Origin of the sequence: Methanolobus profundi (assembly GCF_900114835.1) — an archaeon.
Taxonomy (GTDB): domain Archaea; phylum Halobacteriota; class Methanosarcinia; order Methanosarcinales; family Methanosarcinaceae; genus Methanolobus; species Methanolobus profundi.
Genome location: NZ_FOUJ01000006.1, coordinates 145,064 through 201,755 on the forward strand (window position 1 = coordinate 145,064; position 56,692 = coordinate 201,755).

The 56,692-nt window shown below is 43.9% G+C and carries 57 protein-coding genes and 1 tRNA gene; 24 read left to right on the forward strand and 34 right to left on the reverse strand.

The genetic code is table 11. From position 1 onward, the window contains the following. A partial coding sequence (locus tag BM008_RS14960) for a cohesin domain-containing protein (protein WP_177188070.1) occupies positions 1-998 on the reverse strand: 998 nt, incomplete at its 3' end. Between the two features lie 370 nt (positions 999-1,368). Between BM008_RS14960 and BM008_RS12915 the strand changes: the two genes are divergently transcribed. Beyond that, on the forward strand, positions 1,369-3,123 hold the full coding sequence (locus BM008_RS12915; protein ID WP_091937670.1) for a chloride channel protein: 1,755 nt from the start codon (positions 1,369-1,371) through the stop codon (positions 3,121-3,123). 26 nt (positions 3,124-3,149) lie between these two features. Here the strand turns inward: BM008_RS12915 and BM008_RS12920 are convergent, their stop codons facing one another. The 3 genes from BM008_RS12920 to cgi121 form a co-directional block, all read right to left on the reverse strand. Beyond that, positions 3,150-4,433 (reverse strand): tRNA (N(6)-L-threonylcarbamoyladenosine(37)-C(2))-methylthiotransferase, encoded by a 1,284-nt coding sequence (locus BM008_RS12920; RefSeq protein ID WP_091937671.1) that lies wholly within the window; start codon positions 4,431-4,433, stop codon positions 3,150-3,152. Positions 4,434-4,447: 14 nt separating this feature from the next. Further along, positions 4,448-5,539 (reverse strand): class II fructose-bisphosphatase, encoded by a 1,092-nt coding sequence (gene glpX / locus BM008_RS12925; RefSeq protein WP_091937800.1) that lies wholly within the window; start codon positions 5,537-5,539, stop codon positions 4,448-4,450. Positions 5,540-5,640: 101 nt separating this feature from the next. After that, entirely contained in the window at positions 5,641-6,150 is a 510-nt protein-coding gene (gene cgi121, locus BM008_RS12930; protein ID WP_091937675.1) for a KEOPS complex subunit Cgi121, read from the reverse strand. Positions 6,151-6,287: 137 nt separating this feature from the next. Here cgi121 and BM008_RS14965 point away from each other — a divergent pair, with 137 nt between their 5' ends. The 3 genes from BM008_RS14965 (at position 6,288) to BM008_RS12940 (ending at position 11,435) form a co-directional block, all read left to right on the forward strand. Next, positions 6,288-6,443 carry a hypothetical protein gene (locus BM008_RS14965; protein ID WP_177188071.1) on the forward strand — a complete coding sequence of 52 codons (156 nt, stop codon included), beginning with the start codon at positions 6,288-6,290 and terminating at the stop codon, positions 6,441-6,443. 282 nt (positions 6,444-6,725) lie between these two features. Beyond that, complete coding sequence (gene leuS / locus BM008_RS12935) at positions 6,726-9,614, forward strand: leucine--tRNA ligase (protein ID WP_091937677.1); 2,889 nt, start codon at positions 6,726-6,728, stop codon at positions 9,612-9,614. Between the two features lie 270 nt (positions 9,615-9,884). After that, positions 9,885-11,435, forward strand: coding sequence for an ATP-binding protein (locus BM008_RS12940; RefSeq protein ID WP_281246283.1), 1,551 nt, complete (start codon positions 9,885-9,887; stop codon positions 11,433-11,435). Between the two features lie 15 nt (positions 11,436-11,450). On the opposite strand, the gene BM008_RS12945 is transcribed toward BM008_RS12940, so the two are convergent. From BM008_RS12945 to BM008_RS12955, 3 genes are read right to left on the reverse strand one after another with little or no spacing between them, the layout of a single operon-like run. Next, entirely contained in the window at positions 11,451-12,242 is a 792-nt protein-coding gene (locus tag BM008_RS12945) for a nitrilase-related carbon-nitrogen hydrolase (RefSeq protein WP_091937802.1), read from the reverse strand. A gap of 30 nt (positions 12,243-12,272) precedes the next feature. Then, positions 12,273-12,665 carry an SAM-dependent methyltransferase gene (locus BM008_RS12950; protein ID WP_091937681.1) on the reverse strand — a complete coding sequence of 131 codons (393 nt, stop codon included), beginning with the start codon at positions 12,663-12,665 and terminating at the stop codon, positions 12,273-12,275. Positions 12,666-12,695: 30 nt separating this feature from the next. After that, a complete protein-coding gene (locus tag BM008_RS12955; RefSeq protein ID WP_091937683.1) occupies positions 12,696-13,307 on the reverse strand; it encodes a hypothetical protein in 612 nt (203 codons plus the stop codon). 631 nt (positions 13,308-13,938) lie between these two features. Here BM008_RS12955 and BM008_RS12960 point away from each other — a divergent pair. Genes BM008_RS12960 through BM008_RS12970 form a run of 3 tightly spaced genes read left to right on the forward strand, consistent with a single transcriptional unit; the run spans position 13,939 to position 15,808 of the window. Continuing rightward, positions 13,939-14,454: an ArsR family transcriptional regulator gene (locus BM008_RS12960; RefSeq protein WP_091937685.1), complete on the forward strand. Its 516-nt coding sequence runs from the start codon at positions 13,939-13,941 to the stop codon at positions 14,452-14,454. Beyond that, on the forward strand, positions 14,451-15,239 hold the full coding sequence (locus tag BM008_RS12965; RefSeq protein WP_091937687.1) for a DUF7839 domain-containing protein: 789 nt from the start codon (positions 14,451-14,453) through the stop codon (positions 15,237-15,239). The genes BM008_RS12960 and BM008_RS12965 overlap by 4 nt, the downstream gene beginning before the upstream one ends. 26 nt (positions 15,240-15,265) lie before the next feature. Beyond that, positions 15,266-15,808 carry a YfcE family phosphodiesterase gene (locus BM008_RS12970; protein WP_091937689.1) on the forward strand — a complete coding sequence of 181 codons (543 nt, stop codon included), beginning with the start codon at positions 15,266-15,268 and terminating at the stop codon, positions 15,806-15,808. On the opposite strand, the gene BM008_RS12975 is transcribed toward BM008_RS12970, so the two are convergent. The 5 genes from BM008_RS12975 to BM008_RS12995 all read right to left on the reverse strand — a co-directional run bounded on the left by BM008_RS12975 (position 15,805) and on the right by BM008_RS12995 (position 21,900). Then, positions 15,805-16,038, reverse strand: a complete 234-nt coding sequence (locus BM008_RS12975) for a hypothetical protein (RefSeq protein ID WP_091937691.1) — start codon at positions 16,036-16,038, stop codon at positions 15,805-15,807. The two genes, BM008_RS12970 and BM008_RS12975, sit on opposite strands and share 4 nt — an antisense overlap. 106 nt (positions 16,039-16,144) lie before the next feature. Next, positions 16,145-16,711: an RPA family protein gene (locus tag BM008_RS12980; RefSeq protein WP_091937693.1), complete on the reverse strand. Its 567-nt coding sequence runs from the start codon at positions 16,709-16,711 to the stop codon at positions 16,145-16,147. After that, positions 16,712-17,644 (reverse strand): replication factor A, encoded by a 933-nt coding sequence (locus BM008_RS12985; protein ID WP_091937696.1) that lies wholly within the window; start codon positions 17,642-17,644, stop codon positions 16,712-16,714. It abuts the gene before it with no gap. A 139-nt stretch (positions 17,645-17,783) separates the two neighbouring features. After that, complete coding sequence (locus tag BM008_RS12990) at positions 17,784-20,018, reverse strand: amino acid permease (RefSeq protein WP_091937698.1); 2,235 nt, start codon at positions 20,016-20,018, stop codon at positions 17,784-17,786. Between the two features lie 43 nt (positions 20,019-20,061). Further along, entirely contained in the window at positions 20,062-21,900 is a 1,839-nt protein-coding gene (locus tag BM008_RS12995; protein WP_091937699.1) for a cation:proton antiporter domain-containing protein, read from the reverse strand. A gap of 270 nt (positions 21,901-22,170) precedes the next feature. Here BM008_RS12995 and BM008_RS13000 point away from each other — a divergent pair, with 270 nt between their 5' ends. After that, complete coding sequence (locus tag BM008_RS13000) at positions 22,171-23,094, forward strand: beta/alpha barrel domain-containing protein (protein WP_091937701.1); 924 nt, start codon at positions 22,171-22,173, stop codon at positions 23,092-23,094. Between the two features lie 201 nt (positions 23,095-23,295). Beyond that, positions 23,296-24,276, forward strand: coding sequence for a sensor histidine kinase (locus BM008_RS13005; RefSeq protein ID WP_091937702.1), 981 nt, complete (start codon positions 23,296-23,298; stop codon positions 24,274-24,276). Positions 24,277-24,312: 36 nt separating this feature from the next. Here BM008_RS13005 and BM008_RS13010 read toward each other — a convergent pair whose 3' ends face one another. The 3 genes from BM008_RS13010 to BM008_RS13020 all read right to left on the reverse strand — a co-directional run bounded on the left by BM008_RS13010 (position 24,313) and on the right by BM008_RS13020 (position 27,200). After that, entirely contained in the window at positions 24,313-24,900 is a 588-nt protein-coding gene (locus BM008_RS13010) for a hypothetical protein (RefSeq protein WP_091937704.1), read from the reverse strand. A gap of 117 nt (positions 24,901-25,017) precedes the next feature. After that, on the reverse strand, positions 25,018-25,899 hold the full coding sequence (locus BM008_RS13015; protein WP_091937706.1) for an RPA family protein: 882 nt from the start codon (positions 25,897-25,899) through the stop codon (positions 25,018-25,020). Next, positions 25,896-27,200, reverse strand: coding sequence for a Single-stranded DNA binding protein (locus tag BM008_RS13020; RefSeq protein ID WP_091937708.1), 1,305 nt, complete (start codon positions 27,198-27,200; stop codon positions 25,896-25,898). The genes BM008_RS13015 and BM008_RS13020 overlap by 4 nt, the downstream gene beginning before the upstream one ends. A 202-nt stretch (positions 27,201-27,402) precedes the next feature. Between BM008_RS13020 and BM008_RS13025 the strand changes: the two genes are divergently transcribed. Then, positions 27,403-27,843, forward strand: a complete 441-nt coding sequence (locus tag BM008_RS13025; protein WP_091937710.1) for a flavodoxin domain-containing protein — start codon at positions 27,403-27,405, stop codon at positions 27,841-27,843. 148 nt (positions 27,844-27,991) lie between these two features. Then, positions 27,992-28,204: a histone family protein gene (locus tag BM008_RS13030; protein WP_091937712.1), complete on the forward strand. Its 213-nt coding sequence runs from the start codon at positions 27,992-27,994 to the stop codon at positions 28,202-28,204. Positions 28,205-28,245: 41 nt separating this feature from the next. Here BM008_RS13030 and BM008_RS13035 read toward each other — a convergent pair whose 3' ends face one another. The 11 genes from BM008_RS13035 to BM008_RS13085 form a co-directional block, all read right to left on the reverse strand. Next, positions 28,246-28,689 (reverse strand): COG2426 family protein, encoded by a 444-nt coding sequence (locus BM008_RS13035; protein WP_394328927.1) that lies wholly within the window; start codon positions 28,687-28,689, stop codon positions 28,246-28,248. A 56-nt stretch (positions 28,690-28,745) separates the two neighbouring features. After that, positions 28,746-29,708 carry a replication factor C small subunit gene (locus BM008_RS13040; protein ID WP_091937715.1) on the reverse strand — a complete coding sequence of 321 codons (963 nt, stop codon included), beginning with the start codon at positions 29,706-29,708 and terminating at the stop codon, positions 28,746-28,748. A gap of 120 nt (positions 29,709-29,828) precedes the next feature. Continuing rightward, the gene (locus tag BM008_RS13045) at positions 29,829-30,161 is read right to left on the reverse strand and encodes a DUF4870 domain-containing protein (RefSeq protein ID WP_091937717.1); all 333 of its coding nucleotides are present in this window, start codon (positions 30,159-30,161) and stop codon (positions 29,829-29,831) included. A 4-nt stretch (positions 30,162-30,165) separates the two neighbouring features. Continuing rightward, positions 30,166-30,966, reverse strand: a complete 801-nt coding sequence (gene rnfB, locus BM008_RS13050) for an Rnf electron transport complex subunit RnfB (protein WP_091937720.1) — start codon at positions 30,964-30,966, stop codon at positions 30,166-30,168. Further along, positions 30,963-31,550, reverse strand: coding sequence for an Rnf electron transport complex subunit RnfA (gene rnfA / locus BM008_RS13055; RefSeq protein ID WP_091937722.1), 588 nt, complete (start codon positions 31,548-31,550; stop codon positions 30,963-30,965). Before rnfA ends, rnfB begins: the two co-directional genes overlap by 4 nt. 1 nt (position 31,551) lies before the next feature. Further along, entirely contained in the window at positions 31,552-32,166 is a 615-nt protein-coding gene (rnfE, locus tag BM008_RS13060; protein ID WP_091937724.1) for an Rnf electron transport complex subunit RnfE, read from the reverse strand. Positions 32,167-32,170: 4 nt separating this feature from the next. Further along, a complete protein-coding gene (gene rnfG, locus BM008_RS13065; RefSeq protein ID WP_091937726.1) occupies positions 32,171-32,743 on the reverse strand; it encodes an Rnf electron transport complex subunit RnfG in 573 nt (190 codons plus the stop codon). Beyond that, complete coding sequence (rnfD, locus tag BM008_RS13070; protein ID WP_091937727.1) at positions 32,736-33,752, reverse strand: Rnf electron transport complex subunit RnfD; 1,017 nt, start codon at positions 33,750-33,752, stop codon at positions 32,736-32,738. Before rnfD ends, rnfG begins: the two co-directional genes overlap by 8 nt. 2 nt (positions 33,753-33,754) lie before the next feature. Then, positions 33,755-35,104 carry an Rnf electron transport complex subunit RnfC gene (rnfC, locus tag BM008_RS13075; protein ID WP_091937729.1) on the reverse strand — a complete coding sequence of 450 codons (1,350 nt, stop codon included), beginning with the start codon at positions 35,102-35,104 and terminating at the stop codon, positions 33,755-33,757. A 12-nt stretch (positions 35,105-35,116) separates the two neighbouring features. Then, positions 35,117-36,676, reverse strand: a complete 1,560-nt coding sequence (gene mmcA, locus BM008_RS13080) for a methanogenesis multiheme c-type cytochrome (RefSeq protein WP_091937731.1) — start codon at positions 36,674-36,676, stop codon at positions 35,117-35,119. A gap of 11 nt (positions 36,677-36,687) precedes the next feature. Then, a complete protein-coding gene (locus tag BM008_RS13085; RefSeq protein WP_091937733.1) occupies positions 36,688-37,092 on the reverse strand; it encodes a hypothetical protein in 405 nt (134 codons plus the stop codon). 107 nt (positions 37,093-37,199) lie between these two features. On the opposite strand from BM008_RS13085, the gene BM008_RS13090 reads away from it, so the two are divergent. Continuing rightward, on the forward strand, positions 37,200-38,222 hold the full coding sequence (locus tag BM008_RS13090) for an FAD:protein FMN transferase (protein ID WP_091937735.1): 1,023 nt from the start codon (positions 37,200-37,202) through the stop codon (positions 38,220-38,222). A gap of 30 nt (positions 38,223-38,252) precedes the next feature. Here BM008_RS13090 and thpR read toward each other — a convergent pair whose 3' ends face one another. Further along, a complete protein-coding gene (gene thpR, locus BM008_RS13095; protein ID WP_091937804.1) occupies positions 38,253-38,795 on the reverse strand; it encodes an RNA 2',3'-cyclic phosphodiesterase in 543 nt (180 codons plus the stop codon). Between the two features lie 137 nt (positions 38,796-38,932). Here thpR and BM008_RS13100 point away from each other — a divergent pair, with 137 nt between their 5' ends. Next, positions 38,933-39,805, forward strand: coding sequence for a DNA integrity scanning protein DisA nucleotide-binding domain protein (locus BM008_RS13100; protein ID WP_091937737.1), 873 nt, complete (start codon positions 38,933-38,935; stop codon positions 39,803-39,805). 278 nt (positions 39,806-40,083) lie between these two features. Further along, positions 40,084-40,455, forward strand: a complete 372-nt coding sequence (locus BM008_RS15150) for a glutaredoxin family protein (protein ID WP_245748044.1) — start codon at positions 40,084-40,086, stop codon at positions 40,453-40,455. Between the two features lie 78 nt (positions 40,456-40,533). Here the strand turns inward: BM008_RS15150 and BM008_RS13110 are convergent, their stop codons facing one another. The 3 genes from BM008_RS13110 to rqcH all read right to left on the reverse strand — a co-directional run bounded on the left by BM008_RS13110 (position 40,534) and on the right by rqcH (position 44,743). After that, positions 40,534-41,109 (reverse strand): acetate uptake transporter, encoded by a 576-nt coding sequence (locus BM008_RS13110; RefSeq protein WP_091937739.1) that lies wholly within the window; start codon positions 41,107-41,109, stop codon positions 40,534-40,536. A 509-nt stretch (positions 41,110-41,618) separates the two neighbouring features. Beyond that, positions 41,619-42,659, reverse strand: coding sequence for an mRNA surveillance protein pelota (locus tag BM008_RS13115; RefSeq protein WP_091937741.1), 1,041 nt, complete (start codon positions 42,657-42,659; stop codon positions 41,619-41,621). 89 nt (positions 42,660-42,748) lie between these two features. Then, positions 42,749-44,743 (reverse strand): ribosome rescue protein RqcH, encoded by a 1,995-nt coding sequence (gene rqcH, locus BM008_RS13120; protein ID WP_091937743.1) that lies wholly within the window; start codon positions 44,741-44,743, stop codon positions 42,749-42,751. A gap of 96 nt (positions 44,744-44,839) precedes the next feature. Between rqcH and priS the strand changes: the two genes are divergently transcribed. The 10 genes from priS (at position 44,840) to BM008_RS13170 (ending at position 51,615) form a co-directional block, all read left to right on the forward strand. Then, positions 44,840-46,015 (forward strand): DNA primase catalytic subunit PriS, encoded by a 1,176-nt coding sequence (gene priS, locus BM008_RS13125; protein ID WP_091937745.1) that lies wholly within the window; start codon positions 44,840-44,842, stop codon positions 46,013-46,015. Beyond that, entirely contained in the window at positions 46,002-46,688 is a 687-nt protein-coding gene (locus BM008_RS13130) for a hypothetical protein (protein ID WP_091937747.1), read from the forward strand. The genes priS and BM008_RS13130 overlap by 14 nt, the downstream gene beginning before the upstream one ends. A 29-nt stretch (positions 46,689-46,717) precedes the next feature. Continuing rightward, a complete protein-coding gene (locus BM008_RS13135) occupies positions 46,718-46,996 on the forward strand; it encodes a 50S ribosomal protein L44e (RefSeq protein WP_091937749.1) in 279 nt (92 codons plus the stop codon). Between the two features lie 5 nt (positions 46,997-47,001). After that, positions 47,002-47,178: a 30S ribosomal protein S27e gene (locus BM008_RS13140; RefSeq protein WP_091937808.1), complete on the forward strand. Its 177-nt coding sequence runs from the start codon at positions 47,002-47,004 to the stop codon at positions 47,176-47,178. 16 nt (positions 47,179-47,194) lie between these two features. Beyond that, positions 47,195-47,992, forward strand: coding sequence for a translation initiation factor IF-2 subunit alpha (locus tag BM008_RS13145; RefSeq protein WP_091937752.1), 798 nt, complete (start codon positions 47,195-47,197; stop codon positions 47,990-47,992). Between the two features lie 7 nt (positions 47,993-47,999). Further along, positions 48,000-48,173 carry an RNA-protein complex protein Nop10 gene (locus BM008_RS13150; RefSeq protein WP_091937754.1) on the forward strand — a complete coding sequence of 58 codons (174 nt, stop codon included), beginning with the start codon at positions 48,000-48,002 and terminating at the stop codon, positions 48,171-48,173. Next, the gene (locus BM008_RS13155) at positions 48,161-48,937 is read left to right on the forward strand and encodes a proteasome assembly chaperone family protein (RefSeq protein WP_091937756.1); all 777 of its coding nucleotides are present in this window, start codon (positions 48,161-48,163) and stop codon (positions 48,935-48,937) included. The genes BM008_RS13150 and BM008_RS13155 overlap by 13 nt, the downstream gene beginning before the upstream one ends. 6 nt (positions 48,938-48,943) lie before the next feature. Beyond that, a complete protein-coding gene (locus BM008_RS13160; RefSeq protein ID WP_091937757.1) occupies positions 48,944-50,164 on the forward strand; it encodes a TIGR00375 family protein in 1,221 nt (406 codons plus the stop codon). A 49-nt stretch (positions 50,165-50,213) separates the two neighbouring features. Then, a tRNA-Ser gene (locus tag BM008_RS13165) sits at positions 50,214-50,328 on the forward strand. A gap of 78 nt (positions 50,329-50,406) precedes the next feature. Further along, the gene (locus tag BM008_RS13170; RefSeq protein WP_091937759.1) at positions 50,407-51,615 is read left to right on the forward strand and encodes a tyrosine-type recombinase/integrase; all 1,209 of its coding nucleotides are present in this window, start codon (positions 50,407-50,409) and stop codon (positions 51,613-51,615) included. On the opposite strand, the gene BM008_RS13175 is transcribed toward BM008_RS13170, so the two are convergent. From BM008_RS13175 to BM008_RS13190, 4 genes are read right to left on the reverse strand one after another with little or no spacing between them, the layout of a single operon-like run. Further along, entirely contained in the window at positions 51,598-54,339 is a 2,742-nt protein-coding gene (locus BM008_RS13175; RefSeq protein WP_091937761.1) for a hypothetical protein, read from the reverse strand. The two genes, BM008_RS13170 and BM008_RS13175, sit on opposite strands and share 18 nt — an antisense overlap. A gap of 8 nt (positions 54,340-54,347) precedes the next feature. Further along, the gene (locus tag BM008_RS13180) at positions 54,348-55,262 is read right to left on the reverse strand and encodes a hypothetical protein (protein WP_091937763.1); all 915 of its coding nucleotides are present in this window, start codon (positions 55,260-55,262) and stop codon (positions 54,348-54,350) included. A 9-nt stretch (positions 55,263-55,271) separates the two neighbouring features. After that, positions 55,272-56,171 carry a hypothetical protein gene (locus BM008_RS13185; protein WP_091937765.1) on the reverse strand — a complete coding sequence of 300 codons (900 nt, stop codon included), beginning with the start codon at positions 56,169-56,171 and terminating at the stop codon, positions 55,272-55,274. Further along, positions 56,171-56,656, reverse strand: coding sequence for a hypothetical protein (locus BM008_RS13190; protein ID WP_091937767.1), 486 nt, complete (start codon positions 56,654-56,656; stop codon positions 56,171-56,173). Before BM008_RS13190 ends, BM008_RS13185 begins: the two co-directional genes overlap by 1 nt. Between the last annotated feature and the right edge of the window lie 36 nt (positions 56,657-56,692).

The following is a 56,692-nucleotide window of genomic DNA, read 5'->3' on the forward strand; positions in this document are numbered from 1 at the left end:
GTGGAACTGGTAGCATTGTAAGCGTAAACTGTGATATTGGACCAGTCATGGGCATTCATACCAACTGTATCATTGAATTCAAGACCAGTTGTATTGTACCAGCTATTATCATAGCTGACATTGTAACCATCTGTTATGTTACCACTATTACCAGCTTCCCATTCATGAAGGACCCAGAAGTTACCGGTAGTGTTGATGAAGTTTACCGGAGATGCCGGAGTATATGTCACTGAGCTTGCTTCATTTACAGTGATCGTTACAACAGTGTAATCCTGAAGCTCACTGTCAGTGACACTGAAATTGATATAATGAACACCAATATCGGAGGATGTAGGGGTCCAGCTGAAGACATCACCTGCAATATTACCAAAGATGACATCCTTGTCAAAAGTAAGGTCATCATTGTCGATGTCTGTTGCATTGAGTTTGAAGGAGAGAAGTTCAGACTCATTGACATACTGGTCTGCGATAATACCAAATTCAGGTGCTGTATTAACTGTGATACTACCAACAGTTGTGACATCAGGTGATGATGGTACACCATTCTCGATCAGCTCGACGTTCAGAAGACCAAGGTCAGAAGTACCACTGGATAGTGCATTAAAGACCAGATCAAGAACAGGAACAGAACCTGCATCAGTTAGGTTGTCTATCTGCCTGACCTCAATATCAACAGTTCCACTATTATCAATGTAACTTACAACATGACCGGTTGTAGAACTATAATTTTCAAAAATATTTGCCAATTCTATTGTACCAGGGTCATACTCCAGGGTCAGGTTCATTCCAGAAACATTATTACTGTTGTTTATGAGGATCGCGACGTTTGCGACATCTCCTGGGTCCACCCTATCTGAACCAATTGAAACTGCGTCTGCTGATGCTGCACTTGCTATAATTACAGGATTGAATATCGATAGTACTATAGAGATCGATAAAAGTATCCGTATATAGTTCAATAACCCGTTTTGTTCGCTGTTTTTCACTAAGGGATGCATAGCTCTCCACCCTTGACACTACAATGTGCTCTGAGTCCATTATCTTATAGTTGGACACACACAATGCCGAATACTTACTGTATACAGCTACTCCTATTAATTTTGCGGACAAACAGTGCTATCACTGATGCCCCCATATTACTCCACAATTACTCAATATACTGTGATATATTATAAAAGTATTCAATTTTGCATATTTTATAAATTTGCAGATATTAATATATTGAACAAACATATAATAATAGAGGTCACATCCCCACACAATATAAAGACTACCAGCCCAAAATATATAGAACTATAGCATCAGTTCAAAAATTATATCTATCATGTACATGTAAAACCTGCCATCCAGTAACCGAGATGAAACTCCTTGGATAAAAAACAAGCTAACGGAAAGATCAGACAGAACCTGTTGCAATGGTTACAGACCGAGTCACTGATATCTAACTCTCTGGCACTTATAGTAGGTGTACTTACAGGATTTGCCATCGTATTCTACGACAGGTTGCTTGAAGCAAGCGACAAACTGTTCTTTGGAAGCCTTCCTGACTCACCAGGCATCCTGATCATATTCATACCTGCCATTGGCGGACTTATCGTTGGCATAATAGCTCATACAATGATACATACAAGGCGCTATGATATCGAAGAGATAATCGAAGCGACCGCCCTTCGTGGTGGCCGGATGTCACCCCGAAATGCGTTTCTTGAAGTACTGGCATCCATTGTATCCATCGGCTCCGGCGGATCGGTGGGAAAAGAGGCACCTGTTGTCACGGCCGGTTCCGGAATAGGCGCTCTTATCGCCCAGACATTTAAAATAAACGGGAACCGTGTGAAGGTACTCATCGGATGTGGAGCCTCAGGAGGAATTGCAGCCGCATACAATGCACCTCTTGCAGGTGTCGTGTTTGCAGTGGAGGTCATCCTTGGTGAACTAGAGGCCAGTTCCTTCATACCGATCGTCATATCTGCTGTTTTCGCCACAATGGTATCAAGCATAATATTCGGAGTCCATACAATTGAAGTCTCCTCATACCAATTTGTTAATCCCTTTTATGAGTCGTTCCTCTATCTTTTCCTTGGTATTTTTGCAGGAATTACATCAGCATTGCTAATGCGTGCACTTTTTGGAACACATCAGATATTTGAATCCATGACCATCCATCCGGCGGTCAAACCTGCCATTGGTGGTCTCTTTGTCGGACTGATCGGATATTTCTACCCACAGGTATTTGGAGTAGGATACGATGTGATCACCGATGCCCTCAATAACGGACTTGCACTCAAGCTCATGCTGGTACTCGTCGTCCTTAAGATAATCGCTTTCTCATTCACAATGGGCTCCGGTGGGTCAGGCGGATCCATTGTACCATCGCTTTTTGTAGGTGCGATGTTAGGAGGAGCCTATGGTTCAATAGTTCACGGACTATTCCCCGCATTCACAGCAGAATCCGGTGCCTATGCCCTCGTAGGCATGGGTGCAGTCTTCGCAGGAACCAGCAGGGCGCCACTGGCATCCATACTCATCCTTTTCGAACTTACCAGGGACTATAACATGATACTCCCGATAATGCTTGCATGTGTAGTGAGCAACGTGATATCAAGTTCCATAAACAGCGAATCCATATTCACAGAGGGACTGCACCGCAGGGGATTCACTATCAGAAAAGGAAGAGAGGTCGACATAATGGAAGACCTTCTTGTAAGAGATGCCATGAAACATAATGTTCAGACCGTTTCCGAGAACAAGAATGTCGGTGCGCTTGTAGCCCTCATGCAGTCCAGCAGACATGCAGGATTCCCGGTGCTTGATCAGAATGGTAAACTCTGCGGAATAGTGACCCTGAAAGATGTCAGGGATAAGGTCGGACACGATGAACTTGAGAAGACCATTAACGAGATCGCCAGCAAAGATGTAGAGATCGCATTCCCTGATGAAAGTCTTAACACGGTCCTGAAACGTCTTGCTGCAAAAGATATCGGAAGACTTCCCGTGGTCTCTAGAAGTGACAGTTCAAAGCTTTTGGGAATAATAACCCGCAGTGATATCGTTAAGCTATATGACAAGAAGATACTGGACAAGGTACAAAGATTACAAAAAGAACAGACCGATATGATCTGAAAAGAATAGTTGTGATCACACCGTGATCATTCACTATTTACTATCTTTCCAAGGAAATAACCAGGAGTTGCATCATAGATATGCACCCTGCACGTAATGCCAGGTTCAAGATCACATTCAGGGATCACCACAGGCTTATAAGAATCAGTACGTGCCATCATACCCTTCTGTTTTGCAGGTTTGGAGATAAATACATCCACCTCTTTGCCGATCATCCCTTCCCTTGACTCCAACTTGACCGCTTCACATACCGCATGTAGTTCATTGGACCTGTTCACTATTATACGTGAATCGATCTTACGAAGGTCCCATGCCTTTGTGTGAGGTCTTGGAGTGAAACGTGAGATATTCACCTTCTCAGGCTTATATTCATTCACCCATTCAACGGTCTTTCTGACATCTTCATCCGTTTCACCAGGATAGCCGACTATAAGATCAGTAAAAAGTGTCATATCAGGGAATCTTGCCCTGAACCTGTCGACAATTTCGTTGGCCTCGGATATCGAATGATACCTGTTCATATTCTCAAGTACACTGTCAGAAGCAGTTTGTATCGGAAGGTGAAGGAACCTGTATATCTTCTCATCCTCAAAAGCATCGAGAAGATCATCGAGTATCGGTGTCACTGAGAAGGGATTCATCATTCCTACCCGTATCTTGAACTGACCCGGGATCCTGCATACCATCTTCAGCAGTTCGGGAAGAAGAACATCCTTATCGGTCCCGTACTGACCATTGTCCTGTGAAGTGAGCCATATCTCACTGCATCCTTCCTCCACAGCCTTCCTGACATCCTCGACGATCTCATCAGGATCAAAAGAGCGCAGACTTCCACGTGCAACAGTAACGATACAATAGGCACAGGCATAATCACATCCCTGTGACAACTGACAGATATGGATGTTGGAATTATAACGGATCCTTGGGACCATCTGGAATCCTTCCGGCTCCGGCAGGAACACTTTCACACTCCCATCTGCTGATGCAAGTGAATCAAGCATCTGTCCCAATCTGGAGATAGAGTTGACACCAAGGATATGGGCGTTGGGATTCTGATGCATGATATCATCGAGCTGAACCTCGGGCATACACCCTGAGACTATGACCTTGATACCTTTCTCACCAAATTCCCTTATTTTATGAAGGATCTTCTGCTCGGTAGTATACTTCACAGTACAGGTATTGATAACAACTACCTCGGCATCTTTTTCAGGGACGAGCTCATGCCCGCTGTCCCTGACACTTGCCTTCATGATCTCGGCTGATGCCTGACTTGCAGAGCAGCCGTAGGTTGAGATATGTACTTTCATTTGAGACTTCAGAATTATACGAACCTGAGTGGTGTTCTTTCCTTGTCATGGATGTATATAGTATCTGTGAACTTGACGACACCAGAACTTCCCATGGTAAGACTGTTAGCCCTTGCATCACCGTCACCAAAAAGACTTACGCCTTTCAAGAGGAAACCTGTGGTCACACCAGTTGCAGAGAAGATGATATCCTTTCCGGGAGCCAGTCTTTCAGTATCAAGAACATCATTGATGTTGTCTTCTGTGATACCCATCTTTGCAAGTCTTGGCATCTTTTCTTCCTTCTCCTTAGCGATCTCCTCAGGAGTACCGCCATTTGCCACAGTAGGAAGGACAAGTCTTGCAAGGATCTTGCCGCCAAGGATCTTGATAGCTGCTGCAGTAAGCACAGCTTCACCGGAGCCACCCGAACCCAGTACCATGTGTATACCGGAACCACGTATTGCAGTTGCAACTCCAGGCATAAGGTCACCATCACTGATCACATTTACTCTGGCGCCAGTGGATCTTATTTCCTTTATCTTTTTCTCGTGTCTCTTTCTGTCGAGAATGACAACAACAAGCTCATCCACGGTCCTGTTAAGAGCCTTTGCAACTATTTCCAGATTCTTTATCACAGGAGCGTCAAGGTCGATCATCTCATCGGGATGTTCTTTCTCATACTTCACGACCTCAGAGCCCACAACGATCTTATCCATGTATATGTCAGGACCATGGAACAGACCGTCCCTTTCTGCCATAGCCATTACTGAAATAGCACCAGGTGTCCCATCAGCTGCCAGATTGGTACCTTCCAGAGGATCTACTGCAATATCAACTTCGAGGTCACCTTTTCCTGTACCTACTTCCTCACCTATGAAAAGCATTGGAGCTTCATCACGCTCTCCCTCACCGATCTTGATCACGCCTTTCATGTCAAGGTCATTGAGTGTCCTGCGCATGGCTTCAACAGAAACCTGATCAGAATAGTTCTTGTCACCACGGCCCATCTGATATGAAGCGGCAATTGCTGCTGCTTCTGTAACATGTAACAACCTTGGCAGAAGGTTACATTCGATAGGTCCGGCACATTTTATCATATCTTCAGCTGTTTTAGGATGAGGCATAATTATCATTTCCGATATCTGTTATTTGGCTATAAAAGATTTAATGCCACATGTATTAATGGTTTCTATATTAGAGTTACGAGGGACTTTGCCACATAGTCCTATTTCAGGACATCCACAAGAGCCACACGTTCCAGCACAATGGAAGGTATCATATCCTCACCCACTGCCTGTATCTCCTTGTCACTGATCAGGAACTGCTCCAAGATGATATCCCTTTTAGTATCGGAGTAGTCGAGCACAGACGTTTCCGCAATAATATCCTTCAAAGCCATTACAGAATCCTTCACTTCCTTTTCCTCACCCAGCACGACGAACACAATATCCATGTCACCTTCGTGAACACCCATTGAGAATGCCTCTTCTATCTGTTTCTTACCTGCAGCATAACGCATTATCTCAATACCCATGTCCCTTGCCATGTTGGACCCGTTCTCTATTGCACGCAATGCTTTTCGTATAGCAAAGAGGACATGTTCCTCACCGGCTATCCTGTCAGCATCCATTGCCTGTATGGTAGTATTATAGAGAGAGGAGATCGACCGTAGCCTGCTCAAAAGCTCCGGTACGCTCTCAACATAGAGAGAGCCACCTATGATCATGAATTCCATGTAGCAGGATACTGAGATGATCGAGAATAAGTATATCGGTCAGAACTTGCACATAGTTTTGCGCATTTGTGTAACTGGTTAACTATATTAGGCTCTGGTAATAATCTAAAAATGGAGAATGGGGTATAATGAACCAAATGTACGAAACTCGTAAAGGAAAGAACTACAAATGCCACAACTGCGGCTATGTAAGGGAGGTTATGATCCCTTGTAACAGTTGTGGAGATGTAGATGTCTGTTGTCCTTTCTGTGGAGAACAGATGATAAGGATGTGGGAAGCATATAACGAGTAAAAAAGAACAAGATAGATCTCCCTGAGAAACTTGTTCAATAGACATAGTACTTATTTTCCGTGCGTTTTATGTAGGTTGGTACTTATTACCACATAAAACACTGCTGAATGAGCGATCTATGTATCACTTGAAGCATTCATACCAGTGGCCCTGTATATTCTGGTGCCACAGGATACGAGTAGTTCTACTTCAGGATGGATACAGAAACTTAATATCATAAATGGATGAGTTTATATAATGAACTCTTGCGGTTATTTAGGTCCGGTGTGAGAGGTGCTAACAATGGAACAGGATTATGATGCACAGAGAATAGAGAACAAATGGCAAAGCCGTTGGAATGAGAGCAGGATATTCGAGCCTGAGCCTGATGAGAGGGAAAAATATTTCATAACCATCCCTTACCCATACTTGAACGGCAATTTACACGCCGGGCACACCAGAACCTTCACAATAGGAGATGTCATTGCCAGGCACAAGAGAATGCTTGGATACAATGTACTGTACCCAATGGGATTCCACGTAACAGGAACACCCATAGTTGGTCTTGCAGAGCTCATTGAGAACCAGGATCCTCAGACAATGGATGTTTACTCCCGTCTGCACAGGATACCTGACGACATCCTCGTAACACTCACTACTCCTGAAAAGATAGTCGAGTATTTCAGTGTCGAAGCTGAAAAAGCAATGCGCTCTATTGGCTACTCGATCGACTGGAGACGTAAGTTCACAACGACCGATGAGACATATAAGAAGTTCATCGAATGGCAGTTCAATCTGCTCCACGACAAAGGACTTATCGTGAAAGGTGCACACCCTGTCAAATGGTGCCCTAACGACAACAACCCGGTGGAAGATCACGACATCCTCCACGGTGAGGAAGCTACCATCGTCGATTTTACCCTTGTCAAATTCCAGTATGACGGAATGATACTTCCATGTGCTACCCTCAGACCTGAGACCATTTTCGGTGTTACTAATCTCTGGGTGAACCCTGAGATAGAACATGCAAAGATAAAGGTCACTAAAGATGGTCGTGAGGAAATATGGGTGGTAAGTCAGGAAGCATACTATAAACTCACTTTCACCGACAGGACAGTCGAATTCATTGAGAATGTACCTGGAAAAGACCTTGTAGGTCTGAAGGTCAGGAACCCACTTTCCGGCAAAGAGGTAATCACACTCCCTGCATCTTTTGTAAAACCTGGAAACGGCAGTGGTATCGTAATGAGTGTACCCGCACATGCACCTTATGACTACCTGGCACTCAAGGATCTCTACGACAAGGACCTTTCAGAATATGGCATTACAGAAGACCTCAAGGATATCAAACTTATCTCACTTATCAAAGCAAAGGAATTCGGAGAATATCCTGCTGTCGAGGCTGTGGAGCAGTTCGGTGTAAAGGACCAGAACGACCCTAAGGCTGAAGAGGCAACTAAGATCGTATATCGCCGTGAGTTCCATGGTGGTGTCCTCAAAGAGAACACAGGCAAATATGCAGGTGTTGCTGTTTCAAAGATAAAGGACATACTTACCCGTGACCTCCTTGAAGAAGGCATAGGCGAAGTGTTCTATGAGTTCAGTGAACCGGTAGTATGCCGCTGCGGAACAAAGTGCGTTGTGAATATGGTTAAAGGACAGTGGTTCCTTAACTATTCAAACCCTGACTGGAAGGACAAGGTCTACAAATGCATCGAAGGCATGGATATCATTCCTGAGGAGATCAGGGTCGAATTCAACAACAAAGTGGACTGGTTGAAGGATAAGGCATGTGCAAGGAAGAAAGGTCTTGGTACAAAACTGCCTTTCGATACCAACTGGCTTATCGAGTCACTTGGTGATTCCACCATCTACATGTCATATTATATAACTAACAAGTTCTTTGCACAGGGCATCGATGTTGAGCAGCTGAAGCCTTCACTATTCGATTATGTACTCCTTGGAAAAGGCTCCGTCCAGCAGGCAGCTATAGACACCGGCCTTCCGGAAACACTTATTGCGAACATCAAGTCTGATTTCGATTACTGGTACCCTGTTGACCTGAGATCATCAGGAAAGGACCTTGTTCCAAATCACCTGTTGTTCTTCCTGTTCCACCACGTTGCCATATTCGAAGAGGATAAATGGCCACGTGCACTTGCAGTCAATGGATTCGTATCCCTTGAAGGACAGAAGATGAGCAAGTCCAAGGGACCTATACTCACCCTCAGGGAAGCAGTTGACACCTATGGTGCCGATGTCTCACGTATGTATATCCTTTCCAGTGCAGAACAGACACAGGATGCAGACTGGAGGAACATAGGCGTTGAAAGTTCAAGGAAGCAGGTAGAAAGATTCCACAAACTTGCAAAGGAGATCATTGATTCCGGTGCAACATCAGGGATCGAAGGTGAACTTAAACTTATAGACCGCTGGATGCTCAGCAGACTCCAGCAGTGCGTCAGGGAAACTAACAACGACATGACATCCATCAGGACAAGAAGTGCACTTCAGAATGCTTTCTTCCTGCTCTACAACGATGTGAAATGGTACCAGAGAAGAGGTGGAAGCGCACTGCTCTACGATGTACTTGACACATGGGTACGTCTTATGGCACCGTTCACCCCACATATCTGTGAAGAACTATGGTCCGAAATGGGTCATGGTGAAGGAGACTTTGTCTCACAGGCAGCATATCCGATATTCTGTCCCAGATTCATTGACAACGATGCTGAACTGGCAGAGGAACTTATGTGCAGCACACTATCGGATATCGAAGAGATCATCAAGGTCACTAAGATCACTCCGAAGATGGTAGCACTATATACTGCACCGGACTGGAAGATAAAAGCCTTCAAGATGGCACTTGAGATGAAGAACAACGATGAGCTTAACCCTGGGAAGCTTATCAAGACACTTATGGCCGATCCTGAGAACCGTAAATACGGAAAGGAGATACCTAAGTACGTCCAGAAGCTTGTTCCTGACATATCCAGTATGAAGACCGAAAGGTTCGAGATGATGCTAGGTATGACACTTGATGAGATGAACATCCTCAAAGAGAACATCGGTTGTCTGGCAAATGAGATCGGATGTCCGATACAGGTATATAATGCAGATGAACCGGAGTATGACCCTGAGAACAAGTCAAGGTTCGCTGCTCCACTCAGACCTGCCATATATCTTGAATAACTCTATTGGCTGGTATGAAGCCAGCCTTCTTTTTTCATTTTGAATTCATCCCCTGTATGCTCAGGCTATAATTTGTTGCGATAAATATAAATTAGTAGCAAATAAAATAGGTACAGGTCAATACATACCGAATGGAATGGATGAATTACAATTAAAGAGCAGAACAGGACAGAAAGGCGCAACAGAAGCCTCCATATCCTCATATGCATCACGCTGGCCCTTACATTACTGACCACGTGTGCATCCGCAGAGGAAACTGCCCATCAGAAGATAAGGGTTGGGGTCTACCAGAACGACCCACTGATATCTTTTGATGATAACGGAACAGCCGAAGGCCTTTACATTGACATCCTGAAGAATATCGCTTCAAAGGAAGGATTGGAACTTGAATTTGTGCCCGGTACTCTAGACCGGTCACTTGCCAGACTGGATAATGGCAGCATAGACATAGTACCGGCCATACCCTTTACACCTGAGATGAATGAACGCTTCTTACTAACGACAGAAGCAGCATTCACAGACTGGGGTGTTGTCTATACATACAGTGACTCGAACATCAGTTCCATGAATGACCTTGGAGGAAAAAGGATCGCCTACTATGAAGATATCTTTTTCGAGAGCTTCAATGCCAGTCCAGGAAATTCCAATATCAGTTATACTTTCGTGAAGGGAGAGAATTATCAGGCGATCTTCGAGATGATCCAGAACAGAGATGCTGATGCAGGTATCATAGCCCGGTCCTATGGTAACGAACATGAATCACAGTATGATGTTAAGAAAATATCTTTTGTGATATCCCCGACAGACATGGTATTCGCATTGCCCAAAAATGCAGACATGAATATCTCGATACTTATCGACGAGAACATACGCCAGATGGTGATCGAGGACGGGAAGATACATTACATCACACCGGAAACGGAAACAACTGACCTGAACACATGGGAGAGTCCTTCATGGCTCAAATTCTCAGTGAGCATCGGCGGGGGACTGCTGTTACTACTTGTTATACTGAGCCTTATTCTGCGCAATAAGGTCGATGAGAAGACCTATGAGCTCAATTCCAAGAACAGGGAACTTGAGGTCGAAATCAGGGAGAGGAAGATCGCAGAAGAGAAACTAAAGCAATATTCTCTCGAGCTTAAGCATTCGAACGAACTTAAGGACCTGTTCACAGACATACTGCGCCATGACCTCATAAATCCTGCAACTGTCATCAAAGGATATGTTGAATATCTAATGGAAGTTGAGACAGAAACACAGAAGAGAGAAGCTGCCAGTGCAATTGAAAGGAACAACAAGAAGCTTATCTACTTAATAGAGAATGCAGCAAATCTGGCAAAGCTTGAGAATATGGATGAGCTTGATTATGAGTCACTTGACCTGAAAGAGGTAATAGAGGAAGTACTCGATAACCTGAAGCCGAAACTTGATGAAAAAAAGATAACAGTTAGCTTTGATCAGGATGGCGGATACCCTGCAGAGCTTAATGCAACGATAGAAGATGTATTCTCAAATCTAATAGGCAATTCTATAAAGTACAGTCCTTCGGGAACAACTATCGCAATAAAGATAAATGACCATGAAGATGCATGGGAAGTAGCAATAACCGATCAGGGAGAAGGAATACCGGATACTGAGAAACCGTATATCTTTGACAGGTTCAAGAGAGCACATAAAGTGAATGTTAAAGGCTCCGGACTTGGTCTTGCTATCGTAAAACGTATAATCGAACTACATGAAGGAAGCATTGAAGTAGAGGATGGACCTGACGGGAAAGGAACTACTTTCAAAGTAACCCTGAAAAAAGAGAAGATCTAAGAAATAACTGTCCTTTTAATACAGATCCGATCTTCTGTCCTCGAACACTGGGATCATACTCCTTATTTCCATTGTCCTTTCAAGGTCGATATTTTGAACTATCACAGATCCGGAGTCATCTGCTTCTTCTTTGACCTCACCAAGGGCATCAACTATTATAGAACCACCGAAAAATGATTGATCCGGACCTTTTCCTACCCTGTTACATGCAACATGCGGGATCTGGTTCTCGATAGCACGGGCAATTGCAAGAGACTTCCAGATATGACCCCGGGGTGTTGGGAACTCGGCTATTGTAACAAGCAGATCAGAGCCTTCCAGAGCAAGTTTTCTTGCCACTTCAGGAAAACGCAGTTCATAGCATATCTGCATACCAATGGTAAGTTGCCTGTTCTTAAGCCGGATGGGTTCTATCTCATCACCGGATGAAAAATATTGTTTTTCCTTTTTGAACGGGTGGGTCTTTCGATATGTTCCCACTACTTCCCCATCCTCTATACAGACACCGAGATTATAGTAATTGATATCATTTTCAACTACTTGTTTCTCTATTATGGAAAAGATAAGTACACACTCGTGATCTCTTGAGAAAGCACACATCTCCTGTATAGCCTTCCCATTCTCACTCTCTGCGCAGCTTTCAATATGATCATAGCAGAATCCTGTTGAGAACACTTCCGGGAAGACCAGGATATCAGCACCTTCTGATACAGCAGTCTCTGCCATCCTGAAAGCTTGTAATAGGTTTGCTTCCTTATCACAATGAGAAATATCCATCTGGATGCAGGCTACTTTAATGGGATTCATGAAAGAAACAACCATTTTTTCATATATTATCTATTCGAGATATGGTTTTATGTCCAGCACAGGAGTATTGTTGATAGCATCAAGACCCTTCACACGAAGTGTATTGCCCTCGACACCCAGAAGCTCTACAACAGTGACACCAATACCATTTGGCCTGTTTGGACTCCTTGATGCAAACACGCCTACAGTTTCACCATCATAACGGCGTCTCTGTACCATGTCAAAACCTCTGGAAAGACTGAAAAAGAACATGACCTGTAGCCTTTCAAGTTCCCCTATACGATAAAGACCCTCTGCATACTCATCGTTTACAACTATAAGAGACTCAAGATCTTCTTTATCCCTGATAGGACCAGGCTCTGATATTTCATTTTGTATATAGCCTATCGGATGCATCATGATATTCTCATCAAATTCAGGCATAGTATACCTCAGTAAATACAAAATAAAAATTTATCGAAAATCTTCAAGGGATGTGGGTTTTGTTTTCGGGATAAGACCACCCAGGTCAACAGAGCTTCTCAATATCCTGATGAGAATGCAATTGGAATGCTTAATAACAGCAGGATCTGCTTTTTTAATTTCATATGCAGGCTCACCGACAGGAACCTTGATCTTTGTGATACCAGTAGTATATTCCTTGGGATTCTTATCTGTGAGATGAAGTTCACACTCTGGAGATGAAAGATAATCCGTAAGGCTTTTTGCACTCAATCCCATCTTTGTGAACTCTTCCTTGAAGACAGGCCTGTCAAGGGTCCTGGATAACACATAGGCAGCTACAGGGACCATCAGGGAAGGGTCTATGGACCTTATATGATCGGATATCAGGGAATATATGTCCATGCTATCGGTCTGCTCAGTCTCTACAATACTGTACACCTTGGAAGGAGGGATCTCTACCTCATTGAGTTTCCTGAGATCCTTCAGTGCCCGAAGATAACCAGTCATAACAAGTCGATGCTCATCGATACCCTTATCCTTCAGTTCACGTGTGACCCCACTTATCGAGAGCTGTTTTCCCTTGAGTATCTCGTTGATAAGAAGATAGATATTGTCAGACATATTAACTGCATCATAGTTGGTAACAGACCTGATATAGTTAGCGGTACTTTTCAAAGAAGATTATAGAATATAGTATATACAGGTAGATTTAAAAGCAATAATGACGTTATTAGAGTCCCTCATAGGCTGATGGTAACTATATACATTAATGACTTAGCATAATATTGATCAGGCTTATAATAAATATCCCCTGTTATCATGGAAGGGCATCCACTACTGAGAATGTCCATCCGATCATATGTGATACCTTCCAGACCACATACCCTGTAAAAGGATGATCTGAAAGTCATTAATATTACGAACATCATACACTATATGGGCGAAGTTGGAGTTGGCCCCGGCTTTTGTGATAGCTTTCGAAGAATTGGATGTAGATACCTGTATTCACACGGGTATTGCATGAGGATATAAAGAAACAGCTACGCAAGATACCTTCATTCAAATGGAATGATAAAGAGGCCGATATCTATTTCAAAACATTATGAGATCACAACACATTTATTAAGATTAACCTCCATATTATGGGTACTAAAATAGACAACGTGTGGGCAAAACGAGCTCACCTGAACAAGATAAGAAGTTCAACTGTGGCTATTTATACCAGGTCCTTTGACACAGACGAGGTAATTAGATGAGTAAACGAACAAGAATTATAAACGACCCTTCAGAACTCGTACCTCTGCTACAGGTTTTTGGATCCCAGAGACACAAAAAGGTATTTGATTCACTTCTCAACCTATGGATGACAAAGGAAGACCTTGATGATCTTTTAGGTACGGACGTTACTAAAAGTATAAACATACTTAAGAAAAGCGGTTTGATAGAGAGCCAGTGGCACATGCCGGAACCTGGCAAGACCCCTGAGAAGGAATACCGAACATCCTATTCTAAGGTGCAGACTAATTTCCAGTGCTCTTTTGAGGATATGAGTGACATAATAATGCTCACTTTCATGCCTTACGAGGAAGTTAAGGATGCCATAGAAGAACTTGAAAAACTGGTTGAACAGGGTAACGATTCAATGAGCAGTCTTACAAGAGCAATGAACAAGAGCCCTCTTTATATCCGTGCAGTCGCCCGCAGGTCCGAGAAGCTATCGGTCATGGGACAGAGACTCAAGTATCTTCAGGAAGGCGAAACAGAATGATCGAACTCCTTCACAGCAAAAGTGGTATAACTAAATTCCAGATCCTCATCGAAGTAGCTGCACATCAGCCGAATGTGCGTCAGAAAGAGATAGCTGAGAAGATAGGTGTTACACCACAAGCTGTTTCAGAATATATAAAGGAACTTGTTTCTGAAGGCCATATATATTCAGAAGGAAGGGTTCGCTACAGGATCACAAAGCAGGGTGTTGAATGGGTACTTGAGAACGCAGCAGATATGAAGAGATATGCACGCTATGTAATGAGCGATATCATTAGTCATGTCTCCACATGGACTGCGATCGCCAAGGAAGACCTTGATCAGGGCAAAGAGGTCTACCTGAAAATGGACAATGGTCTTTTGTATGTAAGCACAACAGACATTACAAATGCTACAGGAACCACGATATCAAGCGCAAAGGAAGGCGATGATGTTGGTGTTACTGACCTTATGGGCCTTATAGACCTTGAGAACGCAAGCATAACTGTCTGCCGCATACCAAGGGTCGAACGTGGCGGTTCACATAACGTGGATGTCGAACGTTTAAGGTCCCTTGCAAAGTCAAGATCATATATAGCAACAGTTGGTGTCGAATCACTCATATCCCTCAGAAGGATAGGACGTGAACCGGATGTGATGTTCGGCGCAAAGGAATCTGTAATTGAAGCAGCATACCATGGAGTTTCTTCACTGGTGCTTGCCATTGATGAGGAGGTCCCGACCATCCTTAGCAGACTTGAAGCAGAAGACCTTGAATACGAACTTGTTGACCTTAGTATACAATAGAATTAGAAATAACCGAAGATGATGCTATGAAACTCATACTTGTATCTGACACACATTTACAGACCGACACTGTTCCAGCTTTTCTTTCTGATGTCTTTGACAAGTATGATATGATAGTGCATGCAGGAGATTTTGATTCTCTCGCATTCTACAAGGCTCTTGAAGCCACAGGGAAGCTAAAAGCAGTCCACGGAAATTCCGATGAACCTGCAGTCAGGGAACTACTACCTGAGAAACTTGTCTTTGAGGTCGAAGGGATAAAGATAGGAGTGGTCCACGAAGCTTCACTTTCCATTGTTGATAACACAGCAACCAGATACATGGCTCTGGAGATGGGCGTGGATGTCCTTGTATTCGGACACCTCCACAGACCGATCATAGAAAAGAGCGATGTACTTATCATCTGTCCGGGCTCACCTACAAAAGCAAGGATGTCCGATCCCTGTGCAGTCGAACTGGTGATAAAGGACGGTTCTGTAACAACAAATATTATTCCTATAACAGGGCAATCCTGTGGATATATCGATTTTTCACGTAAGCTCAGTGAGAATGAAAATAATACAGACTAATTTAGACCATTGATGGTCTCTGTTTTGAACATCACACCAGTGCCCTTCAAGGTCATCTGGATCTTATCGGAAAAACGAAGGATCTCATCCAGATCGACATTGTTACCCCACGTGAATACGTAGTCATAATTCCCCTGTACGGGTTGAAATCCAAGGGACATCAACCTCCTGCTAACTTCAGAAGGCGTTGTGCCTTCACTGTTGAACCAGAGGACAAGATAAGTTCTCATAACACCCACAATATCTACAAGGCTGGCGTTACATATTCAACTTTTGGTTGACAATACCCCATACACAGAACCAATAAAAAAGAAAGGGCAGAAGCCCTGAATTGCATCAATAGCTTTCCTTTAATGACCTCAATGCCTGAGAGACCATTGAAGAATAATGATGGACATCCGTATTGTAATACTCCTTTGCCTTCTGTGAATTGGCAGAAGTACCATCTATTGAACGGAGCCTGTCAAGAGTACATCGTGCAGTTTCAACAACCCACATATCCCTTGTCTCGCCATCAACCACATAGAGAGATTCCGGACGTACTGAGGTAAGGACATCACCCTCTCCTGTAGTGTAAGTACTTGGTTTACCAACTACAGCAACGAATGCAGGAGTCTCACATTCTGCAAGTACCTGGGCTGCTTCTGGCTGATACTGACCTGCATATATCAGGAAAGAACCCGTGGGATCGGTCACACGACCACGCCAGTACTCTGAATCAGTACCAATATCCTCTTTCTCGATAAGTGTCCCTACAATAAAGACACGGTTTATCTTTGCACCTGTTGGTGTCAGAAGATATTGAGGAGCATACTGATCATCGCCATCCTTGAATGTCAGATTGGATTCTCTGAATTCCTGAGCGAACACCCTTCTTGAAACTTCTCTCGTATATCCGGCCATTCAGATCACCTCTGCTGCAGCTATAAGTTCATCCAGTTCAGCCGGATCATATGTAAAAACAGGACTAATGGATTCAGCTATCAGGTATCGGTCCACCCGAGATCCGCTCAACTTATAGTATTTACCAACAAGCATACTTTTCATCTGCTCAAGGACAACTCCCTGATCAAGAGCATCAGCAGCCATTGCAATAGCACTCTCAAGTGTCATGCCGGTTATGTCTTCCACCTGGTCCTTCTTCAATATAGCATCCTGTACGGATACACCATCATCCATAACAGCCTTGATACGGAGATCATAAACACCATCTACCTTGCCATGCTCCATGCATGCACCCTTTGTCAGTGCCCTGTTACATTCAGGACAGCGCTTTATCAGACCAGAACCGGACTGTATGTCCACCATAGCACCTGTGATATCCACCGTTGCCGTTCCAACCTCTATCTCATCATCAATGGACTCTATCGAGCTGCTCTTGTTGACATTTAGCTGGAACTTGCCATTCCATTCATTGACAACGACATTCTTGAAAAGGTAGCTCATATTCTCTTCCACGATAGGTGCACCTGCACTTTCCCACATTGTGAACTTGATGGTCCCGGTCTCATCACCAATGAGACCTACCTGAGAAATAGACTCATGGGTATTGTCCCATAGTTGTACCACTTTACCCCTTACATTGACCCATCTGCCATCTTCTGTGATATCAGCGATGTTAGCCATTGGAGACTCAGATCTCTCTCCAACATAGAACTCGTTCCTCTTGATATCATGTAATTTTAAAAAGTAGTTGACAACACTTCTTCGTGCTTCTTCTTTAGGTACCTTGAACTTGTGTATCATCTTGTCAAGGCGTTCCTCGATATCCCCTATAGGGATCTCCACTCCAAGTTCGCTGAACCTGGCACTGATCTCCTGTGCTAATTGTTTCATATTTAGATCCTCAAGCCTCTTGTTTGTTTCTCTGGAGAGGCAATTATGCTGTATGTTTCGATCATATATAATTGACTTGTGAGCATGGTGAAAGTAATATATAAAGAAATGTCCAATTATCCATTATATAGACATCGGACTAGTTATTTCTGGAATCAAGAATATAGGACCTTATGGATCTTATTTTCTTCATGGCAAAATACCTGAACCCACCTGAAGAAAGAGGCCTGTGTTTCTTTATTATCATGACCGGACCGTCATGACCTTTGGCCAGGACATATGGTAGATCCCCTATCAGGGAGAAACTGAACCGCTTGCCGGAATCACCTATTACCAACACATCATCCTTTTCAAGAAAATCCATTATCGCAGTCTCAGCAGAGCTATGCTCGATCAGATGAGTTGATATATTAAAGACAGACCTGTCCTCTGCAATTTTCTCAAGTTCATCCTGGATAGACCTGCGTGAAGTGTCATCATTATCAGGACGGATAACCCTTAAAATATGCAATTCTGAACCGGTGCACTTTGCCAGTCTTTTAGCAAGATACAGACCATATTCTGAATTCTCTTTTCCATTGTAGGCTACGACTATACGCCTGATAGTTTCCGGTAGATTACCATTCAATGCAACAAGGTTCTTGCTTGCAGATGATAATACCTGATGTGCAATGTTTCTTATCGATGGATGGAACAGATCGATCTCATGCCAGCCTATAACGATAAAATCAACATCTTCCAGCTCAGCCTGTTCAACTATAGAATTTGTAACATCGTGATCGAAAGCTACAATATACTTTCTATCATGGGCCAGAATTACAGGGAACTCGTCGAACTTCTCCCTTAATGCGCCGTCCACTGCGATCCTGTTCGCATGGAATGCCTCCCTTGCTTCCTCCAGACCTGTCTGCTGTGGGACCTTGATCACATTAAGACCGATGATCTCATCGCCCAGGCAGTCCGCAAGGTACAACAGGTCATCTTCGTGATTTGGATTTGCTATTGGTACCAGTATCCTTATAGCAGAACTGTCCTCCAGCGGAACAGGATAGATGTTGTCTTCAAGAACATCAAAAATATCGTAGCGTGGAAAAGCCTTTCCTTTTCCATAATGCTCATACCAGAGCAAGCCCAGAACAACAACAACAATTGCAAATACCATTGGCATTAATCCCATTGTAGGCAAGAGCAAAAGACTGAAAGTAATACCTATGATCTGAGTATAAGGGTAAAATGGATCCCTGAACTTTGGTTTATATTCTTCAAGAGACCTTTTTCTAAGTATCAGAACTGACAGATTGATCAGTACGAAAATAAATATGTTGAATGTACTGCCAAGCTTTGCTAATTGCTCAACATTGAAAAGCAAAAGCAATATGATCATCACAGCGCCCGTGATCATAATAGCATTATGAGGAGTATCATGCTTTTTATGTATACGGACAAACCAGGATGGTATAAGGTCGTCCCTGCCCATTGCAAAAGGAAATCGGGAAGAAGACATTATTGCAGCATTAGCTGTAGATAATGTTGCCAGCAGACCACCAATGACTATAAGGATCTTACCAATATCTCCTGCCATCATCTCAGAAACATCAACAAGAGGTGTCAAAGTGTTCAATGACTGATCATGCGTCAGGTTCCCGCTAACGACCACCATAACTCCTACATAGATCAGAGTGACAACACCTACGGATGCAATAAGAGCACGAGGCAGATTCTTTGATGGTTCCTTCACTTCTTCAGATATAGCTGCAAGCTGTGTAATTCCCAGATAGGATATGAAGATAAGGCCAGTGGTGGCAAACACAGAACCAGAACCATAAGGCATGAAGGGAGTGAATTTGTCGGTGTCGAACATCATTGTGCCTTTTATGATGAACAATGTGAGGATCAGGAGAAGAAAAATAACAATGATGTTCTGCAATGAACCACTGCTCTTTGCTCCACGATAATTTATAAAAAGAAGGAACAAACCTACTGCACTAGCAGTGATGATAACAGGAATGGGTATCAGAACGAAAAGATAATCTGCCAGGCCTATCAGTGCAAAGGACCCTTTGAAAACAAGTGCCAGCCATGCTCCAAGACCTATAACAGCACCAAATGCTGCACCCATGGCCCTGCTTATGAAATAGTAGCTTCCTCCTGCTTTAGGCATACCCGTGGCCAGTTCGGCCATACTGAGAGCTGTTGCCATGGATATGACACCACCCAGCAAAAAAGAAAGAATAGCGGCTGAGCCTGCTGAAGATATCGCGATACCAGGAAGAATGAAAATACCGGCTCCGATCATTGTGCCGGTCCCTATCGCAAATGTCTGGAAGAAACCCAGACTGCGTCCAAGGCTTTCCTTGGTCCTTATCACACCCATATATTATCCCTCACAGTAATAAAGTTACTATAAGTTCTAATATTTATCTGTAAAGTATGTCCGCAACTTCCTTCGCAGCATCCCCTTCTCCAATGACAGTAACAAGGTCATCGTACTCAAGTACAAGGTTACCATTGGCAATGAAGGATTTATCTCCTCTTCTTATCATGAGCAACAGGCTGTTCTCAGGGAGGTTAAGCTCTTTGATAGCCTTTCCGGCGACCTTGGGATTTGTAACCCTTATCTCAAGGATCTCACCTTCTTCTCCAACCTCACACATAGAGAACATGGAGGGCTTCCCTACCATATTATCAAGTACAAGAGCAGTGGTCATCTGCGGGCTCATAGAACGTATGGACAGATCCCAGAAAGCATGCAGGTTCTCTACATTATTGACCCTTGCAACGATCTGCTCCTCTCTTCGATTGAATTTACTTTTAGCGATCTGGGAGACAAGGAGATTTGTATTATCCTGATCAGTAGTTGCAACTACATACTTGGCTTTCTCAATACCAGCTTCCTTCAGGACATTGATATCCTCTGCATCCCCATGAATAGCGCGTATTCCCTGTTTTAACAGACGCTGGCATTTCTCCTCGGAATTGTCCACAACAACGACATTCTCCCCTCGTTTCTCAAATCTCTCGGCAAGGATCTTTCCGACCTCGCCTCCTCCAATGATAAGGATCTCCATAGGTATAACTCCTAAAAAGTTAGCTACTCTTCTTGCTAAAGTGCCGGTCATTACAACGGTAATGATCACAGTAAGAAATACAAGGCCTACCAGTGTTTGTCCACCAAGGACTCCCATAGAGTCCAGTTTAACAGCAAAATATGTTGCTATCGATGCAGGAACAACACCTCTGGGACCTATAAATGATATGAATATTTTTTCGTTCGTCTTAAGACGTGAATTGATAGTTGAACCAAAGACCGCCATTGGCCTGACAATGAATATTAGCAACAGAACCACTATAATACCCTTGAAACCAAGACTTATGATATCCTGGAAATCCAGCATTGCAGCAAGAAGGATGAATATGATGGACAGCATCATCATTACAAGATCGGACTTGAACTCTTTTAGAGCCTGTTTATGAGGAATATTGGAAGTTCCGGTCACTATTCCAAAGATAGCTGCTGCAAGGATCCCGGATTCATTACCCAACAGTTCAGATATGACATAAGAAGACATAACAAGCGTCAAAGTAAAGAATCTGGCTGTCTGGTCGGTCACCAGGGATCCCCTTGAAAGGAAATTCTTCAATAGATAACCGCTGAGCAGACCAATTATAGTACCTATTACCAGCCTCTGAAGGATAAATGCAACAGCTTCAAATCCATAAAGCTGAGAAACTATCCACTCAAATGTGAACGCTGCAATAATAACACTGGCAGCATCGTTGAAAACACCCTCTATTTCAAGTATCTTACCTACTTTGTGATTCACATGGATATTTCGTACAAGAGGAGTTATTACCGTGGGTCCTGTTGCAGCAACAAGAGCACCGAAAAGTGCTGCAAGTTTTATATTGACATCGTCAAGTAACAAATATGTAATTAAAGTAGCACCCAAAAATGTGATAAGAACACCAATTGTGGTCAACTTTAACGCTGTCTTCTGTATCGGCCTGATGCTTTTAACATCAATATGTAAACCGCCATCAAAGACGATCACAGCAACTGACAGAGAGACAATGGCAGTTAACCCGTCCCCGAAAGTAGCAGGGTCGATGAAATTAAGAAACTCAGGACCTACAAGGATACCTTCTATCAAAAGAAAGATGATGACAGGAACCTTGAAGCGTTTACTTAGCGTCTGGGCCACCATACTCATAAAGAGCACAGAAACTACCATTTCCAGAAAATATATTGAGTCCAAAACCAAGCTCCGTTGTTAAATGATAATAATATAGCTGATATATGCTCTTGTGTGTTATCAATGTGGTATTTACTATAAAATCCTAATGCAGTGAAGAAAATATAACAAAAGGTGACAGCAAGGCAGGGGTCTATGACCATCTTCTTATTGAGATGATACCAGCTTTTTTATATCAGCTCCCTGACGTACACAATAATTAAAATAGAAAAACATGATTATGGGTAGTTAGGAAACAAAACGCTTATAGAACAATATATTAGAGTGATAAAGATGGTCTCAATAAAAGAAGAAGACATTAAAGTCCCATTAGATGTCCCGCAGGAAGCGCGTGAAACATACATAAAGAATTATATGGAGATCACCCAGAACACAGGCAGGTTGATGCTCTTTGCAGGTGACCAGAAGGTAGAACACCTTAATGACGATTTCTTTGGAGAAGGCGTACCTGCTGATGACAATGACCCTGAACACCTTTTTAAGATCGCTGCAAGCTCCAATATAGGTGTATTTGCAACACAACTGGGTCTTATTGCAAGATATGGAATGGACTATCCGGACATACCATACCTTGTCAAGATCAACTCCAAATCACACCTTGTTAAAACAAAGGATGATGACCCTTTCAGCAACCAGTGGTATGATATGCAGCAGGTCGCCCAGTTCCGCGAGAACAGTGGACTCAATATAACTGGCATCGGCTACACCATATATCTTGGTAGCAAATACGAAGCTGAGATGCTCTATCAGGCTGCACAGCTCATCTACGAAGCACACCAGTATGGTATGCTCACCGTGCTCTGGATATACCCAAGAGGAACAGCTGTTGAGAACGAGAAGGACCCACATCTCATTGCAGGTGCTACAGGAGTTGGAGCTTGCCTTAATGCAGACTTTGTGAAGGTCAACTATCCAAAAGCTGAAGGAATACCTGCTGAAGAAGCATTCAAGGAATCTGTACTTGCTGCAGGAAGGACAAAGGTTGTCTGTGCCGGCGGATCAAGCGATGACCCTGAAGCATTCCTCAAGAAGCTCTATGCACAGATACACGTAAGCGGTGCAGAGGGCAATGCAACTGGAAGGAACATCCACCAGAAGCCACTCGACGAGGCTGTCAGGATGTGCAATGCCATTAACGCAATAACTGTTGAAGATGCATCTGTTGAAGATGCTCTGAAGATCTACAACAACGAATGATCATATCGATACATGGCCAGTTCCATGTATCAATAATACTTTTTTTCTTTTAAATGATGAAAGACCTACCTGAAAGGTTGTCACTTACCTTCAAAGTGGAGATCACTTCAAATATAAAATACAATAATATAGATTTTAGGAAATAATTATATATAGATTGTAAGGAATTAGACTTCCTAATCCCAATAAAAAGTGCACCATATGGACCTAAGATCAATAAATTCCAGAAAAGAAGCTCTGCATAGGAGAATAATCCTTGATGCAGTACTGATAATTGCAGGAATGACCTTTGTATTGTTCATACTATTCCTTGTGGGAACTTCAGGAACCCTACACAAAGCCAGGCTCCCGTGCGAAGAATGGATAATCATAGAACTGTTGGTCACCATGGTGCTTCTGGTGATATCATCATGGCTATTCTCATTCCGAAGGTGCACGGATATAAAGAATGCTGTCAAAGAGTTCAATTCTATCGATGCCATCAAGGAAGAGTTCATCTCGAATCTAAGACATGAGCTCAAAACCCCGCTGGTACCTATAAAGGGCTATTCTGAACTTCTGTTCGATGGAACACTTGGTGAAATGAGCCAAAAGCAGAAAGAAGCAGTGAACAAGATAAAGGTCTCTTCTGAAAGGCTCGAAAGACTCATTGACTCACTTATTTTTATCAGTGTCGCAAAATACGGGGATCTGGAATACACATTCACAACCCTGAGACTGGAAGACATTATAACCTCTACAATATCCGAGCTATTGATACCCCTGAAACAAAAAGAACAGAAGCTTGAGACAAATATACAACCCGGACTCCAATTTATAGAAGGGGATAGAAAGTTTCTGAAAGAGGCGGTCAGCCAGATACTTGAAAATGCCATCAAATTCAGCCCAAAAGGAGGAACTATACTATTAACAGTGAACGAAGGGTACAAAAGTCTTCATATAAAGATCATTGATAAAGGAATAGGGATCCCCGAAGAAGAGATAGAGAATATATTCCAGAGATTCTATCAGATCGATGGTTCCAAAACAAGACGATACGGCGGCAACGGGCTGGGGCTTCATATTGCCAGAACGATCACTGAAGCACACAACGGTAGCATCTGGATAGAAAGCGTCCTTGGAGAAGGAACAACAGTGCATATCAGGCTACCAACTCCAAAAGATGGAAAAATAAAAGAATAAGATAAATGGCATCTGCAAAGCAGATACCTTCAAGCTTTACTCACAGGAACACTCAAAATCGAATCCAAGAAGGAATGTACCGGTTCCGTGAACATTTTCAAGTCCCATCTTCTCCTTAAGGTATTCATCACTTGGAGGGGATGGAGAAGCAAGTATCACATTGCAGACCTTGTCAACGCTCTCTACTTCCTCGCATGGTTTAGGAGGGAGCACAACGATCAAAGGATTGTTCTTGACATCCATCTTTTTGAGAACACTGGTATCATATATCACAATATTACCGATCACAAGTTTATCCTTACAGGACTTCACTTCTTCCAGCTTTGCCTCATCATCGACATCCTGACCTACAACACAACCATCGTGCATAAGTATCACATTGGGACCCTCAGGCCAGCAGAAATCCATGGTTGTCGTGAATGCGAAGATAACATTATTGTTCAGGACTGCTTTTACACCTTTGTTGTCACCACGGCCAAGACCCATCAGGGTCATCTCATCAGCCTTTTTCTCAAGTTCCCTGATGATCTCACGGTCCTCTTCGTTGAGAAGGAGTGTATCCCCTACACCCTTCATGCCTATGATACTGTTTTTTACATTTTCTATGATCTCGTCATTTGCCATGAGTATCCCTTCATTAGTAGTATGAATTGGTATGGTTGAATTACTCTTCAGGAGTAATATCCATCCGTATTTAAGCATAGCGGACGTAAAAACATGTTAGCCATCTAAGACACATGGTCAATGGATCACCTTGAAGAAGCCAGCTCGGGGCTCATAGATATCACCTTTTGAAAGCATGGACCTTAATGCTGTTTCTGCAACCTTCTCAGGTATGTTCCTGGAACCTGTGGCCTGTATGTAGTCATAATATTCAAATCCACTACCATCATCAATGGTCTCAATAACTGACATGATAGCAGAATCATTATCCAGTTCTTCTTCCTGATCGCCGGATGACTCCCTTATAGAACAAAGGGCCTTCTTCACATCAGACCTCAAGGAATCATAGTAGCCCTTATCTTTATGATAATAGTCCAGTGAAAGACATATACCCCTTGCAATCGTTTCAGGCACATCGCATGACAGGAACCAGTCCATTGGTTTCCCTTCCTCTTTACCGGAAGAGAAGAAACCTTCGAACAGGTCCAGACGGTCAAGGGTCATTTCTGCAGTATCAACTATCCACCTGTCACGTATTGACTCATCAACATAGCTGATCTCCTCCGGACGGAGTGAAACATAGACTGAACCATCGCCGGGCTCATATGAACGAACCTTTCCAAGGACCATTACATAAGAAGGTACCTTGACACTGGAAAGAAAGATAGATGCATCCGGCTGGTAGCTTCCTGCATAGACAGTAAAAGCACCTGTGGGATCAGATATACGTGCCCTCCATAGCTCTTTTTCGTGTCCTTCCTGATCAGAGAGCCTGTCAACCTCGGTAATAACACCAACAACAAGCACCCTGTTGACCTTCATACCCGTAGGGGTTATGAGAAAATTAGGAGAATATACTTCATGATCACCCGTTGATGATGAATTTGAATAGAGATTAAAACGGGAATCATTGAACTCATTTGCAAACATCCTGTATGCTACTTCCCTTTCCACCATCATTCATCACATCCTTCGCCCATTCTTTCCAGAAGTTCATCGATACGTTCCTGAATATCATCATCCGGCACCCATACAGACCTTGCCACCAGAGAGACACCAAACTCGTTCTTAGAGGAATTACCACGGGCTGCAAGATACCTCCCGGTCAATATCTTTTTCATGTCCTCGAAGACCGCATCTTCTGACATGGATGTGTGAGCCATCTTCTCCACCTCTTCCATGGCCTTTCCGTAGATGGCCTCCGAAAGCTCACGATTGAGCATCAGATGGATTGCACCGGTCCCGTCATCGAGTATCGCCTTTATGCGCATGTCCACAAGGCATTCTACATCTCCGTGAGAACGACACGCAGACTTCTGGGTCACACGGTTACATACAGGACACCTTTCTATCAGACCTGAACCAGACCTGACAGAGATCACATTTCCCTTTACGGTCACATCGAACATGCCATCCTTTTCAAGTATCTGCTCGATCGCTATTGGTGACCCTGACCTGCTCACTGAATCCATAGTGAAAGGCAGCCCATCAGGGTCAACTTCCTTAAAAGTGGTTTTGTCATTGAAATTAATAGATGGCAGACCACGGAAGATCCGTACAGCAGCACCCTCAAAACGGACATAGTCACCAATATCCAGTTTCCCAAGAGGGACCCATGATGTGAATGGGAGCTTGGCAGTCTCATCAGCGACCACACCTTCCACAACGGTGACCTCCTCGCCTTTTAACATGATCTCACGATGATACATCTCAACTATAAGCACCACTGAACTTGCAATGACGTCTGCAGGGACGATCTCACCAAGTTTCTTAAGATTAGAATGTGACAGTTGCTCAATATCAGGAAGGTCACTATCCTGCAGATGGATAAGAGTGGAACGTTTTCCAAAATAAAGTTCCGGGCGATTGTTCCAGAGACGTGTATATGCATTCTTGACCCTGATGACATCACCTGAGCTAAGGGAAAGATCATCCCAACATGTAAAAGAGCAGATACCGGTCTCGTCACCCAGTGTTCCTGAGAAAATCGTCCTTTGTTCACCCTGTATGGACACGGTCTTTTCAACAATATCTATGATACGTCCCGAGATATCGATACCATTCGATCCCACAGACAGGTCCTTTACTTTAACAGTGTTTGAAGATCCTGGAGAATACTTGTTCTTCAGTATCTTTTTCGCTTCATCAAGAGGAACACGATATTTCAGGAGCTTTTTTAGTTCCGTGCTTATTTCTTCCTTGCTGATATCACCAAGCGCCATGGTTAATTCATCAATGTGTGGCGCGATCTTCTCGTCCATATGGAGTCTCCATTATTTGAAGTGATATTATTGTATTTCCTGATATGCAATAAAGATAACCTTGTCAGAATAGTATCCGGTCTTGCTATCCAATACCTGGAAATGTTTATGAACAGGCAGGCCACATATTCTCAAGAGAGTGGTGCTGAAGCTTTTGACCAGCCGAAGGTCCATTAATGAAAATAATATGGGGAACAGAAAAATGCCAAGACTTGCAATAGTATATCTTAGTACACAGGGAAGCACAAAGATGATGGCAGAGGCCATTGCACAGGGAGCACGTGAAAAGCATATAGATGTGGATGTCAACAGTTTCTACGAGTGGGATCCGGCCGATGTAGCTGAGTATGATGCTATCTGTATTGGATCTTCGACATTCTACTACACAATGCTTGAACCAATTTCCAAGTTCCTGGATAAGCTAATAGATATTGGGATCGAAGGAAAGGTCGGTGCATCATTCGGGTCATATGGATGGAGCGGAGAAGCCCCTGTACAGATCGCTGAAAGATTGAGAAAAGCAGGCGTTGATGTGATCGATCCGGTATTAAGGATACAATACATACCCAACGAAAAGGATCTTGCAGAATGCATCCGGCTGGGAAAGGATCTTGGTATCAAGATGAAAAAGAAGCATATATGATATTTATCAGGATATCAAATAAGCTATTTAAGAAAATATAGTTGATCGAATCCTTAAAAGATGTGAAAAAACTATATATACTGTCTTTTGGTAATTGATACGTGTAATTCAACCTTATCAATAATACAAGACATATAAGAGGATATTTATGACAATAATACCATTTGCACCCATAGAGAGAGTAATAAGGAATGCTGGAGCACAGAGAGTAAGTGAATCAGCAGGCATAGCACTTACAGAGATCCTGGAAGAATTTGGACTGGAGATATCCAGAGAAGCCATAAAACTTGCAGAGCATGCAGGAAGAAAGACAGTAAAGGCTGAAGATATCGCTCTTGCAAAAGAGATGCTGGGTAAATAATACCAGCACACATACTTTTTTTTATTTTGATTTTGCTGTTATCAGATAATAGCTAACAGACCCATTCCTGCCAGAGTGACAACGCTGACTATAAGTCCAGCTATAAGGACACCTGAGAATATAGCAGGCAATGAATGCCGGAACTTTATCCCGAATACAAAAGCTGCTGCACATCCTGTCCATGCACCAGTTACAGGTAACGGCACAGCAACGAACAGGGTTAGAGCAAGAGTACCATATTTTTCAAATCTTTCCGAATGGTTACGCTGGGTCCTGCCAAAAAGCCATGAAAAGAACTTCTCAAATATAGCATATCTTCTAAGATATGTCGAGACAGGGTCCAGGAACAGAAGTAATGGGATGACAGGCAACATATTGCCCATTACAGCAAAGATGAACGCGGATACCGGATGCATCCCATATACACCCAAAGCAATGGGAATGGCACCCCTTAGTTCGAATACTGGCAGTGCCCCTATGATCATGGTAGCAAGCCAGTGAGGGAAAGAAGAAAGTAATTCGACTACCTGTGCTTCAAGGCTCAATTGGACTCCTTACCTGACAAGGCAAAGTGTGCCAGAAGACATTCAAGCTGTATCCTTTCATTGGCACCTTCCGTAAGTCTGAAATCGATCTCTCCGATGACGTCGATAAGTTCAACCATTTTCTTTTCAGGAATATCCACATCGGACATCGCCCTGTAGATCTGACCTACAACATCCTCTCCTGAAAGACCCTGCTCCAGCAGAAGAACATCAAGATGTTTCCTTGATGCTATGAAATTACCTGAAAGTGCTGTCTCGATGAGCTCTTTGACCTGCTCGGGACGAGCTGTTGCAGTGATCTTGTATATGGCATCCTTGTGGATGGTATCTGCAATAAGTGCTGCAGCCTGAAGAGCATTTATAGCTTTTCTCATATCACCCTGTGCAACATACTTGATGGCGTCCACACCATCATCTGCAATGTCCAGACCCTCGTTCTCTGCCACAAAACGAATACGTTCAGCTACAGATTCATCAGAGAGAGGACGGAACCTGTAAACAGCACATCTGGACTGAATTGGCTCGATTATCTTGGATGAATAATTACATGAAAGGATGAAACGACAATTATTGGTGTAACGTTCCATTGTACGCCTGAGGGCTGACTGAGCATCGGATGTCAGTGCATCGGCCTCATCAAGGAAGATTATCTTGAAATCAGCGCCACCTATAGGAGTGGTCTTGGCAAAGTTCTTTATCTTCGTTCTGACAACATCGATACCACGTTCATCGGACGCATTGAGCTCTGTGAAGTTCTCACGCCATGAATCCTGAAAAAGCTCGCGTGCTATTGAAACAGATGTAGCTGTTTTCCCTACTCCGGGAGGACCTGAGAACAGGAGATGTGGAAGGTTCCTTGTACTTATGTACGACTTTAACCTTTCTACAGCCTCTTTCTGGCCTACCACGTCATCAAGTTTAAAAGGCCTATACTTTTCGATCCATATCTCTTCTTTAATTTCAAACCCTCCGCATGGAAGTATGCATACCTGCAGTTAATAGGAAGATGTAGTTTTTTAAGTTTTCGTAAATAAAAAAAGGAAAAACAGGATTATGTCCGAAGACATCTCCTGAAAAGCTTACTGGTAGATCAGCTTATAAGCGTAGCTACCTACCAGAGGGATCTTGAGAAGTACACCTCTGTATGCTATAATGACAAGCACCAGTATGAAGAACAGTGCACCGAATCCAAGGAAATCAGCTATTATCCAGCCAACATATGGCACCCATCCCACTATGAAGATAAGTAATGATAGCGGGAGGAAGATTAATAGTGACTGCATTGCATGAAACCTGACAAACTTGTTGTCCGGCTCAATTAGCAGGAAGATTATCCCTGTGATCCAGAAACCTACGTAGCTAAGTGCTGCCACGATGTTCTCATCCAGACCTATCTTTGTCTTATATGTCATATGATCACCTGATAGCAATTGTATTCTGCGGGCATTTCTCTACACATATTCCACATGCAGTACATTTGTCCTGGTCGATCTCTGCGAGGAACTTAGTGACCGTTATAGCTTCTTCCGGACAGTTCTTCTCACATATCTTACAACCGATACAACCCACAGTACAGGACTCTTTTACAGCCTTACCTTTATCATGTGACATACAAAGTACATGTACCTTTTCAGACTCCTTTGCGAATGCCAGTATGTCATTTGGACATGATGCGATACAGAGACCACAGCTGGTACAAAGGTTCTTGTTCACATGAGGAAGACGGTCATCTCCAATGTAGAGTGCTTCGAAAGGACATGCACGGACACAGGTTCCTCTGCCCATACATCCATAGTTACAGCCCTTCTCCCCATCTGAGAGAAGCATGACCGCTTTACAGTCCTCAAAGCCAACGTACTCGAAGCGGTCAACACAATTGAGACCACCGTTACATCTTACGAAAGGATACTGCTCTTCGCCTTCTGAAACTTCCTGGCCGAGTATACCACCTATTTCTTTTGCGACCTCAAAGCCACCAACGGGACAGCCTGTAATAGGCGCTCCTTCGTTTACCACACGCTCTGCAAAGTCAGCACAGCCTGCATAACCACAAGCACCACAGTTGGCACCTGGAAGGACTTCAACGATCTCGTCCACAAGCGGATTTGTCTCTACTCTGAACTTCTTGGATGCCACAATGAGCATAACACCAACAGCCAGTCCAAGAGCTCCAAGGATCGCTGTTGCCTGTATAAGTAAAGTTACCAGTTCGCTCATATTGGAATCACCCAGAAGTAATTAACGAAGGCCATAGAAAGCATCGTTGCAATGAAGAATGCCTGTGGCAATCCTCTGATAGAGGATGGGACATTCACGAATGTTGAACGCTCCCTTATACCGGACATCATCAGCATTACGACAGTATATCCAAGACCTGCAGAGATACCGAAGACAACACTCTGGATGAAGTTGTACTCGGAACTGACGTTCAGTAATACCACACCTAATACAGCACAGTTGGTAGTGATAAGTGGCAGGTAGATACCCAGTGAACGATAGAGTGACGGGATGTTCTTCCTGACAACGAACTCTACAAGCTGTACAAGTGCTGCAATAACTACGATGAAACTAATAAGATCCAGGAATTCCATCTTTGTAGGTACAAGGATGTAATTATAGATCATATACGATACAGTGGAGGCCAGTGCCATAACAAATACCACGGCTCCAGACATTCCTGCCGCACTTTTGACGTCCTTGGTCACACCTACAAAGGAACAGAGCCCAAGGAACTGGATAAGCAGGAAGTTCTTAATGAAGATACCATCCATGAAGATGGCGAATAATGCTTTTTCTACCATTTTAACCACCCTTTGCTCTCTTCTTTGCTCTCTGATAGTTCACGATAGCCATAAGTGATCCAATTGTAAGGAAAGCACCTGGTGGCAGTATCATTGTTGTCACAGATGGATTGATCGGCAAGGTAATGAGTGTGTGATCGAATGTTACGATCTGTCCTGTACCGAGGAGCTCCCTTATACCACCGATGAGCATAAGGACAAGCAGGAAACCGGTAGAGGTACCAAGACCATCTATGAAAGAATAGAACACATTGTTCTTGTTAGCATATGCTTCTGCACGCCCGATGATGATACAGTTCACCACGATCAGTGGAATGAACACACCTAACGCCGCGTACATGGGCGGGAAATAAGCCTGCATTATCATCTTTACAATGGACACGAATGTCGCGATGATGATAATAAATATAGGCAATCTTACAGCTGAAGGGATCTGTTTCCTTAAAGCTGAAACGAAAATGTTCGAACATACAAGTACAAATGCTGTACCTGCGGACATACCGATAGCATTCTCGACTGATGTGGTCACTGCCAATGTAGGACAGAGGCCCAGAACAAGTCCGAATATCGGGTTGTCTCTTGTAATACCACGAATATATTCACTTAACGGGTCCATAATATCACTCCTCTGCCCCTTCGATCGAAGTTATCTTAGTATTCAGGGCATCTATTACAGCCTGAGAGGATATCGTTGCGCCTGTGATAGCGTCTATGGAACCTCCAGAACTGGAAAGACTCAGTGAGTCTACTGGAATATCTATAAACTGATTTCGGAAGGCATCTTCAACGATCTTTGCGCCAAGTCCAGGGGTCTCTTCATGACTCAGGACATCCATTCCACGAACTGTTGAGAATGTTGAATCTACACCGCCTGCAACAACAAGGGGAGCCTGTGCACCTGCCTGTTGCTGGAAGAAAGCATAACCAATTATGTTGCCAGAGGAATCCAGTGCACGATAATAAAGCACTACCGGGTTTCCATCGTCGTCAACAGTGTCCCCATAGACCTCTTCAAAGTTACCGCTTGCCTCTGGGATAAGCTCGCCTAATATCACTTTTTTGGAATTTGCCTCATTTATCTTAAGCTGCTCGCTTGTAGGAACATAAGTGATACCCAACAGAAGAGCTGCTACTACTGAGATCAGTACAAGTTTTCCTATAACTACGATGGTATCTTTATTGGAATCACTCATTTTCGATCACCTCGAACTTAAGGGAGGATGGGATCTTGTCCATTATATTCCTGTAGATCTTTTCAGGAAGGGACATGGTTCCAAATGATGCAGGCATGGTATTGATCTCAATATAAGAACCGACACAGTTCGCAAGGAAGATACCGTAGAACACTCCGTCAACATAGTTGCTGAAGTATCCGTAAATGAAAACCAGTACACCACAGACAATACCATAGACGATACGTCCTTTCTTGGTCACCGGCGAGGTTGGTGTGTCAGTTGCAATGAAGAGGATCCCAAAGAATGTCGCACCTATCATCGCATATGGGAGTTCAGGGCTCATATCAAGGAAAGTGAAGAGCTGTGACATGTACATCAAAGGATTGAGCACGCCTTCATGGATAAGAGCTGTAACACCGGAAATGAACAACATTATCTGAGGTAATGCGACCATTGTTGCAAAGAATGCAACAGGGACCCTCCAGTCCACATATCTCTTGTATATGAGATACAGACCCCCAATAAGGAGAATAGGAGAAACACCTACCATCAGACCTGCACCGTTCTCAAGTAAAAGATCAGAGAACTGACCTACATGAGGTATAGAAGCAGGGGTCATATATGCAGACCAGGCACTTCTGATAAACACCCATGACACAAGGACAGGGTTGAATATGTAAGAACCAACGCCTCCAAAGACGTGTTTACCAACAGCAATAGCAAAGAAGCCACCAACAACAGGTATCCATAAAGGAGCATCTGTTGGGATGAGAAGTGCAAGCATGAGTCCTACAAGGGCTGCATGTCCATCAGCAATGGTCACTTTCTTCTTGGTGATCGTCTGTATTCCAAATTCTGTTGCTACGGCAGCCACTACTGATGCAATGATAATACCAAGTGCGGGAATACCAAAGAAGTAGATCGCTGCCAGACACAATGGAAGCAGAGCGATTATTTTACTAATATTCAAAGTTTTGAAATCTAATCTTGTTTTCTTATGAGGGGGAGCTGAAAGAGTATATGTCATTTTTACTCACCTCCACAGCCACAGCCAAGTTTCAGATTGGATGATTCTTTTGCAGGCATATCCGAATAGGCCATCTCTATAGCATCTTTTGCATATCTGATAAGCTGTAATATGTATATCTTCGATGGACAGACCGCTGCACAGTCACCACATTCGATGCAGTTCTCCACGTGTATCTGTCTGCACTCATCGAACCGACCCTGATCAGCCATAACAGCAAGACGGGCAGGTATGAGCTCCACAGGACAGACATCCACACAACGTGCACAGTGGATACATTCCATAGATTCGTCCCTTATGACCTCCTCAGGTTTCTGCAGAGAGATCCTGGTAGTTCCTTTTGTTACAGGGACCTGATCTGTGTACTGGGCCACACCGGACCTCACACCATTTGCGATTATCTTACCAATATCACCAGTGTGACCGTAGTGGTCTATAACATCCTTGAAAGGAGTACCGATCTTTACAGATATGTATTCCATCTTGTCAGAAACACCTTCTACTGATACAACAGTATCAAAGAATGGCTTTCCTTCATTAACAGCATCATAAAGAGCTTTGGCGGACTTGATACCACATACTGCAACACCTACATCCGTAGGATCACAGCCGATCTTGACCTTCCTTCCAGTTACATTATATGTAAAGAAGTTGAGGATCCTTTTACCATAGATACGCTTCTGGGACAGGACAACTATGTCAGAGTTCTGTTCCCTGTAATAGTACCCTACCTTACGGCTGCCTACCAATGGAGCTACCCTGAGCTTCTTCTTATCTACTTCGATACCTTCGAAAGCATCTATGGATTCCTTGTCATCGTCCCTAAGCACGATGGCTCCCTTTTTGGCACCTGCTGCCTTCATGAGCAGTTTCAGAGCATCCATTACCTGGGACGCATATTCCTTAGGTGTCTTGAAAGTACCACCGATCCATTCAGAAGAGGTAGCATTGATAAGTACTGTATCTATCTTCTTGCCCTTTGGCTTGAGAACAGTATGAGTAGGCACCCCATAATGTTCCACAATACCTGATTCCTTTATGAACTCTGCAAGTTTCTCGGGTTTGAGGTCCTTGCAGGGGGTGAACGGAACGGACTCATTACTGTCCTCAGGCTGGATGACAACGCTCATTGCCTTGTTACCATCCGGATGAGCAGACTCTTCAACAGCAATGACCTCACCACAGACACTTGAGTGAACTGCTGATGAGTAGTATTCCTTGCTCTCACCAATCTTCTGCCCAATGAGAACCCTGTCCCCTTTCTTTACAAGAGGTTCACAGACAGCACCTCTGTGCTGCCTGAGTGGAATTATGATCTTTTCCGGTAATTTATCTAGTGTTTTTATCTCCACTTTACCAACTCCTTAGAACGCAGGCTCCTTTTCTACTTCAGTAGGCTTTGCGCCTGGGATGGTCACATCTATTGTCTTGGCGGAGAAATCTGTTGGCGGAACGGTTTCAGCCGGATCAGACTCATAGCCCAGTGATTGCCAGTTGATAACCGGCACAGTGGTATGACAGACAGAACAATCCTGAGTCTCGTTTCCAAAGTGAATGTCCTGGAGTGTCTCTGAAGCAGATGCTCCGTGACAGTCCGCACATTCAAGAGGATCTGCAAGACCCGTATCAGCGCTTACAATATTGTGGCTTACCTGATAGTACATCTCAACGTATCTGAGAACTGCATCCGGATAATCAGGTGTTCCATCACCATTGCCGTCATATGAACGCATCTCATCTGCGGTCACTGAACCATCTCCATCTGCATCGGCACTGAGCACTTCAGCAGGAGCTATCGGATCACCGATCACGGAACTGCTGTTTGGATCAGCAACTACTTCTGCATCCAGACCTGCATCCCACCAGACACCGGTGATGATATTGAATGGCTTGAGAACTGAATCTTCCTCACGTTCCTGGACAGTTGGTAAAAGGTCGTAATAAACACCTTCTGACCATGAAAGTGAAGGGGAGAACTCTGTTTCATAGATGACATCCTCACGAACACCGTTCGCCCAGCTGAACTCCTTTATTACCGGAGTGCCTGTGGTGTCAGTTCCTGGAAGTGTGGGTATGTGACATGACTCACAACTGAGGAAGTCAAGGTGAGCATCGACCATTCCACCATGTGATATGCCTTCGTGACATCCTGATGAATCACAGTCCTTCACGCTTGCCTCTACATCCATATGAACGGACTCTGAAGCAAACAGGTATTCACGGCCACCGATCTGATGTTCTTCGGTCTCGTGGCATTCCTGACAATCCACATCATCGTGGACATCATATGAGGCAGAATCCTCAAGTGTCCATGCGACAGCAGTTGTTGCGAGGTCACCTGTATGACAGTTGCTTCCACAAAGAGCCTTGTTCGGTGCACCATTGACCTCGTCATGCACTTCGGTCACAAGTGGTAGTGGTGCCAGGACATCAAGCAGATAACTTGCTACATACAATGGTTCTTTCTGTAATTCTGCTCTTGATTCCTCGATAGCAGCATCGTTGGCATTTGAGAAGTCGCCTGAAGCTATGCTTTCTGCACGTGCTTCAAAGTCATATCCTCCGACCTGCTCGTGGCATATCATACAGTCGATATCCACACCATAGTCAGCCATGTAACCGCCACCAGGGTGAACCTGCCCATAGGTCACAGCCATGGTATCTTGGTCAATGCTGTCAGCATCAACACCATAGTCCATGATGGATGACCACTTCTTGAGGTCCTGCTCTACATGGTATGAACCGGAGACTTCCTCGTAGACACCTGCGTGACATCCACTACATGAACTGTCAGACCATTTCTGTTCGGTCATGTAATGAGTGGACATAGCTTCATTGCCGCTGTAACCAATATAGGCATACACACCGGCAGCTGCGAACATCACAACGAGGAGGCCGATAAGAATAGCATTCATTTTAGCCATATTTACCTCTCTCAGTTCTCCGCAACTTCTTCAAGCTGCCTGACAACAACGATGATGTTGTTCCTCAGATCCTGCTCATTTGTTATCTTCATGTCTTTTGAAACGTATTTATCGATCTCAAAAGACTTGCGCACTACACGTACATTAAAATCAAAGACCTTATCGAGAAGACCCTTTTGCGGGGTGATCCCTAAAAAGTCCACATCCATATGATTGCCAAGTACATTTGCTTTCAGTTCAATCTTGTCGAGAGAAGAACCTGGTTTCACGTAAATTATGTGATGTTTTACAAAACCAAAGTGTTTCTCAATACCTCTCCAACCGTACTCTTCCATTAGTTGATGAAGGGCGACTACAAGGTACTTATCCTTGCTTGAACTTGTTCCCGTACCTGAACCTGTGCTGGGATTGCTCATTCTACTACTTCCTTCAGATGAATATAATAACTAATACAGAAGGAAATTGGCTTCCTTCTTTTCCGCGGTACATAAGTTTAATATTTAGTTATATCTTTTCATACAGCATGAGGTATAAAACTGTTGCCATTGTACTGATAGCGTTTTTCACAGTATTATTCATGATAGATCATGTTTCTGACCTTGGTCCCGCTGACCCTATTGAGGACCAGAGTTACTCACAAACCAGAAGCCTGATGGACACTACTATCACAATATCAGTGGTCGGTAACAACGAAACCCATGCATTGGAAGTGATCGACAATGCTTTTGAAAAAATGTACTATGTTGACGAGATAATGAACAACTATGATAATGACAGCGAGATCGCCGTACTCAATAAAGAAAGTGCCGTGTATGATGCTGATCAGGAACTCATCTACGTCATCAACCGTTCCAAATATTACTCAGAGGTCAGCGGAGGTGCCTTTGACATCTCTATACAGCCAATACTCAGCCTCTGGGCAAGCAAATACAGCCCAGGAGGAACATATCTGGACCCCACACCTGAAGAGATAAATGAGACACTTGAACTCGTTAACCATTCAGCGATCCTCGTGGAAGGCAATAACATAATCCTCGAAGAAGATATGGCAATAACACTTGGCGGTGTTGCAAAAGGATATGCAGTTGACCTGGCGATCGATTCCATGATGAATGATGGCATAACGTCCGGATTCGTGAACGCAGGCGGAGATGGAAGATATATAGGTACCAAACCTGATGGCAGCATGTGGAGAGTAGGATTACAGAACCCGGAGAAAAGTGAAGATGCGGTCACCATAATGGACATTCAGGACATGGCTGTTGCCACAAGTGGAAATTATGAACGTTATTTCAGTGATGCTGCAAAGGTCTCGCACATAGCAGACCCAAGAACCGGATATTCTTCACAGAACCTCATCAGCGCAACTGTGATAACAGACACTGCAATGGATGCAGATGCTCTGGCAACTGCTGTATTCGTACTGGGTGAGAATGACGGAATGGAAATGATAGAAGAGCTAGAAGGAGTGGAGTGCCTGCTGATCACCCCGGATAAGAATATCGTTCGCTCCAGTGGTTTCTCTGGTTATGAGATAAAAGAGTGAAAATGATGCCTGATATCCACAGCAGGACATCTATTGCAGACTTACCTCATGAAGGGTCTCATATACAGGACCCTGCGGGGTTAGTACGCTCTTTTTAAGTTTAACAGAATCGACCTGCATCTCCCCTATATCAACATCCTTCAACTCATCGAGCAGTTCAAGGAAATCTGCCTTCTTCTTCTTGGGAAGGTACTTTACCCGTGCAAGGGTCGCATGTGCGCTGAAATTGTGCAGGTTCGGTTCGAGTTCGAACGAAGAAAGAGAATCGTTGATCGACCCATAAAGGTCAGCGAAGTTCCCTTCACATCCAAGCCATATAACCTTTGCAAACTTTGGTTTCGGAAATACACCGAGCCCTTTTACATGACCTTTAAAGGGTTCGCACTTCACCGAATCAAGGGCTTTGGAAATATCAGGGATCTTTTCATCAGGGACCTCACCCAGAAATTTCATTGTAATGTGAACTATACCGGGATCTACAAATTTGAACTTAAAATCATCGAACTTTGACTGGACATCGGCTATATTATCATGCAACTCCACAGGGAGATCTACCGCAACAAAAGTTCTCACCAAACCTATCACCAATTACCATTTATATTGGAGACATAAATTAATATCGCTACTGAGCAAGTTTATTTATAAAATAGCAGTATATAATATACTACTATCAGGTAGTTTTATTGCTGCTATATAACTGAGGGGATAATCTGGACAGTACAGAAGTAGTTGTCAATACTGCTATAAGGCTCGCAGAAGAACTGCGTTCAAAGGCCATAATAATAGCAGGGGAACTCAATAGTAACATAATAGAGACATCCATCCCTGTCTACTTTGCAAGCCGCAAACAAAAGAACCTTATCGACCATCTGGTAGCAAGCAGCAGAACAAAGGAAGAAAGGTCAAAAGAAACGCTGGACAGGATCCATCAACAGGCTACAGGGATGATCGAGCACGTAGAAAATGCCTCTGCAATAGAGTTCATAATGGACGAAGTAGAAGAAGGCACGATCATTGGCATGATCGAAAGCAAAGATTCCTATGCGATCGTTGTCCATGACCTTTCTGATAATCAGATGGTCAGGACACTGAAAGAATGCGAGGAAAGGATATCTGCAGAAATGCTTCGTGTCATAATGAAAGTGGCCTTTGACATATCCAATACCGGCCGTGAAGGAAAACAGATCGGCACGGCATTTATCGTTGGAGATGTGGAAGAGGTCATGATGCGCTCTCACCAGATGATCCTTAATCCATATACCGGCCAGGAAGATGAGGATAAGAACATACTTGATAAAAAGAACTGGGAATCTGTGAAAGAGTTTGCTCAACTTGATGGTGTGTTCGTCATCTCAGAAGAAGGGATGATAGAGGCTGCCGGCAGATACCTGGATGTCGATGCAAGGGATATATCTGTAGAAAAAGGACTTGGCGGGCGTCATGTCTCTGCTGCTGCTATCACAAGAGATACTGTATCGATCGCAATAACAGTTTCAGAATCCGGCGGAGTTATCCACATATACATGGATGGAAAGGAACTTCTCCACATAGAATCCGCTCAAAGGGCAATTCGTCTGAATTGATGAGTAAGCAAAATATCCATTTGATCAACACTTTCCCCTTGTAACATGGTAAGATGATTGATGGATATGCCAATTTTTCAACATATTCTATTTTTCTTTGCATTGCCACTTATTCGGCACCGTGCAGTTATAATAAAAATTAAGCATCCGCTTCCAACAAAAATAAAGAAGTTCGATCGTAATACACCGAGAATCTTTTCTATTACCATACAGCATTAATATAGCTTCATCCCATACCATAAAAAGAGAACCTAATTTATGTATTGGGAGTGATACCTTTGAATGTTAAAAAGATCATAGACAGTGCTCAGAAATTTGTCCAGAGCAGTATGGAACCAATGGGAAATGATACTGATAAGAAGACAGATGAAAAGGCAACTAATATAGAGACAGATGCTTCAGGCAAAATAGTTACAATATATGCCCTGAGTACCTGCCCCTGGTGCAAAAAGACCAGGAAGTTCTTCACAGAAAAGGGAGCAACTATCGATTATATAGAGTACGATAAAGCTGATGAAGAAACACGTAAGCATATAGAAGAAGACTGTAGATCCTTTATGGATGAACTGGGCTTTCCTGTTGTAAAGATCGATGAAGAAGCAGTGGTCGGTTACAACACAAAGAAATATTCGGATCTCCTGAACAAGTAAAGAGTTCATCAAAACAAAAAAAGTTGCCGGCAAGTTGCCGGCATGATATTCTGAAATTCTGTTCTATTATTGATCTGTTCACTCAGGTGCACACAATCCTGGGCAGCTGAGGTTTGCTACTTCCATCATGATAAGTGCGACAGCTGTGTAAAGTGCTGCAAGACCAAGAAGAAGGGTTATTATTCCTGCGACCATTCCTCCGACAAGAGCGATACTGAAGAATGTGAGATCAAGGAATATGAAGGTCACTATAATTGCCTTCAAGCCGATCTTAAATGTTACAATGGTCAACAAGGATGCTATTATGCCCCATACTATAAGGTACCAGAAACCTGCGCTGGTGCTCATAGGGTCCATTACTCCACCAAACATTCCAATGGATGTTATTATCTGTATAAGTGCCCAGGAGAACCAGAACAATGCAAATGCACCGAATGCAGATGCACCAAATGTGTCTCCCTTTTTCCATAGTTCCAAACTTGCGATTAGCTGGGCAAATCCACCAAGGAATATTGCTGTTGAGATTACCATTACAGCACCCTCAATAACTCCCATGATCATCAATCCAAGGAATGTAGCTGCGAATCCAAGCCCAAAGAATCCCAATGGAGCTGGACTTGCTGTTGTGTCTTTGATTATTACTTCTCCTTCCATAGTTTAATCACTTCCCTAAATAAATTACTGTATAATTACTAAACAATTTTAATAGTCAATTATAACTGTTTATTGCTGACCTAAAAGAAACGTCAGAAAATATTTTCCATCAATTCTAGTAAATACGTAACTGCTTGATACCTCCTCCAAGTGTTACCTATTTCACCTCCAGATAATGACTTTAAAATAGTAGTATATATCATTTTTGTTTATTACAAATAACGATAAAGCACATAGAAGCATTATTTGCTATTTAAGAACTAAAAATGGATTATATTGTAAAATAAAGCATTAATAAAGAGTTAATTCTTGGAAAACACTAAAAAGAACCTATTAGATGTTAAATAGTTATGACTGTAAAAATATATATACCAATTTTAGTACTGTTGTGCCCTACATGCACAAACAATACACAATCATTCCGAAATCTTTATAAATGTGAATGGATTATAATCTTGCTCTCATTAACACATATAATACATTCGGAAAACGGTCATGGATGCAAATGATCATATCTTGAAGCGCAGAAGTGCAGCCATGCCACCTAAAGCAAGAAGTTTCTGGCCCGGTTCAAAAGCTGTACTGAAAACAACTATTTTTCCCTGATTGTTCTCAACAGCACGCAGGAAAGAGTCAATGCTTCCTTTTTCACGCTCTATCCTCAGCATCTCATCTGCCACAAGAAGAGTATCGATAGAACCATAGTCCAGGGCCATACGTACCTCGTCCAGACCATAGGCAACCTTACCATCAATAGCTATTTCCTTAAGCAGGTCATCCATCAAACGGGATTCACGAGCTATGCGTGACTCCTCCATTATACGATCCACAGCACCACGTCTGAGAACTTCCTGGAAACCGGACATACCAATGGAAGAGGTATCCTCAGTGATTATCCTTGATGCAAGATCAGGCTCTTTTGACATGAGATACTTAAGGAAATCCTCCTTTGTGAAACCTGGCCCTGCAACAACGATCGATTCGGACTCAGATGCTGCATGAACGAGCTGCCCCGTGATCTCTTCGAAAAAGACATCCCTGAGAGTGCCTTCTCCTTTTCCTGAGGACTGACTGATATGAGAATATGTCTCGATGCCATAATGACGGACAAGACCTATATCAGCATCCCCTTCCTCGATAGCAACAATAACTACCTTGGGACGTTTTGATGATCTTTCCGCTTCATCGATACGCTCAAGCTGGTCTTTTTTCCAGTTCTTGATTATAGAGAGATCCAGACCTTCCTCTACGTTAAAAGTATGATAGTGACCTGAATCCATACCCTCTTCTATAAGGCCATGGATCCTCAAGCGATTAGAGAACTTATGGAACTCAAGCTCTTCAACCCTGATCCCAAGACGGACAGTCTTTTTCTCAGCCTTTTCAGGACGGAGCTTATCTGCCGATGTATCAGCCTTTCTTTTTGTAAGAGCGAAGATCAGATCCCCTTTCTCAATGATATACTTCAGGTGCCACAGGTCATCCAGTGTCTCAGGGACGATCCTGATCTCACCATCTCTTCCTCTTAAATTCCTTTTTGTGACCCTCATTATAACACCTTATTACCGATCAATTGATACATTTATACTACAGGCACAATCCTACATAGGAGGAGGATATTCCAGTGAACAACTGCTGGTCACTGACCCTTTATATCGGATTCTCCCGGTGGGAGCATCATGGCGATCTTATCAGGAGAAGCTATCTGTTTTACGAAATTTGGCTCCCCTAACTTATCGACGTATATTTTGTATATCTTTTTCGCTACGTCATTCTGGTTGAACTTGCCAGGGACTACTTCGACAACATGCTGCCCATGTTTGCTCACAGCAGACAATGGACCGCCTATGACCCGTGTCTTACCTTCAAGCTCAAGAGCCACTGCCGCACCTACCTGTATATCCCTGAAGTAGTTACGCTCACCACGAATAACGAAGGAACCCTTTTTGAGGTACTCACCGGACTCCGGGGTCTTTGAGACCTGTTCCGGCTTTATCCAGTAACAATCACCACTGAACTGACCGGATTTCCACACACTTGAATAAGAGATGACGAACTCTGCAGTTTCCTGCAATGTCTGTTCAGGAACTTCTTTGCCCTGCGTCTTGATAACTGTAATAGGAGCGCCAGGAACCTGTGTATGGAATACGATATCCCTCTTCTCCATATACTTCTTAACTATCTCCTCATTGGAGTCAGCATCCCTTCCTGCAACCACAAGGAAACCATCCGAGGATGTGAACCATCTGAAACGCTCATACCAGTATTTCTTTGTGTTGACCTTTCTTTTGTTGGATGCTTTCTTCTCTTTCTTCTGCATCGCAACCTTTGTGTCCTCAATAGCCCTGAGTGCCCCATCCTTCTTCTTTGTGAGCTTCTTGGCCTTATCATAATATATCTGAGCATTCTGCGGGACAGTGAGTTTGATATCCACCGTAGCCTTTGTACCATCAAGTTCAAGCACTATGTTACCAGCGGCCGAATCAATACTGACGATCCACTTTGCTGCAGGGACCGAATCCTTTGCCTTTTTAATGATGGAACGGATCTCATCCCACGAATAACCCTTGTCACGAGCCTGCATAAGAACACCAATTATCTGCTCGATCTCAACATAATGGGCATATATCTTCTCTGCGATCAGGGTTTGCTTTTCAGCATCCTTGCCGAACTTCTCGATCGCAGCTTCCTGTTTTTGAAGGCGACGTTCAAATACGTTAACTTTTTCCTTCTTAACAGCTGTAACCTGCTCCTGAACAGATTCTGCCGACCTCTTTCCGAAGAACTCATCAAGAGCTGCATTGAAAGTAGGGAAAGATACTGTTTCATTATCCCTGTAAATACCAAGCTCAAAAGGCTGAACATCGAATGATCCGATCTCCCCTTTGACATCTTTGCTGATAACACAGGGTTTCAGGTCGCCGGACAAAAGAGGAGTAAAAAGATCCTTCAATGCAGCAATAATAGCTTCAATTGAATCCATGCCGACATTTTTTGCAAGTTCGGTCTTATTGACGCCAGACCTTGCACAGACCTCTTCTGCAAGCACACCTCCAAGATTGAAACGTGTAGCTATGGTCCTCACAATATCAGCATCGGACTGAGAGAATACTTGTTGGAGATCCTCGGCCCCTGCATCCACAGGGCTTATCTGTGCCTCAGGATACTGATAGACCTCTCCACTTCTTATCCTCCTGCCCTTGAAGGTGACAGGTTTCATAGGAAGGATGATCTTCCTTTCGGAGTCAAGGAGAACTATGTTACCCGGGGAGAACAGTTCTACTACCAGAATGGTCTCTACACCGCCACGAACAATGCCTATCTCCAGGATCCTGTCAAAATCATACTGTTTGACAAATGTGATACGTCCTGCCATTATATGCTTCCTCAGCAGCATAGGGAATGACTGCGGGAGTTTAGGACTTGGACGCAGGTGCTGGCTCATATGGGCCCTTTTACCGGCCTCGATCACAAGATTATCCCTTCCCTTATTGTAAACAAAGAGATTTATCCTGATCTCGTCATTTGCAGGCTGGTATATCTTAGCGATCTTGGCATCTATTATAGATGTGTCGCCGGAACCCAGCTCAAATGCAAGGGCAGCTACATCAGCACTTGTCATTTCTTTCTTCATGCGGGGGATATAATGCAGATGGTGACTATAAGGTTTATGACGCATTAGACCGATCTAATACCAGATATTAAGCCACTTAGGAGATACAAGCACCAGATGAACGAGAGCACACGAAGATACGTCGTATCGGCATTCCAGAACTATTACGCTACTGCAGACATAAAGCTCCCACCTGAGTTCACATCAAGGGAATGGGGCTTTATTGAGTTTACCAGCAGCCAGGAGACATTCATGAAAAGGCACAGAGCCTTTGGTTCACAAGGAGAACTGCATGATTATCTGAGCGGCATAGGTCCGGCACATGCATACTATTCTGTAGCATACTACGAGTATCCCGGCGCCCCTAAGATGAAAGAGAAGAACTGGGAAAAGGCTGACCTTATCTTCGATATTGACTCCGACCACCTGCCTGGTGGCATTAATTCATATGCAGATATGCTTGAGAAGGGAAAGAAGGAAACATTGAAACTCCTCGAGTTCCTGATCGATGACTTCGGATTTAAGGAAAGCCAGGTACATGCAGTGTTCTCCGGTGGCAGAGGATACCACTTCCACATCAGTGAGGAATCCGTACTCTCCCTTGGAAGTGCAGAGAGAAGAGAGATCGTGGATTATGTTAGTTCAAAAGGACTGAATCTGGAAAAGATATTCTCCAAGAGAGAGATATCCGGAGATGCAGGTGCAGAATCTGCAAAGATGTCAGTATTCCCATCAGAGGATGAAGGAGGATGGGGAGGGCGGATCAACCGTTACCTTATATCATACCTTACATCCCTTGCCAGTGACGAAGATGCTATAAAGATACTTTCAGGATTCAAAGGAATAGGCAAGACCACTGCCGAGAGATTGGTGGATGTGTTCAGGGACGAATCCAGAGTTAACGCCCTGAAACAAGGCAAGATGGATGCACTTGGTGGCATTAAGAAGGAGATACTTGAGACGATCGTGAAACAGGGTGTGGAGCAGATGGCTGCGTGTGTAGATGAACCCGTCACTGCTGATATAAAACGTCTGATACGTCTGCCAGGTTCGCTTCACGGAAAATCCGGTATGAAGGTCACAGCCCTTGCAATAGATGAACTTGAGACATTCGAGCCGCTAAATGATGCAGTTGTCTTTGGGGATAAGTCGGTAAAGATAAAAGCGATCAAACCATTTGCAGTGCAGATGAAAGGAAAGGACCTCATGGTCGAGGAGGGCATACAGGAGGTACCGGAGTATGCCGCTATATATCTAATGTGCAGAGGTGTAGCAGAATATGGATCGCACTGAACTGAAGAATTCGCTCAGAGAAGAGAGCAGTTCAACACTGAGGGCGCTTCACCCCGGATTCTTCCCGGACGTAGAGGAATATGTAAAGGAACTGGAGGAAGAGATCCAGAACATAAACAGCCCCCGTTCTGTAGAATCAAAGATGCTTGAGGACGAACTACAGAGCGCCATCACAGATATAGAGGTCATATTCCTGCGCCGCATCAAGAAGATAATCAGCTACGCGACCAATAATGCATTCTCAAGCATGCCACCTTCACAGGACATGAGCAAGTTGCTCCCTCAGGAAAAGGAAGTATACGATGCTGTCCTTTCAGCAATAAATTCAGCCCGCAAGGAGCTGCTGGTCCCTATACTGGACCCACAGGCTACAAGAGATAAAGTGAGGAAGCCCCCTGCCATCAACAAAGAAGAAGAAAGACCTGCAAGGGACATGGAAGCCGAACAGCAGGAAATGCCTTCTGACAGTGAGGATGACAGCGGCGACAAAGCTGAAATAGGCAAAAGTAATATAAATAAAGAATTCGTTGTTGTGCGAATACTGGAGGACCTGCCTACTTTCAAGGCTATGGACAATCGCAATTATACATTATATGCCGAGGACGTTGTGGTTTTACCGACCCTGAATGCAAAGGGACTGATCAAACGTAATGTGGCACAAATGATCTTATAGAACTAACTGAAATCATCAAGGTGAAGATAATGAAGATTCCAAAGAGATTCAGAACACACTGCCCTTCATGCAAAAAACACACAGAGCATGTTGTTGAGAGAGTAAAGAAGGGTAAGGCATCGTCACTCACACGCATTGAGAGACAGAAGAAACGCCAGACCGGTATCGGAAACAGCGGAAAGTTCTCAAAGGTGCCTGGTGGAGATAAACCAACAAAGAGAATATGGCTCAGATACAGATGTACAGAATGTAACAAGGCACATCAGAGACCATGTTTCAGAGCAAAGAAATTCGACTTCGCGGAGTGATGGAAATGAACAAACCAAAGAGCAGATTCTTACGTGTAAAATGTAATGATTGTGAGAACGAGCAGGTAATTTTCGGCAGTGCAAGCCGCAAGGTAACATGCCTTGTATGCGGAAGGACACTCGCAGAACCTACCGGCGGAAAATCATCAATTACAACACACATACTCGAAGTTCTCGAGTAAATGAAAGTGATTCATAATGGATGAGAACATTTGGCCCGAAAGCGGTGACTTTGTCGTTTGTACCGTAAAGAACGTTACTGATTTCGGTGCATACACAACCCTTGAGGAATTCGGTGGAAAGGAAGGTTTTATCCACATATCGGAGATCAAGGCCGGATGGGTCAAGTATGTTAGAGACCATGTACGTGAAGGCCAGAAGGTAGTCTGCAAAGTACTTAATGTAGACTCCTCACGCCGCCACATCGACCTGTCCCTTAAAGATGTTAACGAGCACCAGAAGCGTGCAAAGATACAGGACTGGAAGAACGAACAGAAGGCATTTAAATGGCTTCAGTTCGTATCTGAAGAGACCGGAACCAGCGAAGAAGAGATGGATAAATTGAAGCTCAAATTGCTGGAAAGCTTCGGTAGTCTTTATTCTGTCTTTGAAGAAGCAGCCATCAATTCAGAGGATGCTTTCAACGACATGAAGATGAAGAAGAAGCTTGTATCAAGCATCGTCACAGTCGCTCAGAGTAACATCAAATTGCCTTTTGTAGACATTGCAGGATTTATAGACCTCAATTGCTATCTCCCTGATGGCATAGAGATCATCAAGCTGGCACTCGAAGCTGGCAACGAGATCGAAGAGGAAGGTGTCAGAGTTGACATCAGTTACACAGGTGCTCCAAGATACCGCATCAAAGTGATAGCTCCTGACTACAAGAAGGCAGAAGCAGTGTTGAAGAGATCTGCAACTGCAGCTATCGACACTATTGAAAAGCTTGGTGGAAAAGGTGAATTCCACAGGCACAACGACACTGTAAAGGCGTGAGATTCCATTGGGACAGAAGATCTTCAAGTGCAGGAAATGCGACAGATATACTTTAGAGACTGTCTGCAAGCAATGTGGTTCGGACACTGTTAGGCCACAGCCTGCAAGATTTTCCCCAAAGGACCCTTATGGCAAATATCGCAGATTAGCAAGAAAAGAGGGTATTCTATGCAGGAAATAGAAGTAATTCGTGTCAAAGAAGATGTTCAACTTAATGACCCAATACTGATCGTGGGCCTTCCTGGAGTAGGACACGTTGGTAAACTTGTTGCTGAACACCTCGTCGAAGAACTTGATGCAGAGAAGATCCTGGAGATATATTCCCATCATTTTCCACCACAGGTTCTGGTAGACGAGGACAGTGTGATACAGCTAGTGAACAATGAGATGTTCGTTTGCCACACAGAGAAGCACGATATAATAGCTCTTATTGGAGACCACCAGAGCTCTTCTACTGAAGGACACTACAAACTATGTACTGTGTACCTTGAACTTGCGCAGGAATTCGGAGTCAAGAGAATATACACTCTTGGAGGATTCCCAACAGGACAACTTACATATTCTGACGAGGTGCTTGGAGCTGTCAACAACATAGAACTTGTTGAAGAGCTTAAAGAGTACGGAGTCACATTCAAGGAGAATGAGCCAGGAGGAGGCATTGTTGGTGCATCCGGACTTCTGCTCGGACTCAGCAGATTCAGGAATATCGATTCAGCATGCTTGATGGGACTTACATCAGGTTATCTGGTCGACCCTAAAAGTGCACAGTCACTGCTGAAGGTCATCTGCAAGGTGTTCGATATCGATATAGATGTAGGACCTCTTGAAGAGCGTGCCAAGGAAATGGAAAAGATCGTTGCAAGGCTCAAGGAAGTCGAACAGCAACAGAAAGGCATGCCTGAACTGAATGCTGCAAAGGATGAAGACCTGAGATATATTGGCTGAAATAAAATGTTGATCAATGCCGATCTTCACCTGCATTCCAGATATTCGATGGCTTGTTCGAATAAAATGGAACTGCCAGTAATGGCAGAGGAAGCGGCGAAAAAGGGAATAGACCTGGTTGCTACCGGAGACTGTACCCATCCCGAATGGTTGAAAGATATCAGAAAGGCAGCGGTCGATGATGAGACCATTGCCATCGGGAAAACTAATTTTTTAATAACTACTGAGATAGAGGATAGCAGCCGTGTGCATCATCTGCTCCTTTTACCATCCATATCTAAAGCTGAAGAGCTTGCAGAGAGACTATCCAAATTTGCCAACCTTAAGGTGGATGGAAGACCTACTGTAAGACTGAACGGATGTGAGATAGCAGAGATAGCAAAGGATGTGGAAGCACTCATTGGACCATGCCACGCTTTCACCCCATGGACCGCACTCTATGCATATCATGATTCCCTTGAGAGCTGTTACGGGGACATGACAAAGTACATATCTTTCCTTGAGCTGGGACTGAGTGCAGATAGTGACTATGCGGACAGGATAGAAGAACTTCACAGACTTACATTCCTCTCGAACTCCGATGCACATTCACCATGGGCTAACAAGCTCGCAAGGGAATTCAACCAGATAAACGTTCCTGAAGTGACTTTCAAAGGACTCAAAAAGGCCATATTGCGTGAGAATGGATACGGAGTTACATACAATGCAGGATTCTACCCACAGGAAGGGAAATACAATGAATCTGCCTGTATCAAATGTTATACACACTACACCTTTGAACAGTGCATTTCATCCAGCTGGAAATGTGCTAATTGCGGAGGGGTCATCAAGAAGGGAGTAAAGGACAGGATAAATGAACTTGCAAATTTTGATGAACCAAAACATCCTGACCACAGACCTCCATACGTACACCTCATGCCATTGTCTGAGATCATCATGACAGCAATAGGCCATGCAAGTATCAATACCAAAGGCGTCCAGACCGCATGGAATGAACTTATGTCAAGGTACGGGAATGAACTCAACGTCTTGCTCAACGCTGAAATAAATGACATGGGATATCTTGATGATCGTATCGTTAATGCGATCAGTGCCTTCAGAGAAAAGAAGCTAATAATTCATCCAGGCGGCGGCGGACAATACGGAAGCATTGAGATACCTGAGACTGAACAGGATAAGATCCCCGACCAACCGAAGAAGGAGCAGAGCTCACTTTTTGACTTCTAGATTTTTCCACGATACCTTTTTAAGATATCAAGTCCTTCAAATCCAATGTGCCGAGGTGGCAGAGCGGACTAATCCGACGGCTAAATGCCCCGGAGTCCAAACGCGACCGGCTCGAGACCGGTTTCTCCGGAAGGAGTGCTTGGGTTCGAATCCCAACCTCGGCGTAAAAACTATAGTTAAAAGCCCAACACTTTCACCCTGCTTGTTTTCAAGTTATATGCAGGGAAGAGGAAGTAGTGGATATGGGACTATACAACTATAAGAAAAGTATTCAAACTGCTGAACAAAGGATAATAGAAGCAGATTATTCACAAAAGAACAAGGACACTATTTTTGCTTTTGTGAACGTATTGTACGCAGAGGGTCTTTCCGATGCAAGAATTCTCAAATACCTTAGTCAATTGAACATACTCAGCAAGAATTTTGACAAGGATTTCGATGAGATTACAATGAGCGATATGTATCGCTTTTTGGCAGAGTTGGAAAGATCTGATAAGAAGCCATGGACTAAACAGGGATATAAAGTCACAATCAAACGTTTCTTCCGCTGGCTCAATGGTGGGAAAGAACCAGAAATGACCGAGTGGATTAAGACCCCTATCAAACAATCTGATCAAATGCTCCCAGAGGAACTACTTACAGAAGAGGAGTGTATGAGTATGATTGACTATGCCAACCACCCACGAGATAAAGCAATTGCTGCAAGCTGGTATGATGCAGGAGCTCGTGTGGGTGAAATCGGTGAAGCAAAAATAAAGCACGTTGTCTTCGATGAAGTTGGTGCTTTTGTGATGGTTAAAGGCAAAACAGGCATGAGAAGAGTAAGATTGGTTTTCAGTGCACCGTACATTGCCAAATGGCTGGACATTCATCCTCTCAGAGACGACCCAGATGCTCCATTATGGGTGAACATTGGTCACAGAAACTTCGGAAAGGAAATGAAGTATGGAGCTATCAGAATGGTGATTAAAAGGACAGCAAAGAAAGCGGGTATTAAGAAGAGGGTATACAACCATCTTTTTCGACATTCCCGAGCAACCGATTATGCAGGCTTCATGTCACAGGCACAGCTTGAGATGCATATGGGATGGAAGCACGGGACAAGGATGTCTGGAACATATCTTCATCTTCAGGGTGCACAGGTTGACAACACTATTCTTGAACATTATGGACTGAAGGAAAAACAGGATAAGGTTTCGGAGCTTACTCCTCGAAAATGCTCTCGTTGCAAGACCACGAACGGTCCAACCTCTGATTTCTGCAGCAGTTGTGGAATGGCTCTTAATGCAGCTGCAGCAACAAATATCGATGGAATGCAACAACTGGGTATGCAATTGCTTCTTGAGATTGGTGCAAAGGATCCAAAGGATGCTCAGGAATTACAGAGTTATTTGGGGAAATTGAAGGAAGCATTGTCTGATAGCGCTTCAACCTCAATAAGTGACGAGTGAATCAACATGAGCCACGGACTTACATAGTGGTGCCTTCCAGAACTGCAGGTCCTGGTTTGTCGGGTTCCCTGTAGTGGCATCCACTGCTTCTGGTGTTCCATATCCCTGAAGGGACAGGTTCGTAGTCTTGCCTGCTACCTGTAATATCAGGTGTCTCTTGTCGTAATAGGCATCCTTTACAAATACCTGATAGAAACCTGTGTCTGAATTCACTGCGCCCATCGTATCCCTTCCAAACACGTATGTGCTCTCAAGGATTACCTTTGTCCCATTTTGTATCGGGTCGCCATTCTGGTCTATAACATAGCCAGACATAACAACTCCTACGGTCGATTCTGACCATGATGTTGACAAAGGCAGGAGCCGGAGATAGAGATAGACGTTCTCCAGTATCTCTATTTTATGGAATATCGGTGTGTGCATACCATCTGAGCTGAACATTATCTTCAGCTTGTAGTATTTCCCCTGATAGCCTGCGTTATTCATGACCTTGTAACCTGCACCGTAGGACGTGGAACTTGTGCCGTCCGGCCCGATCCAGCCTGAGTTCGGTGTTCCGCTCTGGTCATCACTGATATAAATCTGTGCCCTTATGTCACAGCCTGCTGCTTCTGTAATTGACAAATATAACAGGTCCAGGGACTTGTTATGCTCCTTCCACAGGTACCAGGGCATCTCAATTAATCCAGCTAGTGGATACCGGGTTATCTTGATATTGCTTACTGTTATGCCTTCTGAGTATTCTGTCGGTGTAGTGTAATTCGCCTTACACCTGAGCCTGAAGTGCAACTTGGTCGTAGTCATAGCGACCACTTGACCTGTCCCACTTGTTACTCCGTTCTTTGACCACACCACAGTTCCATCTGCATCCAGAAGCTCCAGTATGAAGTAGCTCGAGTTGATATTCACATCATAATCAAACTCCACCGACAGAAAACCTGATTCTTGCCATATGAAGCCATGATTCGGATAGTTACTATCTATCACCGTGTATGTAGTGTCCGCCAACAGATCTATTTTCAGCTCTTTATTACCTGCATCAACGGCGCCATTGCACGACAGGAACCCGTCATCCTCATCTATTTCTGTTGAATAGTCCGGTTCAATTTCATCTTCCTCTAGTTCAAAGGTATTGTTATTGAACACCACTCCGCTCGTGATGCAGCCATATACAAAATCTGTAGCATCAAAAACTTCTTTGTTAATCCTGTATGTGCTCAGGCCAATCTCACCAGTCTTGTTGTCCACATCTGCAGTGTGCTCCAATGATACCTCTATGTCTGTCGCTAGAGCCGAATGCAGCATCTCGTTTTTAGACCAATAAAAGAATTGACTGTCCGGTTGATTGGCCTGTGAACTCTCTATTACCAGTGGATGAAAATCAACCGGGACCAGCACTGTTGCGGGGTTCGTGTCCGGGAAACTGAGCAATCTGTGCTTTATCCACATGTCGAAATAATACCAGATAAAGTCAAATGAAGGCGTGTACTTTCCGTCACCGGTTAACCATACTTTCGTTCTCCAGTATTTGCCAGCAGCCGCTCCTGTCCATATTTTCCCGTTGTTGTCTGTATAATAGGTGCTCGATGTCCCGTCCGGGCCTACAAATCCTGACGTGGATGCCAGACTGTCACCTACATCGATTTGAGCCTTCACCTGTGTATCAGCTGTGCCCAGTGTATAGCCAAGATCTATTATCCTCAAGGCTTTCATGAATTCCTTGTACTTGTAAACCGTCTGCTCAATGTAGCCTGAAGTCTTGTACCTGTCCAGCACCACGTTACCTATGTACATGTGATTGTCCCAAGGATCCACAGGCGAAGTCCAGACCGAAGGAGAATTCGGAGCAATGCACCTGACCCGGAATACACAGTAATCGTCTACAAAGGTAACCACCTGGCCAGTGCCAGAAGCTGTCCCTGTCTTGCTCCACTTCACAGTACCTTCACTGTCCACAAGCTCTGCAATGAAGTACGATGAATTCAGCACCACATCATAGTCAAAGGTAATCTGGATAAAACCTGATGCGATTATCTCAAAACCTTTGTTCATGTAGGTATCGTCCACTTTGTTGTAATCACTCTCATCGGCCAGGTCCAGTTTCATGCTCATTGTAGAATTGTCCAGAGTAAACATACCCGGCAGGAATCCATCATCTGTATCTACGTGGGCCGAGTTCTCCGGATAGATGTCGATCTGCTCTGTCTGGAGCGTGAACATATCACCATCATAGTCCACGTTTAACGTAGTGACTCCTTCTGTGAATATCAGGTCATTCTCTGTTTCCTCTTCCAGCAGCATGGCCGGTGAAAATTTCCTTACACCAATCAGTCCTGTATTTGAATCCGGCTGGCTTGCATCTGATGATTCCAATTCAAGAGAACCACCTAACCCTTCATTCCAGCTCTCAAGCGTGAACTCATCACCCGTTGTCCCACCTGTCACTGATACTGCCGATACACTCCTGATCCCGGTGTCACCTGCATTGAGAGCAATTTCTATGTGACTGCCTGATGTCTTATAGGCTTCTACTGAAGTGCTAACGTCTGCTGTTTGTGAATTGCCAAACTGGTCTACATAAGTAATAGTCACATCCAGAGGCGCATCGCCTATTGTGGCCTGTGGCACTATGAAACACCTGAATCCGCCTGATGATATTGAATCTCCCACAGTGAATCCTGTGCCCACAACATAAGTTCCGAACACGACAGCATCAAATGCCATGCTTCACCTCAGGCCACGTATTTCATAGCGAACGCCAGCACATTTGAATGGTCCGGAGATGTGAGCATCTTACACAGAAACTTCGTCGTTGCTCCATCTATGGCTATCACGTCCCCGTCCACCAGTCCTGCATCTATGGACAACCTGAAAAACAGCTCCGACTGATATATCGGAGTCTTGTTATTCGCTGTATTGTGTATCACAGGCTTCATGAAATAGACTTTCCCGTTCCCGTTGCTTTTCCGAGCGTATGGCGTGTCATAGTAGAACTGTATGCCATCGTCTTCATCCCTGTCCTGAAATGAGAATGGCCTGGTCATCCTGTAATTTTCCAATCCAGAGTGTTCCCCAGTACCCGCCCACCATGCATTCCTGGTAGTATAACAATAGAAATTTGTCAGGCCATCAGAATATTCTTTAGTGCCCATATGCTCCATTACACAGATGAAACTTGACTGCCTGTCGTTGCTTGAAGGTTCCGGTTTGCCCATTACCACAAACCCTGTAGAATCCACCCACAGCCAATAATTTATCTGAAGGGTTGCCATGTCGGTGTACATATCATAAGACCAGTCCCTTCCCTCAAATCCAATAAATGTCTGGAATTTTGTGTCTCCCCAGGTATGGTTTATAGAGTCCCAAGTTGATGTAAACGTAACTCTTAATCCCTGTGCACCAGTATCATTTCCCTGATACCTTATGGCTTCGCTTGTCTTGTAGTTATGAACTTCCAGCGTCATCCAGATGTCTGCTGAATCGCCTGTATATTTTAAGCATCTTCTAGCCAACGTAGCTTCTGTGCTCCGATCAGTTGTATCCCAGGTAGCATCTCCTTCTACCCAGTTCACAGAAGAGGCAATCAATGCATCCGCGATCTCATCCACTATGTCTGGTAATACTTTTGCTCCACTTGTAAATCCCATCTTTTCCCCTCACTCTACATACTTTATTGCGTAATTTACCCTGCCCGTGTTGTCTGGTGAGTCCATTCCTATACACAGGAACTTCGTTGTAGCTCCGTCTATTGCTACTACATCTCCATCCACAAGGCCGCCACCTTCTGAGAACATAAAGAACAGTTCGCTCTGACCTATGGGCATTGTCTCTGCCTGGTCGTTGAATATCAGGGGCTTTGCATAGTAGACCTTCCCGTTCCCATCGCTCTTGAACGCATGATAATCAGCGTGCCAGAACTGGATGCCTTCGGTGCTCCAGGAATTTGTATAAGTGAATGGCCTGCACATGTTATGACATCTTCCAAGAGAGTTCCCAGCAGTGTTCCTCCAGCCTTCGTAATTCAACTTCGTATAGTTGTAGAAATTCGTCAAGCCATCACTGTATTCTTTACTGGCAATCCTTTCTACCACAGTAATTGCTGAAACCTGCAAGTTATCAGTTGAGTTCGCTTCCGGTCTTGCCATCAATACAAATCCTGTAGAATCCACCCAACAAAAATATGTTAGCTGAGTCGAGAAACAGTTAGTCACTGGCGTTGTACTGCTTCTTCCAAAGAACGGAACATAGGTATGATAGTCCATGTTCGGGTATGTGTGGTTCACCGAATCCCACGTTGAATGAAATGCAATCCTCAATCCTTTTGCCTGGTATGATGTACTATATACCCAATATGATTGGTCATGACATTCCAGGGTCAGATATATGTCATCTGTGGAGTGGTACAGGCACCTTCTTGCGTTATTTGCACCTACCGTCCTGTCGGTGGTGTCCCATGTTGTGTCTCCATCCGTCCAGCCTTCTGCTATTAGCTTGTCAGCTATCTCATCTATCAAGTCTGCAAGCACCTTTGCTCCACTGTAAAATGTTCCTGCCATTAATCATCCACCTCCACGAACCATGATCCATTCAAAATCGTTCCTCCATTGTTCAATTCATCACCCTCACGTGATATGTTCCCTACCACTGTTCCCGTGTTTATCTGCCCTAATGGAGAACCTGATTTTACCGTGGTCGCCCCACTGTCCACCGTATCTCCTGTCATCGCTACTTGCCTTTCTACTTCTGTGTCTTCGCAGTACACGATCTTACTCATAAACGACTTGCTGGACAGCACACTTCCATCCTCGTAAGCCCCGCTAAAAGTAGAACCATCGTAGGTCTTGAGCCTGAATGTTGGATCATTGCTGCTCCATATCTCCAGTTCCCAGTAGTAGCCGCCTGGTGCCATCGGGTCAAATATCCAGTGAAGCACCTCGTCCTGGTCAACTTCCTTGAAGATAGTCTCGACATATTTCACTCCCTTTGCCGGAGAATCGTAGAGCCTTGCTACTAAATTCTTCCCACCCGCATCGTGTACCACTATTTTGATGCGACCAAAATAGTGTTCTGCCGTGAA

Bases quoted from the DNA above. Each gene is read 5' to 3' on its own strand.
- BM008_RS12920 (WP_091937671.1), bottom strand. From the start codon at position 4,433: ATGAAAGTACATATCTCAACCTACGGCTGCTCTGCAAGTCAGGCATCA.
- glpX (WP_091937800.1), bottom strand. From the start codon at position 5,539: ATGCCTCATCCTAAAACAGCTGAAGATATGATAAAATGTGCCGGACCT.
- cgi121 (WP_091937675.1), bottom strand. From the start codon at position 6,150: ATGGAATTCATGATCATAGGTGGCTCTCTCTATGTTGAGAGCGTACCG.
- BM008_RS14965 (WP_177188071.1), top strand. From the start codon at position 6,288: ATGTACGAAACTCGTAAAGGAAAGAACTACAAATGCCACAACTGCGGC.
- leuS (WP_091937677.1), top strand. From the start codon at position 6,726: ATGGAACAGGATTATGATGCACAGAGAATAGAGAACAAATGGCAAAGC.
- BM008_RS12945 (WP_091937802.1), bottom strand. From the start codon at position 12,242: ATGAATCCCATTAAAGTAGCCTGCATCCAGATGGATATTTCTCATTGT.
- BM008_RS12950 (WP_091937681.1), bottom strand. From the start codon at position 12,665: ATGCCTGAATTTGATGAGAATATCATGATGCATCCGATAGGCTATATA.
- BM008_RS12955 (WP_091937683.1), bottom strand. From the start codon at position 13,307: ATGTCTGACAATATCTATCTTCTTATCAACGAGATACTCAAGGGAAAA.
- BM008_RS12960 (WP_091937685.1), top strand. From the start codon at position 13,939: ATGAGTAAACGAACAAGAATTATAAACGACCCTTCAGAACTCGTACCT.
- BM008_RS12965 (WP_091937687.1), top strand. From the start codon at position 14,451: ATGATCGAACTCCTTCACAGCAAAAGTGGTATAACTAAATTCCAGATC.
- BM008_RS12970 (WP_091937689.1), top strand. From the start codon at position 15,266: ATGAAACTCATACTTGTATCTGACACACATTTACAGACCGACACTGTT.
- BM008_RS12975 (WP_091937691.1), bottom strand. From the start codon at position 16,038: ATGAGAACTTATCTTGTCCTCTGGTTCAACAGTGAAGGCACAACGCCT.
- BM008_RS12980 (WP_091937693.1), bottom strand. From the start codon at position 16,711: ATGGCCGGATATACGAGAGAAGTTTCAAGAAGGGTGTTCGCTCAGGAA.
- BM008_RS12985 (WP_091937696.1), bottom strand. From the start codon at position 17,644: ATGAAACAATTAGCACAGGAGATCAGTGCCAGGTTCAGCGAACTTGGA.
- BM008_RS12990 (WP_091937698.1), bottom strand. From the start codon at position 20,018: ATGGGTGTGATAAGGACCAAGGAAAGCCTTGGACGCAGTCTGGGTTTC.
- BM008_RS13000 (WP_091937701.1), top strand. From the start codon at position 22,171: ATGGTCTCAATAAAAGAAGAAGACATTAAAGTCCCATTAGATGTCCCG.
- BM008_RS13005 (WP_091937702.1), top strand. From the start codon at position 23,296: ATGGACCTAAGATCAATAAATTCCAGAAAAGAAGCTCTGCATAGGAGA.
- BM008_RS13010 (WP_091937704.1), bottom strand. From the start codon at position 24,900: ATGGCAAATGACGAGATCATAGAAAATGTAAAAAACAGTATCATAGGC.
- BM008_RS13015 (WP_091937706.1), bottom strand. From the start codon at position 25,899: ATGATGGTGGAAAGGGAAGTAGCATACAGGATGTTTGCAAATGAGTTC.
- BM008_RS13020 (WP_091937708.1), bottom strand. From the start codon at position 27,200: ATGGACGAGAAGATCGCGCCACACATTGATGAATTAACCATGGCGCTT.
- BM008_RS13025 (WP_091937710.1), top strand. From the start codon at position 27,403: ATGCCAAGACTTGCAATAGTATATCTTAGTACACAGGGAAGCACAAAG.
- BM008_RS13030 (WP_091937712.1), top strand. From the start codon at position 27,992: ATGACAATAATACCATTTGCACCCATAGAGAGAGTAATAAGGAATGCT.
- BM008_RS13035 (WP_394328927.1), bottom strand. From the start codon at position 28,689: ATGATCATAGGGGCACTGCCAGTATTCGAACTAAGGGGTGCCATTCCC.
- BM008_RS13045 (WP_091937717.1), bottom strand. From the start codon at position 30,161: ATGACATATAAGACAAAGATAGGTCTGGATGAGAACATCGTGGCAGCA.
- rnfB (WP_091937720.1), bottom strand. From the start codon at position 30,966: ATGAGCGAACTGGTAACTTTACTTATACAGGCAACAGCGATCCTTGGA.
- rnfA (WP_091937722.1), bottom strand. From the start codon at position 31,550: ATGGTAGAAAAAGCATTATTCGCCATCTTCATGGATGGTATCTTCATT.
- rnfE (WP_091937724.1), bottom strand. From the start codon at position 32,166: ATGGACCCGTTAAGTGAATATATTCGTGGTATTACAAGAGACAACCCG.
- rnfG (WP_091937726.1), bottom strand. From the start codon at position 32,743: ATGAGTGATTCCAATAAAGATACCATCGTAGTTATAGGAAAACTTGTA.
- rnfD (WP_091937727.1), bottom strand. From the start codon at position 33,752: ATGACATATACTCTTTCAGCTCCCCCTCATAAGAAAACAAGATTAGAT.
- mmcA (WP_091937731.1), bottom strand. From the start codon at position 36,676: ATGGCTAAAATGAATGCTATTCTTATCGGCCTCCTCGTTGTGATGTTC.
- BM008_RS13085 (WP_091937733.1), bottom strand. From the start codon at position 37,092: ATGAGCAATCCCAGCACAGGTTCAGGTACGGGAACAAGTTCAAGCAAG.
- BM008_RS13090 (WP_091937735.1), top strand. From the start codon at position 37,200: ATGAGGTATAAAACTGTTGCCATTGTACTGATAGCGTTTTTCACAGTA.
- BM008_RS13110 (WP_091937739.1), bottom strand. From the start codon at position 41,109: ATGGAAGGAGAAGTAATAATCAAAGACACAACAGCAAGTCCAGCTCCA.
- BM008_RS13115 (WP_091937741.1), bottom strand. From the start codon at position 42,659: ATGAGGGTCACAAAAAGGAATTTAAGAGGAAGAGATGGTGAGATCAGG.
- rqcH (WP_091937743.1), bottom strand. From the start codon at position 44,743: ATGAAGAAAGAAATGACAAGTGCTGATGTAGCTGCCCTTGCATTTGAG.
- priS (WP_091937745.1), top strand. From the start codon at position 44,840: ATGAACGAGAGCACACGAAGATACGTCGTATCGGCATTCCAGAACTAT.
- BM008_RS13130 (WP_091937747.1), top strand. From the start codon at position 46,002: ATGGATCGCACTGAACTGAAGAATTCGCTCAGAGAAGAGAGCAGTTCA.
- BM008_RS13135 (WP_091937749.1), top strand. From the start codon at position 46,718: ATGAAGATTCCAAAGAGATTCAGAACACACTGCCCTTCATGCAAAAAA.
- BM008_RS13140 (WP_091937808.1), top strand. From the start codon at position 47,002: ATGAACAAACCAAAGAGCAGATTCTTACGTGTAAAATGTAATGATTGT.
- BM008_RS13145 (WP_091937752.1), top strand. From the start codon at position 47,195: ATGGATGAGAACATTTGGCCCGAAAGCGGTGACTTTGTCGTTTGTACC.
- BM008_RS13155 (WP_091937756.1), top strand. From the start codon at position 48,161: ATGCAGGAAATAGAAGTAATTCGTGTCAAAGAAGATGTTCAACTTAAT.
- BM008_RS13160 (WP_091937757.1), top strand. From the start codon at position 48,944: ATGTTGATCAATGCCGATCTTCACCTGCATTCCAGATATTCGATGGCT.
- BM008_RS13170 (WP_091937759.1), top strand. From the start codon at position 50,407: ATGGGACTATACAACTATAAGAAAAGTATTCAAACTGCTGAACAAAGG.
- BM008_RS13175 (WP_091937761.1), bottom strand. From the start codon at position 54,339: ATGGCATTTGATGCTGTCGTGTTCGGAACTTATGTTGTGGGCACAGGA.
- BM008_RS13180 (WP_091937763.1), bottom strand. From the start codon at position 55,262: ATGGGATTTACAAGTGGAGCAAAAGTATTACCAGACATAGTGGATGAG.
- BM008_RS13185 (WP_091937765.1), bottom strand. From the start codon at position 56,171: ATGGCAGGAACATTTTACAGTGGAGCAAAGGTGCTTGCAGACTTGATA.